60 protein-coding genes and 1 pseudogene (2 of these 61 running past the window's edge) are annotated in these 55,826 nt (G+C 43.0%); 15 read left to right on the top strand and 46 right to left on the bottom strand.

Annotation, left to right across the window (positions count from 1 at the left end; genetic code table 11):
- Window positions 1–289, top strand: partial view of a GtrA family protein gene (locus C1E58_RS05235; RefSeq protein WP_105209622.1) — the 3' portion only. It extends 149 nt beyond the left edge of the window; 289 of the gene's 438 nt are visible here — the last part of the coding sequence; its start codon lies beyond the left edge, outside the window; its stop codon occupies window positions 287–289.
- Window positions 290–306: 17 nt separating this feature from the next.
- On the opposite strand, the gene C1E58_RS05230 is transcribed toward C1E58_RS05235, so the two are convergent.
- From C1E58_RS05230 to C1E58_RS05195, 8 genes are all read right to left on the bottom strand, one after another.
- Window positions 307–1,230: a YihY/virulence factor BrkB family protein gene (locus tag C1E58_RS05230; protein ID WP_105209621.1), complete on the bottom strand. Its 924-nt coding sequence runs from the start codon at window positions 1,228–1,230 to the stop codon at window positions 307–309.
- Between the two features lie 24 nt (window positions 1,231–1,254).
- Window positions 1,255–2,115, bottom strand: a complete 861-nt coding sequence (locus C1E58_RS05225; protein ID WP_105116968.1) for a methionyl aminopeptidase — start codon at window positions 2,113–2,115, stop codon at window positions 1,255–1,257.
- A complete protein-coding gene (locus tag C1E58_RS05220; RefSeq protein WP_105209620.1) occupies window positions 2,112–2,684 on the bottom strand; it encodes a GNAT family N-acetyltransferase in 573 nt (190 codons plus the stop codon). Before C1E58_RS05220 ends, C1E58_RS05225 begins: the two co-directional genes overlap by 4 nt.
- Before the next feature lie 80 nt (window positions 2,685–2,764).
- Window positions 2,765–4,024, bottom strand: coding sequence for a UDP-N-acetylglucosamine 1-carboxyvinyltransferase (locus C1E58_RS05215; RefSeq protein WP_105209619.1), 1,260 nt, complete (start codon window positions 4,022–4,024; stop codon window positions 2,765–2,767).
- Between the two features lie 310 nt (window positions 4,025–4,334).
- Window positions 4,335–5,525 carry a methionine adenosyltransferase gene (gene metK / locus C1E58_RS05210; protein WP_105209618.1) on the bottom strand — a complete coding sequence of 397 codons (1,191 nt, stop codon included), beginning with the start codon at window positions 5,523–5,525 and terminating at the stop codon, window positions 4,335–4,337.
- A gap of 347 nt (window positions 5,526–5,872) precedes the next feature.
- Window positions 5,873–6,340: a deoxycytidylate deaminase gene (locus C1E58_RS05205; protein ID WP_105209642.1), complete on the bottom strand. Its 468-nt coding sequence runs from the start codon at window positions 6,338–6,340 to the stop codon at window positions 5,873–5,875.
- 16 nt (window positions 6,341–6,356) lie between these two features.
- The gene (locus tag C1E58_RS05200; protein ID WP_105209617.1) at window positions 6,357–7,094 is read right to left on the bottom strand and encodes a CBS domain-containing protein; all 738 of its coding nucleotides are present in this window, start codon (window positions 7,092–7,094) and stop codon (window positions 6,357–6,359) included.
- 1 nt (window position 7,095) lies between these two features.
- On the bottom strand, window positions 7,096–8,130 hold the full coding sequence (locus C1E58_RS05195) for a M42 family metallopeptidase (RefSeq protein ID WP_105209616.1): 1,035 nt from the start codon (window positions 8,128–8,130) through the stop codon (window positions 7,096–7,098).
- 64 nt (window positions 8,131–8,194) lie between these two features.
- On the opposite strand from C1E58_RS05195, the gene birA reads away from it, so the two are divergent.
- Window positions 8,195–9,151 carry a bifunctional biotin--[acetyl-CoA-carboxylase] ligase/biotin operon repressor BirA gene (birA, locus tag C1E58_RS05190; RefSeq protein WP_105209615.1) on the top strand — a complete coding sequence of 319 codons (957 nt, stop codon included), beginning with the start codon at window positions 8,195–8,197 and terminating at the stop codon, window positions 9,149–9,151.
- Here birA and C1E58_RS05185 read toward each other — a convergent pair.
- From C1E58_RS05185 to udk, 6 genes are all read right to left on the bottom strand, one after another.
- Entirely contained in the window at window positions 9,117–9,305 is a 189-nt protein-coding gene (locus C1E58_RS05185) for a DUF3272 family protein (protein WP_105209614.1), read from the bottom strand. The two genes, birA and C1E58_RS05185, sit on opposite strands and share 35 nt — an antisense overlap.
- Window positions 9,306–9,924: 619 nt before the next feature.
- Window positions 9,925–11,592, bottom strand: a complete 1,668-nt coding sequence (gene dnaX, locus C1E58_RS05180) for a DNA polymerase III subunit gamma/tau (protein ID WP_105209613.1) — start codon at window positions 11,590–11,592, stop codon at window positions 9,925–9,927.
- Window positions 11,592–12,089, bottom strand: a complete 498-nt coding sequence (locus C1E58_RS05175; protein ID WP_105209612.1) for a GAF domain-containing protein — start codon at window positions 12,087–12,089, stop codon at window positions 11,592–11,594. Before C1E58_RS05175 ends, dnaX begins: the two co-directional genes overlap by 1 nt.
- A 63-nt stretch (window positions 12,090–12,152) precedes the next feature.
- On the bottom strand, window positions 12,153–12,422 hold the full coding sequence (locus C1E58_RS05170) for a DUF1294 domain-containing protein (protein WP_105209611.1): 270 nt from the start codon (window positions 12,420–12,422) through the stop codon (window positions 12,153–12,155).
- Window positions 12,423–12,509: 87 nt separating this feature from the next.
- Window positions 12,510–13,049 carry a PadR family transcriptional regulator gene (locus C1E58_RS05165; RefSeq protein ID WP_044691056.1) on the bottom strand — a complete coding sequence of 180 codons (540 nt, stop codon included), beginning with the start codon at window positions 13,047–13,049 and terminating at the stop codon, window positions 12,510–12,512.
- 1 nt (window position 13,050) lies between these two features.
- Window positions 13,051–13,680 (bottom strand): uridine kinase, encoded by a 630-nt coding sequence (gene udk, locus C1E58_RS05160; protein WP_105113743.1) that lies wholly within the window; start codon window positions 13,678–13,680, stop codon window positions 13,051–13,053.
- 83 nt (window positions 13,681–13,763) lie between these two features.
- On the opposite strand from udk, the gene C1E58_RS05155 reads away from it, so the two are divergent.
- Both C1E58_RS05155 and C1E58_RS05150 read left to right on the top strand, forming a co-directional pair.
- Window positions 13,764–14,750: a Gfo/Idh/MocA family protein gene (locus C1E58_RS05155; protein ID WP_105209610.1), complete on the top strand. Its 987-nt coding sequence runs from the start codon at window positions 13,764–13,766 to the stop codon at window positions 14,748–14,750.
- Entirely contained in the window at window positions 14,740–15,822 is a 1,083-nt protein-coding gene (locus C1E58_RS05150; RefSeq protein ID WP_105209609.1) for a DEAD/DEAH box helicase, read from the top strand. The genes C1E58_RS05155 and C1E58_RS05150 overlap by 11 nt, the downstream gene beginning before the upstream one ends.
- Window positions 15,823–15,847: 25 nt before the next feature.
- On the opposite strand, the gene C1E58_RS05145 is transcribed toward C1E58_RS05150, so the two are convergent.
- The 3 genes from C1E58_RS05145 to C1E58_RS05135 form a co-directional block, all read right to left on the bottom strand.
- On the bottom strand, window positions 15,848–17,248 hold the full coding sequence (locus C1E58_RS05145; protein ID WP_105209608.1) for a polysaccharide deacetylase family protein: 1,401 nt from the start codon (window positions 17,246–17,248) through the stop codon (window positions 15,848–15,850).
- A gap of 137 nt (window positions 17,249–17,385) precedes the next feature.
- Complete coding sequence (locus C1E58_RS05140) at window positions 17,386–17,769, bottom strand: VOC family protein (RefSeq protein WP_105209607.1); 384 nt, start codon at window positions 17,767–17,769, stop codon at window positions 17,386–17,388.
- Window positions 17,770–17,874: 105 nt separating this feature from the next.
- Entirely contained in the window at window positions 17,875–18,567 is a 693-nt protein-coding gene (locus C1E58_RS05135; protein WP_105209606.1) for a phosphoglycerate mutase, read from the bottom strand.
- 226 nt (window positions 18,568–18,793) lie between these two features.
- Here C1E58_RS05135 and C1E58_RS05130 point away from each other — a divergent pair, with 226 nt between their 5' ends.
- The 3 genes from C1E58_RS05130 to C1E58_RS05120 all read left to right on the top strand — a co-directional run bounded on the left by C1E58_RS05130 (window position 18,794) and on the right by C1E58_RS05120 (window position 22,502).
- The gene (locus C1E58_RS05130) at window positions 18,794–19,984 is read left to right on the top strand and encodes an acetyl-CoA C-acetyltransferase (RefSeq protein ID WP_105209605.1); all 1,191 of its coding nucleotides are present in this window, start codon (window positions 18,794–18,796) and stop codon (window positions 19,982–19,984) included.
- A 24-nt stretch (window positions 19,985–20,008) separates the two neighbouring features.
- Window positions 20,009–21,163, top strand: coding sequence for a hydroxymethylglutaryl-CoA synthase (locus C1E58_RS05125; protein ID WP_105209604.1), 1,155 nt, complete (start codon window positions 20,009–20,011; stop codon window positions 21,161–21,163).
- Between the two features lie 67 nt (window positions 21,164–21,230).
- The gene (locus C1E58_RS05120) at window positions 21,231–22,502 is read left to right on the top strand and encodes a hydroxymethylglutaryl-CoA reductase, degradative (RefSeq protein ID WP_105209603.1); all 1,272 of its coding nucleotides are present in this window, start codon (window positions 21,231–21,233) and stop codon (window positions 22,500–22,502) included.
- 9 nt (window positions 22,503–22,511) lie between these two features.
- Here the strand turns inward: C1E58_RS05120 and C1E58_RS05115 are convergent, their stop codons facing one another.
- Entirely contained in the window at window positions 22,512–22,979 is a 468-nt protein-coding gene (locus tag C1E58_RS05115; protein WP_105113734.1) for a GNAT family N-acetyltransferase, read from the bottom strand.
- Window positions 22,980–23,245: 266 nt separating this feature from the next.
- Here C1E58_RS05115 and C1E58_RS05110 point away from each other — a divergent pair, with 266 nt between their 5' ends.
- The 3 genes and pseudogenes from C1E58_RS05110 to C1E58_RS05100 all read left to right on the top strand — a co-directional run.
- The gene (locus tag C1E58_RS05110; protein WP_105113733.1) at window positions 23,246–23,533 is read left to right on the top strand and encodes a toxin-antitoxin system antitoxin subunit; all 288 of its coding nucleotides are present in this window, start codon (window positions 23,246–23,248) and stop codon (window positions 23,531–23,533) included.
- Window positions 23,533–23,871 (top strand): type II toxin-antitoxin system RelE/ParE family toxin, encoded by a 339-nt coding sequence (locus C1E58_RS05105; protein ID WP_105113732.1) that lies wholly within the window; start codon window positions 23,533–23,535, stop codon window positions 23,869–23,871. Before C1E58_RS05110 ends, C1E58_RS05105 begins: the two co-directional genes overlap by 1 nt.
- Window positions 23,872–23,899: 28 nt before the next feature.
- Window positions 23,900–24,088 (top strand): annotated as a pseudogene (locus C1E58_RS05100) (tyrosine-type recombinase/integrase); the annotation flags it as partial.
- 204 nt (window positions 24,089–24,292) lie between these two features.
- Here C1E58_RS05100 and C1E58_RS05095 read toward each other — a convergent pair.
- The 10 genes from C1E58_RS05095 to xseA all read right to left on the bottom strand — a co-directional run bounded on the left by C1E58_RS05095 (window position 24,293) and on the right by xseA (window position 32,287).
- Window positions 24,293–24,568, bottom strand: a complete 276-nt coding sequence (locus C1E58_RS05095) for an HU family DNA-binding protein (protein WP_105113731.1) — start codon at window positions 24,566–24,568, stop codon at window positions 24,293–24,295.
- A 93-nt stretch (window positions 24,569–24,661) separates the two neighbouring features.
- A complete protein-coding gene (locus C1E58_RS05090; protein ID WP_105209602.1) occupies window positions 24,662–25,255 on the bottom strand; it encodes a YpmS family protein in 594 nt (197 codons plus the stop codon).
- Window positions 25,227–26,060: an SGNH/GDSL hydrolase family protein gene (locus C1E58_RS05085; protein ID WP_105209601.1), complete on the bottom strand. Its 834-nt coding sequence runs from the start codon at window positions 26,058–26,060 to the stop codon at window positions 25,227–25,229. The genes C1E58_RS05090 and C1E58_RS05085 overlap by 29 nt, the downstream gene beginning before the upstream one ends.
- The gene (locus tag C1E58_RS05080; protein ID WP_105209600.1) at window positions 26,053–26,883 is read right to left on the bottom strand and encodes a DegV family protein; all 831 of its coding nucleotides are present in this window, start codon (window positions 26,881–26,883) and stop codon (window positions 26,053–26,055) included. Before C1E58_RS05080 ends, C1E58_RS05085 begins: the two co-directional genes overlap by 8 nt.
- Before the next feature lie 104 nt (window positions 26,884–26,987).
- Window positions 26,988–28,649: a DNA repair protein RecN gene (gene recN / locus C1E58_RS05075; RefSeq protein ID WP_105209599.1), complete on the bottom strand. Its 1,662-nt coding sequence runs from the start codon at window positions 28,647–28,649 to the stop codon at window positions 26,988–26,990.
- 3 nt (window positions 28,650–28,652) lie between these two features.
- Window positions 28,653–29,078: an arginine repressor gene (locus tag C1E58_RS05070; protein WP_105209598.1), complete on the bottom strand. Its 426-nt coding sequence runs from the start codon at window positions 29,076–29,078 to the stop codon at window positions 28,653–28,655.
- The gene (locus tag C1E58_RS05065) at window positions 29,071–29,892 is read right to left on the bottom strand and encodes a TlyA family RNA methyltransferase (RefSeq protein WP_105209597.1); all 822 of its coding nucleotides are present in this window, start codon (window positions 29,890–29,892) and stop codon (window positions 29,071–29,073) included. Before C1E58_RS05065 ends, C1E58_RS05070 begins: the two co-directional genes overlap by 8 nt.
- On the bottom strand, window positions 29,885–30,754 hold the full coding sequence (locus tag C1E58_RS05060; protein WP_105209596.1) for a polyprenyl synthetase family protein: 870 nt from the start codon (window positions 30,752–30,754) through the stop codon (window positions 29,885–29,887). The genes C1E58_RS05065 and C1E58_RS05060 overlap by 8 nt, the downstream gene beginning before the upstream one ends.
- Window positions 30,754–30,969 (bottom strand): exodeoxyribonuclease VII small subunit, encoded by a 216-nt coding sequence (locus tag C1E58_RS05055; RefSeq protein WP_105209595.1) that lies wholly within the window; start codon window positions 30,967–30,969, stop codon window positions 30,754–30,756. Before C1E58_RS05055 ends, C1E58_RS05060 begins: the two co-directional genes overlap by 1 nt.
- Window positions 30,944–32,287, bottom strand: coding sequence for an exodeoxyribonuclease VII large subunit (xseA, locus tag C1E58_RS05050; protein ID WP_105209594.1), 1,344 nt, complete (start codon window positions 32,285–32,287; stop codon window positions 30,944–30,946). The genes C1E58_RS05055 and xseA overlap by 26 nt, the downstream gene beginning before the upstream one ends.
- A gap of 165 nt (window positions 32,288–32,452) precedes the next feature.
- Here xseA and C1E58_RS05045 point away from each other — a divergent pair, with 165 nt between their 5' ends.
- Window positions 32,453–33,361, top strand: coding sequence for a neutral zinc metallopeptidase (locus C1E58_RS05045; protein ID WP_105113722.1), 909 nt, complete (start codon window positions 32,453–32,455; stop codon window positions 33,359–33,361).
- Between the two features lie 79 nt (window positions 33,362–33,440).
- Here the strand turns inward: C1E58_RS05045 and C1E58_RS05040 are convergent, their stop codons facing one another.
- The 4 genes from C1E58_RS05040 to C1E58_RS05025 form a co-directional block, all read right to left on the bottom strand.
- A complete protein-coding gene (locus tag C1E58_RS05040) occupies window positions 33,441–34,289 on the bottom strand; it encodes a bifunctional methylenetetrahydrofolate dehydrogenase/methenyltetrahydrofolate cyclohydrolase (RefSeq protein ID WP_105209593.1) in 849 nt (282 codons plus the stop codon).
- A 117-nt stretch (window positions 34,290–34,406) separates the two neighbouring features.
- Window positions 34,407–35,141 (bottom strand): amino acid ABC transporter ATP-binding protein, encoded by a 735-nt coding sequence (locus tag C1E58_RS05035; protein ID WP_105209592.1) that lies wholly within the window; start codon window positions 35,139–35,141, stop codon window positions 34,407–34,409.
- Between the two features lies 1 nt (window position 35,142).
- Complete coding sequence (locus C1E58_RS05030; RefSeq protein ID WP_105113719.1) at window positions 35,143–35,823, bottom strand: amino acid ABC transporter permease; 681 nt, start codon at window positions 35,821–35,823, stop codon at window positions 35,143–35,145.
- A 124-nt stretch (window positions 35,824–35,947) separates the two neighbouring features.
- Window positions 35,948–36,178 carry a DUF1797 family protein gene (locus tag C1E58_RS05025; RefSeq protein WP_105209591.1) on the bottom strand — a complete coding sequence of 77 codons (231 nt, stop codon included), beginning with the start codon at window positions 36,176–36,178 and terminating at the stop codon, window positions 35,948–35,950.
- Window positions 36,179–36,396: 218 nt separating this feature from the next.
- Between C1E58_RS05025 and C1E58_RS05020 the strand changes: the two genes are divergently transcribed.
- From C1E58_RS05020 to C1E58_RS05010, 3 genes are all read left to right on the top strand, one after another.
- Entirely contained in the window at window positions 36,397–38,628 is a 2,232-nt protein-coding gene (locus tag C1E58_RS05020; protein ID WP_105209590.1) for an ATP-dependent Clp protease ATP-binding subunit, read from the top strand.
- Between the two features lie 168 nt (window positions 38,629–38,796).
- On the top strand, window positions 38,797–39,255 hold the full coding sequence (locus C1E58_RS05015) for an NUDIX hydrolase (RefSeq protein WP_105209589.1): 459 nt from the start codon (window positions 38,797–38,799) through the stop codon (window positions 39,253–39,255).
- A 54-nt stretch (window positions 39,256–39,309) separates the two neighbouring features.
- Entirely contained in the window at window positions 39,310–39,618 is a 309-nt protein-coding gene (locus C1E58_RS05010) for a DUF1827 family protein (RefSeq protein ID WP_105209588.1), read from the top strand.
- Window positions 39,619–39,691: 73 nt separating this feature from the next.
- Here the strand turns inward: C1E58_RS05010 and ileS are convergent, their stop codons facing one another.
- The 12 genes from ileS to murD form a co-directional block, all read right to left on the bottom strand.
- Entirely contained in the window at window positions 39,692–42,481 is a 2,790-nt protein-coding gene (ileS, locus tag C1E58_RS05005) for an isoleucine--tRNA ligase (protein WP_105209587.1), read from the bottom strand.
- 13 nt (window positions 42,482–42,494) lie between these two features.
- Window positions 42,495–42,932, bottom strand: a complete 438-nt coding sequence (locus C1E58_RS05000; protein ID WP_105113714.1) for a GNAT family N-acetyltransferase — start codon at window positions 42,930–42,932, stop codon at window positions 42,495–42,497.
- Between the two features lie 231 nt (window positions 42,933–43,163).
- Entirely contained in the window at window positions 43,164–43,853 is a 690-nt protein-coding gene (locus C1E58_RS04995; RefSeq protein ID WP_105209586.1) for a DivIVA domain-containing protein, read from the bottom strand.
- Window positions 43,854–43,861: 8 nt separating this feature from the next.
- Window positions 43,862–44,653: an RNA-binding protein gene (locus C1E58_RS04990; protein ID WP_105209585.1), complete on the bottom strand. Its 792-nt coding sequence runs from the start codon at window positions 44,651–44,653 to the stop codon at window positions 43,862–43,864.
- A 2-nt stretch (window positions 44,654–44,655) separates the two neighbouring features.
- Window positions 44,656–44,919, bottom strand: a complete 264-nt coding sequence (locus C1E58_RS04985; RefSeq protein ID WP_105113711.1) for a YggT family protein — start codon at window positions 44,917–44,919, stop codon at window positions 44,656–44,658.
- Window positions 44,920–44,923: 4 nt separating this feature from the next.
- A complete protein-coding gene (locus tag C1E58_RS04980) occupies window positions 44,924–45,472 on the bottom strand; it encodes a cell division protein SepF (protein WP_105113710.1) in 549 nt (182 codons plus the stop codon).
- A gap of 18 nt (window positions 45,473–45,490) precedes the next feature.
- A complete protein-coding gene (locus C1E58_RS04975; RefSeq protein ID WP_105113709.1) occupies window positions 45,491–46,162 on the bottom strand; it encodes a YggS family pyridoxal phosphate-dependent enzyme in 672 nt (223 codons plus the stop codon).
- A gap of 1 nt (window position 46,163) precedes the next feature.
- Window positions 46,164–47,399: a cell division protein FtsZ gene (ftsZ, locus tag C1E58_RS04970; RefSeq protein ID WP_105116961.1), complete on the bottom strand. Its 1,236-nt coding sequence runs from the start codon at window positions 47,397–47,399 to the stop codon at window positions 46,164–46,166.
- Window positions 47,400–47,424: 25 nt separating this feature from the next.
- Entirely contained in the window at window positions 47,425–48,801 is a 1,377-nt protein-coding gene (ftsA, locus tag C1E58_RS04965) for a cell division protein FtsA (protein WP_105209584.1), read from the bottom strand.
- Between the two features lie 161 nt (window positions 48,802–48,962).
- Window positions 48,963–49,937: a cell division protein FtsQ/DivIB gene (locus C1E58_RS04960; RefSeq protein WP_105113706.1), complete on the bottom strand. Its 975-nt coding sequence runs from the start codon at window positions 49,935–49,937 to the stop codon at window positions 48,963–48,965.
- A 5-nt stretch (window positions 49,938–49,942) separates the two neighbouring features.
- Window positions 49,943–51,007 (bottom strand): UDP-N-acetylglucosamine--N-acetylmuramyl-(pentapeptide) pyrophosphoryl-undecaprenol N-acetylglucosamine transferase, encoded by a 1,065-nt coding sequence (locus C1E58_RS04955; protein ID WP_105209583.1) that lies wholly within the window; start codon window positions 51,005–51,007, stop codon window positions 49,943–49,945.
- Window positions 51,007–52,359 (bottom strand): UDP-N-acetylmuramoyl-L-alanine--D-glutamate ligase, encoded by a 1,353-nt coding sequence (gene murD / locus C1E58_RS04950; protein ID WP_105209582.1) that lies wholly within the window; start codon window positions 52,357–52,359, stop codon window positions 51,007–51,009. The genes C1E58_RS04955 and murD overlap by 1 nt, the downstream gene beginning before the upstream one ends.
- A gap of 250 nt (window positions 52,360–52,609) precedes the next feature.
- Here murD and C1E58_RS04945 point away from each other — a divergent pair, with 250 nt between their 5' ends.
- Window positions 52,610–53,812, top strand: coding sequence for a mechanosensitive ion channel (locus C1E58_RS04945; protein WP_105209581.1), 1,203 nt, complete (start codon window positions 52,610–52,612; stop codon window positions 53,810–53,812).
- Between the two features lie 279 nt (window positions 53,813–54,091).
- Here C1E58_RS04945 and C1E58_RS04940 read toward each other — a convergent pair whose 3' ends face one another.
- Window positions 54,092–54,343, bottom strand: coding sequence for a DUF3165 family protein (locus C1E58_RS04940; protein WP_105209580.1), 252 nt, complete (start codon window positions 54,341–54,343; stop codon window positions 54,092–54,094).
- Between the two features lie 17 nt (window positions 54,344–54,360).
- Window positions 54,361–55,826, bottom strand: the 3' portion of a protein-coding gene (typA, locus tag C1E58_RS04935; protein WP_105209579.1) for a translational GTPase TypA. 382 nt of this gene lie beyond the right edge of the window; 1,466 of the gene's 1,848 nt are visible here — the last part of the coding sequence; the start codon falls outside the window, past its right edge — the gene reads right to left on this strand; it ends in the stop codon at window positions 54,361–54,363.

Here is a 55,826-nt window from a genome sequence, read left to right as displayed (position 1 = left end):
TGTCGCTATTCTCTTTGCCTTCTGGACCAATGACCGGTTCGTTTTCAAACAAGCCAGAGAAGGCTGGGGGCAACGACTGGTTAAGTTCGTATCTGCACGTATCGCAACACTCGTTTTGGATATGTTTCTAGCTTACTTGCTAGTTCAAGCCTACCCACAATGGATTGGACAATTCGTCAATAATGACATCTCACTGGTCAACGCCATCGCAACACTCTTCTCACAAGTACTGGTCATCGTACTTAACTATTTCTTGAGTAAATTATTTATTTTTAAAGATAAGAAATGAGGCTGGAAATCCCAGCCTCATTCTTTTTCTATCGGTGTAAAACGACTTTTTATTCTATTTAAAATAGAAACAACATCTCCATCTCGAGCATGAAATTCTTCCACTTGCATACTTTGAACACTAGCATTGATAACTGCACCAATGATCAAGACTTGGGCCATAAAAATAAACCAAAGCATAAAAACAAGGAAAATAACAGCTGTAACCATCCGAAAATCCAACAAGCGATTGGCATAGTTATCCACATAGATAGTAAAAAGCTTACCGACCGATGTCATAACCAAAAGAACAAAGCTTGTTCCAGGCAAAATATAACGGATTTTCTGAATAAGAATATTGGGTAAGAAAAAATAAAGCATCATCAAGCCTGCAAATAAGGCAATTAAACCCACTAGTTGTGTCTGACTAAGAAGACCACTTAACCACTGATTATCTAGCGGAAGAAGTTGGCTAAGGAAAGAAAGAATTACCTGACCAAAAGTCAAGAGGGTCATGCTCAATAGAATAATGACTTGTAAGCCAATTCCCAAAAATATACCGATTAAATGTCCGATAATAAAATCTCGATGCTCATTGATACCATAAGCCTTGTTGACAGCCTTTTGCAGGATTGTCATACTTCGCGACAAGGTCCACAGGGTCGTCGCAATTGAAATTCCCAACCAAGACGATGACGGCTTGGTCAAAATAGAGGTGATAAAGTCCGATACTGGAGGATAGAGCTTATCCGGTACAAATTCTGCCACAACCGACAAAATCAAGTCTATGTCGAATGGAAAATAAGGAAGTAGATTAGCCAGGGTCAACAAGATAGGGAAAATACCGATTAGCAAATAGTAGGCCACCGCCACACTAGTCACATCAATATCAGCATTCCGATAAAAAGAAAAGAAGGTTGAGCAGAATGTTTTCAAACCTTCAACTAATTTGGTTTTCTTCATTCCCTCTCCTTCTTTCTTGCTATTTTAGTAAGTCCCTTCCTCACCTTGACTGGTCAAAATGACCGGACCATCTTTGGTGATGACAAATTGGTGTTCGTATTGGCAAGACAAGCCACCATCAAGTGTTTTATGAGCCCAACCTGTTTTCATATCGGTATCAATTTCCCAGGTACCTGTGTTAATCATTGGCTCAATGGTCAAAACCATGCCCTCACGCAAGCGTAGTCCACGGCCTTTTGTCCCGTAGTGAGGAACCATTGGCTCTTCGTGGAAGGTTGGACCAACACCGTGGCCGACCAAGTCACGAACAACACCATAACCAAGTCCTTCAGCATATTCTTGGATAGCCGCACCGATATCACCGATACGATTACCAACTACCGCCTGCTCGATACCGCGGTACAAACATTCCTTGGTCACATCCATCAAATTCTGCACTTCTTCCGAAACCTGACCGACAGCATAGGCCCAGCAAGAATCCGCACAACCACCACGATAAGATTGGGTGATTTTCTTCATAGCCTTGACATCATTGAAGTTGAGCTTAGACACATCAACAACTGATTTGTCCAAAGGCTCACTCAATACCATGTCAACCTTGAGCAAATCCCCTTCTTTCAGTTTGTAATGACGTGGGAAGGCATGGGCAACTTCATCGTTAAGACCACAACAAGTCGCATAAGGATAGTCCATCAACTCACCATCAACACCAATTTGAAGGGGCAAGACATTTTTTTCCTTACATGTTTTACGGACATATTCTTCTACTTCCCACATGTCCACGCCTGGTTTGATGATATCACGCAATCCAATATGGATACCAGCTAGCACGTCGCCAGCACGGTTCATGGCATCAATTTCACGTTGTGATTTAATGGTAATCATTGATTCTCCTCATACATTTCTAATTTAAAATCTGTCTTCTTCAAGCTAAATTTTCTATAATTTCTTGTTTTGTGACTGTAACGGTCACTACCTCTATACTGTTCAGCCAGCACGAAGCCCGCTTTTCTAGCCACCATCTGACTGGCCACATTTTCCTCATGGGTGATGATAGTCAATTCTTTTAACCCGATTTCATAAAAGGCTAAAAAGACCAGATTTTTCACCGCTTCCGTCATCAGCCCTTGACCCCAGTAGTCTTTTTTTAGGAAATAGCTGAGCTCCGCAGTCATTTGGCGGTCATCTAGTTTTTCAAAACAAAGCGCACCAATCATCCGACCAGAAACCTTATCGACCAAGGCCCAATTTCCCAAAGGGCTACGCATAAATTTCTCAACCATGGTCGCAAGAGCCAGGTTCTTATCCTCCAAGGCCGGAAAGATAAAAGGAAGATTTTTCGGATTTGATACAATCTCAAAGAAATCATTCCCATCTTCATAGGAAAAGGGGCGTAAAACCAAGCGCTCTGTTTCAAAGCAAGCAAATTGTGCTAGTCTAGTCCAAACTGTCATAGTGTACCCAAGGGGCTGAGAATAACTCCCAGCCCCAAATTGTTTGATGTTAAAAGTAAGAAGCTAGCCCGAACTTGCTGCTAGTTCTCAATCAACTGAATATCTGCACCCAGTTCTGTTAATTTCTCAATAATATTTGAATAGCCACGCAAGATAAACTCAATATTGGTAATTTCTGTTCGACCTTGAGCCATCAAGCCCGCAATGACCATGGCAGCTCCAGCCCGCAAATCCGTCGCCTTGACTGATGCACCGGTCAACTGATTTGGACCTTCGAAAGCAATGTAATTGCTACGAGTTGAAATATTTGCACCCATATTCGCCAATTCTTGCACATGACCGACACGTTTTTCATAAATGGTATCAACAATTTTACCAGTGCCCTCTGCTGTCAATAGGAGCGGAGTGATTGGCTGTTGCAAGTCTGTCGCAAAGCCTGGATATGGCGAAGTTTTGATACTTACAGCCTTCAATTTTTCTTGTTTTTCAACAAAGATACTGTCTTCAGAAACAGTCATGCGAACGCCCATTTCTTCCAACTTAGCGATAAAGCTTTCCAAGTGTTCATAAAGGACATTATCGACACGGATACCTTCACCCACTGCGGCTGCAAGGGCGATATAGGTTCCAGCTTCGATACGGTCTGGAATGACTTGGTGACGGGTTCCATGCAGACTATCTACACCATCGATGGTAATAATGTCTGTACCTGCGCCACGAATATGGGCACCCATGTTATTGAGCAAGGTTGCTACATCAATGATTTCTGGCTCACGCGCCGCATTTTCAATAACCGTACGACCCTCAGCTTTAACCGCAGCCAAAATGGTATTGATAGTTGCACCGACACTGACCACATCCATGAAGATATGTGCTCCCTGAATGCGTTGACCATTGGTTGCTAAACGCATATAGTCACCCTCATAGGTCGTTTCAGCACCCATGGCCGCAAAAGCCTTCAAGTGCAAGTCAATCGGACGTGGACCTAAATCACAGCCACCTGGCAGACCAACCACTGCTTGACCGAAGCGACCCAGAAGTGAACCGTAGAAATAATAAGAAGCACGTAGGCTATTGATTTTACCAAAAGGCATGGGCATATCTTGCACACCACGAGGGTCAATTTCAAGCGTTTCACCATCACGCTTAACGGTTGCCCCCATGGTTTCCATAATATCAATCAAACTATCAACGTCTGAAATAGCTGGCACACCATCCAGTGTGACAATTCCATCCGCAAGAATAATGGCAGGAATTAAAGCAACGACTGAATTCTTAGCCCCACTGACTGTTACAGACCCTTTCAGTGTTTTTCTACCATTGATAACGATTTTTCTCATACTAACTAATCTCTTTCTCTTATTGCCCAAAAAAGGCATACGTTTCATTCTATCACAATGCAGGGTAAAAAGCTAGTAATTTAGCACATCAAATAACTAGCTAGTCAGATGACCATAGCGGTCGTTCCAATCCATGCTCCTGCTACAGCTCCATTCACTGGCACTAGGGCTGAATAGCCGTCCTAAAACAGGCAAGTTTCCTATCAGAAAGCCTAAACCAGCTACCAATTCTAGTCAAAACCGTATAAAAAAATCGCTAGAAGGTCATTTCTAACGATTTTCATTGGTTTCTGATTGGTTCTTATTGGCACTAGGCAAGGATAGCCTTCAACGCCTCTACCTTATCCAAGCGTTCCCATGGCAAGTCAATATCTGTGCGACCCATATGACCATAGGCTGCCGTTTGCTTGTAAATCGGACGCTTGAGATCCAACATCTGGATTATGCCCGCTGGACGCAAGTCGAAAATCTGACGAACAGCTGCTTCTAGTTCGCTTTCTGCTACTGTACTTGTACCAAAGGTATCAATGCGAACAGAAACTGGATGGGCAACCCCGATGGCATAAGCTAATTGAACTTCAGCTTTTTTAGCCAAGCCAGCAGCTACGATATTTTTTGCGATATAACGTGCCGCATAAGATGCAGAACGGTCCACCTTGGTCGCATCCTTACCAGAGAAGGCACCGCCGCCATGACGAGAATAACCACCATAGGTATCAACGATAATCTTACGACCTGTCAAACCAGAATCCCCTTGTGGTCCGCCAATGACAAAGCGACCTGTTGGATTGATAAAGTAGTTGGTTTGGTCATCCAAGTATTGAGCTGGAATGATTTCCTTAACGACACGCTCAATCACATCCTGACGAATTTGCTCCTGGCTAACTTCTGGATCATGCTGGGTCGAAATAACGACAGTATCCACACGAACAGGTTGGTTGTCTTCATCGTACTCAACTGTTACCTGTGACTTCGCATCTGGACGGAGATAAGCAATTTCACCAGATTTTCTCAACTCGGCCAAACGACGCACCAATTTATGACTAAGTGAAATTGGCAATGGCATAAGCTCTGGCGTTTCATCTACTGCAAAACCAAACATGAGCCCCTGGTCACCTGCACCAATCAAATCTAATGGATCTTGACTAGCATCTTGACGCGTTTCCAAAGCTTCATTGACGCCTTGGGCAATATCTGGCGATTGCTCTACAAGTGACGGATGAACCCCAACCGACTCAGCTGAAAAACCATACTCACCTTTTGTATAGCCAATCTCCGCAATCGTATCACGTACCACACGGTTAATATCCACATAGGCAGTGGTTGAAATCTCTCCAAACACATGAACACTGCCTGTATAAACAGCCGTTTCCGCCGCTACGTGCGCATCTGGATCCTCTGCTAAAATAGCATCCAAAATGGCATCTGAAATCTGGTCTGCAATCTTGTCCGGATGACCCTCCGAAACAGATTCAGACGTAAACAACTTACGTTCTGACATAAACATGTCCCCCTTAAAATAAATTGTTATCAAGGTTACAAAGAACTAGTCGAAGACTAGTGATTTGCGAAAGACACCTGTCTTGAGCAAAGGAAAGCTCTATTTGCGAAAGACACCTGTCTTGAGCAAAGGAAAGCTCTATTTGCGAAAGACACCTGTCTTGAGCAAAGGAAAATTTCCAGATACATAACGAGAAAGCAATAACTTCCAAGCATATGTACGAAAATTAACTAGTCTGATAACTACCTTTTCGGGACTTAATAACGCTTCTAGTATAGCATATATTAGGTGACTATCCTAGTATTTTTCTAAAAAATAAAGAGAGGTATGCAAGACAACCTCCCTTACTAAATAAATTCTGCTTCTGCAATCGCCTTTTTAACAGTTTCCAGTTGTAAATGAACCAGCTCACAGCCCTTTTCCTTGTAAAGATACTGGGCATAGTCATCCATTCGGTATTCGTTGATATAGACGACACGTTGGCAACCAACCTGTAGCAATTGCTTGGAACAATTGAGGCAGGGGAAATGGGTCACATAGGCAGTAAACCCTTTTGGAATTCCCCTTTCCGCTCCTTGTAAAATGGCATTGACTTCCGCATGCAGGGTCCTAGCACAATGACCATCAATCATGAGGCATTCCTGATCCAAACAATGCTCGGTTCCTGAAACAGAACCATTATAGCCCGTCGCAATAACCTTATTATCCTTAACCAAAACCGCACCGACCTTGGCCCGCTTACAAGTTGCCCGATTGGCAATCAAGAGCGCCTGAGCCGCAAAATATTCATCCCAGGCTAAACGATTTGTTGACATGATTTCTCCCTTCCACTCAATCCACCATTCCATAGATCTCTGCTATATCTTGTGCCGTAATGATACCAACAATATCTTCAGGAGAATGAAGCTTCTTATTATTTTGACGAGTGACCAAAACAGTTGTCCGTTTTCTTCCTTCAAAATGATTGATAAGCTGATAAAGGCTTGTATCTGTTGGTAAAATAAGCACTTGAATACTATCCTCCTCGCAAGCCAAGACATCAGCCAGACTGGCTTTTTCTAATTTTTCACGGATAGAGCCCGTTTCCTTACTAGCCTTGGCCAACCAATTTGCCAATCCCTTATCTGACACCAAACCCTGGTAGGATGTGCCGGAAAAGATAGGAAATTTGGAAACATGCTCACGTTCCACAATTTCCAAGGCCTGGGTCAACTTATCCCGACTATCAAACAGAATAGGCTTGAGTTTCTGGGTCTTTTGCAAATAGGTTTCAATGGTCTTAGGTGCTTGGTACTGGGCAATAACCTTTTCCAAAACTGAAATCAACTCCTGCGAAGGCTGAGCCACTTCTTTCAAGCCTGTTCGTCTTTCATGGACCATAAGATTACGTAACTGCCGAGCTACATAGAGATTGTCCCAGTTGGCTTGGACAGGATTGACTGGGCTTAAGTCCTTGGCCTTGGCCAACATAGAACCAACGTCCGCATGTTCCCCATCCTCAACTTGACAGACCTTGCGCAAGACCTTGTCCAGGTCATTAAAGAGCTCTAAAAAACGGTTTTCATTCATCTTAGTCTACCATAGTTGATTTCAAATAAGCATCCACCATTCGCTCAGTCGCCTGAACGGAATCCATATGGGTGCGTTCATAAGAATGGCTAGACTCAATACCCGCACCAAGTAGAGCGTGCTTGACATCTGCACCTGCTCGCATGGCTGCTGAAGCATCCGAACCATAATATGGATAAATGTCTAATTTATATGGAATACCATCCCTCTCCGCCAAGGCTACCAAGTGCTGACGGAGTTCGTAATGATATGGGCCTGAACCATCTTTGACACAGATAGAAACCGTGTACTCATCTGTCTGCTGGTCATCTCCCATTGCCCCCATATCCACCGCCAGATACTCAACCACCAGAGCAGGAATGCTGGAGTTGGCACCGTAGCCAATTTCTTCATTATTGGAAAAATAGAAATGGGTCGTGTAAGGCAGGGTCACTCCCTCTTCCTTATAAACCTTCAAAAGATGGAGCAAGATAGCAGCTGAAACCTTGTCATCAAGGTGGCGGCTCTTGATAAAGCCTGTTTCTGTCACAATAGTCCTTGGATCAAAGGAGATAAAATCACCGACTTCAATGCCTAAGGCCCGCGTCTGATCGGCACTGGTCACTTTTTCATCCAAACGAATTTCCATGTTGGTCTGGTTCCGCTCGGCTGTGCTGGCATCTCGATAGACATGGACAGAGGTCTGGTGCATCAAAATCGTACCTGTAAAGGTCTTGCCATTTTTTGCACAATGGATAAGGCAATTTTCTCCCTCAATTGAAGGGTAGCCAAATCCTCCCACCAAATCCATTTTGAGTCGGCCGTCTGGCTTGACTGCACGGACCATGGCACCCAAGGTGTCCAGATGAGCAGTCAACATTCGGTGTTTCTGGTCATTTTCCCCAGGAACTGTCACCAAAACGCCTCCCTTGGCAGTTTTGACAGCCTCATAGCCGAAACCTTCTACTTCTGTCTTGATGTAGTTCATCATATCCGTCGTAAAGCCTGTTGGCGACGGAGTGTTGGTCAGTTTAACGATGTAATCAAGTGTCTTCATGAAAACCTCCTTATTTTAAACTATTATATCATGTTTTAGGACATTTTTTTGCTATAATGAAGACATGAAAACCTACCAGAAGATTTATTTACTATTAAAAGAAAAAGACGACTATGTCAGCGGAGAAGACTTGGCGCAGGAATTGGGGATTTCTCGGACTTCCATTTGGAAAGCCATACGCCAGTTAGAAGCACATGGTCTGACCATTGAAGCAGCCCGCAATCGTGGCTACAAATTGGCCGAGGGTGATTTGTTGCTGCCAGATTTGATTTCACAGGAGCTCCAACTCCCTGTCCACCTCAATGCCGATAGTGATTCGACCCAGCTAGATGCCAAACAAGGTATTGAAGCAGGTCATGCGAGCCCTGCCCTCTATCTAGCTCCCTATCAGAATAAAGCCAAGGGACGATTTGGGCGGCCATTTTATGCCTCCAAATCAGGCGGTATCTATATGTCTCTCCGCCTTTCACCCAATGTCCCCTTCCTTGAATTTAAGCCCTATACCATTCTAGCCGCAGCCGCTGTGGTCAAGGCCATTCAGTCCCTCTCTGACCTAGATATCCAAATCAAGTGGGTCAATGATATTTACCTGGGGCAGAAGAAAGTTGCTGGCATCCTGACCGAAGCCATTTCTTCCATGGAAAACCAACGGGTGACCGATGTCATTATTGGAGTGGGTATCAATGTCCATATAGATGATTTTCCAAAAGAACTCCGGCAATCAGCCGGTAATCTCTTCGACGACCAGCCTCCCTTTACCCGCAACCAGTTGATTATAGCCATTTGGAAAGCATTTTTAGAAACCGATGACAAGGAACTCATTGCCCTTTATAAAGAAAAATCACTTGTTGTTGGCCAACAAGTGAGCTTTGTAGAAAATCAGGTTGAATTTAAGGGAACTGCCATCGCAGTCACCGACACAGGCAATCTAGTCATCCAACTGGATAACAGCAAGGCAAAAATCATCTCCAGTGGAGAAATCAGCCTTACTTCTTGGTCTGCTTCTCCATCAAACGAATAAAGCGTGTCACCTTGTAGGCAAAGTGAAGATTGCGAAAGGCGATAAAGGCAAAAATACCTGCAAGCAAAAAATCCTTAGAAAGAATGGAAGTATTCATAAAATAAATAGAGATAATTGTCGAAAGAGACAAAAGAAGAAATTGTGACAGTTTCATAGATAAATTATACCAAAAAATCTAACATCTTCACTTAAAAAACTATCTTTTCAGATGTATTCATAAAATTATAACGAATTTTTCCATCCTACCATGCCTGGTTTAGACAAGGAAATCAGAACAAATAAATACATTGACAGCTAACCGTCGCTATGCTATACTTTAGGTACTGCGAGAATGGTTCGCTTTGTCAAGTGAATCAAAAAGACCCCCAACGGTGCGAACGTTGAGGGGTTTTATTTTGCCCCACAGGGCCTACTTGTTACGATTGTTTAGCCAGTACTCAAACAGGATTGTTAGGATACTAACCAACAATGGTGCAAGAAACAATGCGAGAAAAAGTTCCATTGCCAAGTAAATCACCTCCCTTCATACATTTCGGGGGGCGATACTATCATAACAGAGAGTGAGTGAGCTTGTCAATCTATGGAAAATACTTGTCTTAAATCAGTCGACTGGCTGATTTTTTATATCCCTTCTTTCTATGTATACTAGCTAAACAAGAAAAACACCAACTCAGTCGGTGCTTTCTTAAGGAGATTATGAAAAATATTTAGGATTGATTATAGTATACCTTAGTCAACCACATTCCACATCAGTCCTAAGACCGATATTGCTATCAATCATTTACTATCTCAACGGTGTCTGCTAGAAAGCCAAATTCTTCTGGAACAGGGCTTTCTTCTTTTTCTCTTTCTTGTGTTTTTTGCCCCTTGGCCTTGGCTGAAAATTCAGCCCGAATGCTGACCCAATCTTCTTGAGCAATAGCCAAAATCTGTGGCGAAAAGCCTGCTGCCTTGCTGAGTATATTACCAAACATGGTATTGAGATTGTCTCGTTTCATAGTCTGTTCAGCATTGAGTGGGGATTCAAAGGCCAAAATCGCATGATTTTCATTCGCAGCGACTGGCTGGGAGCCAACAAGTAAGGCACGATCTGCTCCTGATAAACTCTCGATAATTTCTCCCCAGGCATTTTGCAAGCGAGTCAAATTTTCACGCGCCAATGCTGGATTTTCCATGGCTTCTTGCAAAATAGCATGAACCTTGCTGGTATCCAATCGGTACTTCTTCGGCGCCTGTGGCTTGCGTGAAACTGGCTTAACAGCACTCTGTTGATTTGAGAGTTGGCTTAATTGTTTCTGTAGGTCTGCTACTTGTTGTTGCAAACTGCTTATTTGGCTGACCACATCTGCTGGTAGCTCTGCCATTGCCCCCGAAGCAGAACCACTTTCAGCCAACCGAATGGTCATCATTTCAGCGTAAATCTTAGGTTGAGGGCTAGACTTGATATCCGCCAGGCTCTTGGTCACCAACTCAATCATGGTGAAGATCCGCTCCTGAGCCAGTGCTAGATTGTCCGTAAAACCAGCAGTCAGATGGGTATTCTCACCGCCCGTCTGCACGATAAGGAGGTCACGCAGGTAATGCAAGAGGTCCGTCGCAAAACGGCTCATGCTCTTGCCTTGGTCAAACAAGGTCTGCAGATGACCCAGTGCCGACACACTATCCGCCTGACGCAGACTAGCTATATAGTCATCCAGAGCACGCAGACTGATGGAACCCGTGATTTCCTCTGCGATTTCCAAGGTAACTGTCTGGTCATGGCTGAGACTGAGGGCCTGGTCGAGAATAGACAGAGCATCCCGCATTCCCCCTTCTGCCCGACGGGCAATAATGGTCAAAGCTTGGTCGTCAAATCCAAGACCTTCCTTGGTCAAGATTTGAGCCAAATGGGCCTGAATATCCGTGACCTTGATGGACTTGAATTCAAAACGTTGCACCCTGGATAAGATAGTAGCAGGAATCTTATGCAACTCTGTAGTCGCAAGAATAAAGACCACATTCTCCGTCGGCTCTTCCAAGGTTTTCAAGAGGGCATTAAAAGCCCCTGTCGATAGCATGTGAACCTCGTCAATGATATAAACCTTGTAGGTCGCAAGGCTAGGCGCATAGGTCGATTTGTCCCGAATATCACGGATTTCATCGACACCATTATTGGATGCCGCGTCAATCTCAATCACATCTTCCAGACTGCCCTCGGTAATGGCCTGACAGATGTAGCAGTCATTACAAGGCTCGCCACCCACCTGATTGGGACAGTTCATGGCCTTGGCAAAAATCTTGGCTGTCGAAGTCTTACCCGTACCACGAGGCCCAGAAAAAAGATAGGCATGGCTAATTTTCCCCTGCTCAATGGCCTGCTTGAGCGTGGTCGCCACCACCTCCTGCCCCACCATCTCCCCAAAGGTCTGGCTGCGGTATTTCCGATATAAAGCTTGGTACATTACCCTTTTTCTCCAAACATAGCAAAATTCCAGTCTGTTTTCTCCACCAGGAGCGCAACAAACTGCTCTAAGTACTCTTGGTCAATGGCATCATAATCCGCTACCAATCTCGAATCCAAGTCCAAAACGCCCAAAAGCTGGTCGTTTTTCAGCATGGGTACTACGATTTCCGAAAGGGCTGCCGCATCGCAAGAAATATAGTTATCATGCAGACGGACATCGTCTACGAGAATGGTCTGGCGTTTAGAAGCAGATTCACCGCAGACACCTTTACCAAGTGCGATGTGGACACAGGAAACGCCACCTTGAAAAGGCCCTAAAATCAATTCTTGGCCATCATATAAGTAAAAACCTGTAAAGACAGAATTTGGTAGAGCCTGATTGAGCAAAGCTGAGGCATTAGACAAATTGGCAAGTGCATTGGTTTCGCCGTCTAATAGGGCCTCCAACTGAGCCAATAATAATTGATACGTTGAGATTTTTTCTTGTTTCATCATAGGAACATTATAGCATAGATAGTCCAACTTTTATAGCCTGAGGGAAAAAGAAAAGGCTTGCGCCTATTTCCATATCCATAAGATAATCAGGACATCAATCAAGACACCCACAGCCCAAGCCAGTTGAAAATACTTCTTCTGGGTTTTATGGCGGAAATGAGTACCACCCGCCCAGGCACCTAGACCTCCACCCAAGTAGGCCATGAGTAATAAAGTTTTTTCTGAAATCCGATAAGCATCCTTTCTAGCCTTGCCCTTATCCAGACCATAGGTCAGAAACACGACTATATTCCAGACCATCAAGACCATACTCACCATTTGTTGAATGGACATTGTCTTCTCCTTCTCTCACATTTCTTTTATAACTCTATCACAAACTATCTGACAGCACAAGAAAAAACGGCTCGGAAAGCCGAACCGTTACAAACTTGCTAGGGTATCTTCCAACCACTTGAGCTGGGCACGATTGCGCTCGATAGCTCGGGTCAAAATCAAGTAGTGACCATAGTTGTCTTGAATACTCTCCTTGGTTGAGAAAAGCTCAACCTTGCGACTGTCTAGGTGTTTCAAGTGCTTGGTGACTAATTCAATTTGATTCTCCAACAAACCTGGTATCCGTGGATCTTTCTTATCACGGATAAAGAACATCTTAATAGAAAACAGATCCTTTTGTTGAGGAGTTTCATCATTTGGAATGGATAGCCAATCTTCCAAAATCTGACGACCTGTCGCAGTCATAGCATACTGCTTCTCTTTTTCATTGCCAGGGACCGCATGACAGGTAATCAATTCTTCCTTGGTCATGCGTTTTAGCTCTGGATAGACTTGACTATGAGCTACCTGCCAAAATTCTCCTAAATCGCGTTGAACATAGTCGGTAATCTGCTTACCAGTTACCATCTGACCGCTAGCACCCATTATCCCTAGTATAATATGGGGTAATATTCTCTGCTTGGGCATCTTAACCACGCTCTCTTAAAATACTCTCCACCTTGGTGTTGATCAAGTCGATGGCTACAAGATTGCTGACGCCTTCAGGAATGACGATATCTGCATAGCGCTTAGTTGGCTCGATAAACTGGTGATACATAGGTTTCACCACCGAGGTGTACTGTTCAATGATACTATCTAAGCTACGCCCACGTTCTTCCATGTCTCTCTTAATGCGGCGAATGATGCGAATGTCATCGTCTGTATCGACAAAGATTTTAATATCCATCAAATCCCGCAACCGTTTGTCTTCCAATACCAAAATACCTTCCACAATAAATACATCTTGTGGCTCCTGACGATAGGTTTTATCTGAACGGGTGTGCTGAGTGTAATCATAAATCGGAATATCCACTGAACGCCCTGCTAACAATTCACCAATGTGGTAAATCATCAAATCCGTATCAAAGGCTAGTGGATGGTCATAATTGGTTAGTATCCGTTCTTCAAAGGTTAGGTGTGACTGATTCTTATAGTAGGAATCGTGTTCAATCATTGATATGCGAGCATTTGGGAAATTATCCAGAATGGCACGCGACACACTTGTCTTGCCACCCCCAGATCCGCCGGTTACGCCAATAATAATGGGTTTCTGAGTCATCATCATCTCCTTCTATTTTCAATACTATTTTACCATGAAACATGGTATAATGGAAAGGATAACACATAAAGAAATGAGAATTTATGCTAAATTTTGGTATTATTGGCACTTCAGACATCAGCCACAAGTTTATTTCCTCTGCTCATTTGAGTAAATATTTCCAATTATCAGCGATATTTTCAAGAAAATTGGAAACCGCTATGTCATTTTCAACAAATTACGAAAATGTAATTTTATACACAGAATGGATAAAATTTCTTTCTGCACCGATCGATTTGGTCTATATTGCCAGTCCAAATGCCTTGCATTTTGAGCAAGCCAAGGCAGTCCTTTCTGCTGGTAAACATGTGATTATTGAAAAGCCAATGGTCTCAACACCGCAGGAACTGACCCAACTTCGTCAGATTGCCAAGGAAAATGGAGTCTATCTGTTTGAAGCAGCCCGTAACTACCATGAAGCAGCCATCACTATCATTAAGGACTTCTTGAAAGATAAGACGGTTTGGGGTGCCAACTTTTCCTATGCCAAATACTCTTCCAAGATGCCTGAGTTACTTGCAGGACAAACTCCCAATATCTTTTCAGCTGATTTTTCAGGCGGAGCCTTGATGGATTTGGGCGTTTATACGCTCTATACTGCCATTGGGCTCTTTGGTAGACCAAATGCAGCCCGATACGCTGCCCACCAGCTCCCTTCATCCATTGATTTGAATGGGACTGGGCAACTAATCTACGATGATTTTCTAGTGACTATCCAGGTTGGGAAAAATATCACCAGCAACCTGCCAAGTGAAATCTATACTTGTGAGGGTACCCTCACCCTCAACGCCTGCCAGCATATCAGCTCTGCTATTTTTACCAAACATGACGGTGGCCAAATTGTCCTCCCTATCCAAGCGCAGGAAGAGCCTATGCTGGAGGAGGTACAAGCTATTGCACAGGTCATTCTGCAAAACAATCATGAGCTGGCGGAAAAATGGCTGGATGTGGCTGAGGCGGTCCATCATACTCTCTACACCATGCGCCAAGACGCAGGAATAACCTTTAAGGCGGATACCCATGAAAACTAATTTCCCAACCAGCTGGACTGACCAGCTGACTCAACTTGGCTTTGAGGACTTTACGCCCATCCAAGTCCAAGCCTTCCAGCCAATCAGAACCGGCAGATCTCTCCTTGCCATCAGTCCAACAGGTACGGGCAAGACCCTTGCCTACCTCTGGCCTAGCTTGCTGGCTTTGACACCTAAAAAGGCCCAACAATTACTCATCCTGGCTCCCAATACCGAGTTGGCTGGTCAAATCTTTGACGTCTGCAAAACCTGGTCAGAGGCTATTGGTCTTAACGTCCAACTCTTCCTTTCTGGCTCCAGCCAGAAACGCCAGATTGAGCGACTAAAAAAAGGACCGGAGATCTTGATTGGAACTCCTGGTCGCATTTTTGAGTTGATAAAATTGAAAAAAATCAAGATGATGAATGTCAATACCATTGTCTTAGATGAATTTGACCAACTCTTCTCTGATTCCCAGTACCAGTTTGTTGAAAAAATCATTTCCTACGTACCTAGGGACCATCAGTTGATTTACATGAGTGCAACGGCTAAGTTTGACCGTCAAAAGATTGCTCAAGACATTGATACCATTGACTTGTCTGAACAGAAATTGGATAACATTCAACATTGCTACATGATGGTGGACAAGCGTGACCGCTTAGAAACCCTTCGCAAGTTTGCCAATATTCCAGACTTTCGTGCTCTGGCATTCTTCAACAGCCTATCAGACCTGGGGGCCAGCGAAGACAAGCTTCTATATAATGGAGTGAATGCTGTTTCTCTGGCTTCAGATGTCAATGTCAAATTCCGCAAGGTCATCATTGAACGATTTAAGAACCACGAGCTCAATCTTTTATTGGCTACAGATATGGTTGCGCGTGGGATTGATATTGATAACTTAGAATGTGTTCTCAACTTTGACGTTCCATTTGACCAAGAAGCCTATACCCACCGAGCTGGACGGACTGGTCGCATGGGCAAGGAGGGACTAGTCATTACCCTAGTATCCAGTCCAAGTGAAGTCAAGCAGTTGAAAAAATATGCTCAAGTCCAAGAAGTTATCTTGAAGAACCAAGAACTATATAAAGTATAAGAAAAAGGAGGTCGAAACCTCCTTTTTAATGTTGTGCTGGACCATTGGCTTCCTGATCATAATAAATATGTTGGGGATTGAGATTTGGTCCCAATAATTCTGTTATCGTCACTAGATTGTAGCCCTCAGATGTGAGGAACTGTAAGACAGGTTCCAAACTATTCACTGTCGGCTGATGGATGTCATGCATAAGAATAATACAGCCTGGGCAAGCCAGTTCTTTCACTCTGCCAAGAATAGCATGACTATCTCGATTTGACCAATCCTCTGTATCCACATTCCAGTAGATCGAAGGAAGTCCCATGGCATCTACCACAGCCTGGTTGATGGCCCCATAGGGCGGTCGCATCATAGTAGGACGCTTCCCAATAGCTTTTTCAACGATAGCCTGTGTCAACTCAATTTCTTCTTTAATTTGCTCGGTTGAAAGACGTGTCAAATTTGGATGGCTCCAAGTATGGTTAGCAACTTCATGCCCTTCCGCTACCATCCGTTGTAAGATAGCTTCGTTCCCTTCTACTACACTTCCCAGTACAAAGAAGGTTGCTTTGACATTGTATTTCTTCAAGAGGTCCAAAATAAGTGGTGTCGTTGCAGGGTTTGGCCCATCATCAAAGGTCAAGGCAATCTGACGAAGAGCTTTTTTATCCACTTGATTCTGAGCAAGAAACTGATCATAATTGGCCTTATCAACATCTGCCAGATAATCTCCCTTCATAATCGCGAAGAAGTCCGAAATAGCTAGTTCTAAACTACTTACCTGAAACACTTCCTCAGATAATGCTAGGATCAATTGACTATTGGCATAGCTAAAGACGACCGTTTCCAAGTCCAGATTTTGAAACTCTGCTAAAATCCTTGCTTTTTCTGCCTCATCCACTCCTTGATTGGTCAACTTTTCCTGCAACTTATTGACCATAATGGTCTTGGCTGCATTCAAGTCCAAGAACATATCTCCCAAAGTAAAGAGTTGCTGGTCTTCCGTCAACAAAACACGTTCAGGTCTAGCTTCTTCCTCTTTTTTCACTTGCAAGGGTTGGACAGCATACTGCTCACTGTGGATTTCATGGGCTCGGACCTTCTTAAAATTAGTCTGTCCCTCCTTGGTATGAACAACAAGGACATTCTTTATTTTTCCTGACGGCTTCTTATAGCCTAACTTATGGCGGACATGGCCCACTATTTTTTGTTCTAGTTGTGCAATTCTATGCCCCGAAGGGTCTTTTGGTATGGTAGCAAGAACATGGGTAGAACCGATATTCCCCTCCTCTAAATCAGATGATTGTCCTTTCAGCACCAACTCTTCCTTTTCTTTAATAAAATGCCTTAATTGCCAATCCTGGAAATTGCGATACAAATAGATACTCGCAATCACCATCATAGCTACTAGAAAGGCATTCAAAAGAATCCAAAATAGCCTTTTCATACTAATTATTCCTTTTTCATTTTCTCTATTACTATACTATAATTTCAATCCTTTTCTGTCAAGTACACCTAGAGATTTTCTAATGGAAATCCGAACTTTTGTTTCAAAAAAAAGACTGCCTAAGCAATCTTTTAGACTTAATTTGCACGAATGACTTCTACACGGTAACCATCTGGATCGGTCACGAAATAATAACGACCTGGACTACCTGGCAAGCCCTTGATGTCTGTCGTTGGGTAGCCTAACTCCTTATGCTTAGCATTATCACCTTCCAAATCATCGGAAGAAAGGGCCAAATGCGAGAAGCCATCGCCTACGATATAAGGACCATGGTCATAGTTATAGGTCAATTCAATCTCAAAATCATCCCCTTCAAGCGCCAAGTAAACCAAGGTAAACTTGTGCTCTGGATAGTCTTTGCGACGAGTTTCTTTAAATCCGAAAGCTTCCTCATAAAATTTTTGTGAAGCTTCTAAGTTTTCAACACGTAAGCAGGCGTGCAACATTTTTTTACTAGCCATAACAAACTCCTTTTGACTGTTTATGTTTTGATTATAGCATAAACGCCGTAAAAAAACTCCTATTCAGTATGCAAAACACCTGAGGCTAGCTCAGGTGTTACTAAATTATGCTTCCAAGTAGTACTCTTTCACAATGTTCAAGTTTTCATCCAATTCGAAAACAAGTGGTGGGAAGTTTGGAATTTCCACGTCCATGATTTCGTCATCAGACAAGCCTTTGATGTGTTTTACAAGGGCACGAATTGAGTTACCGTGTGCACCTACGAATACGTTTTTACCGTCTTTCAAAGCTGGAGCAATCTTATCTTCCCAGAATGGAAGGGCACGCTCAAGCGTAACTTTCAAGTTTTCAGCATCTGGAATGACTGCTGAGTCAAGGTGTGCGTAACGACGGTCAGTATGTGCTGAATGCTCATCGTCTTTTGCCATTTCTGGAGGCAATACATCGTATGAACGACGCCAGATGTGTACTTGCTCATCACCGTATTCAGCTGCTGCTTCAGCCTTGTTCAAGCCAGTCAAACCACCGTAGTGACGCTCGTTCAAACGCCATGATTTTTCAACTGGTACCCACAATTGATCCGCAGCTTCAAGAGCCAAGTTTGTAGTCTTGATAGCACGTTTCAATACTGATGTGAAAGCAAGGTCAAAATCAATACCAGCTTCTTTGATCAACTTACCAGCATCGATTGCTTGTTGAGTACCTTTTTCAGACAAATCAACATCAGCCCAACCAGTGAAAAGGTTAGCTTTGTTCCATTCAGACTCACCATGGCGAGCAAAAACCAATTTTACCATTTATGGATTCTCCTTTATATTTTGAGGTTTCCCCTCTTATACTCCTCTATTTTACACGAAAATGTAAAAAAATGCTAGCTTTTCCACAATCTGTTTACGCTTTCATTCACTTTCATGTAAATTCAGTCTGGAGACCTATCTTTCTTCTTATGAAAAAAAATAAAATCATGGTATAATAGTTGGGCTGAACACGACAGTTCAAAACGATACCATTACAGGAGTTATCATGCAAAAAGTAGCTATCGTGTCTGCCTATCGTTCTGCCATCGGCAGTTTCGGAGGTAGTCTAAAAGATATTGAAATCGCTGATTTAGGGGCGCAGGTTCTCCAAGCAGCTTTAGAAAACAAACAAATACCAGCCAATCTTGTTGACGAAGTGATTTTCGGCAATGTTCTTTCTGCTGGGCATGGACAAAATATTGCCCGACAAATTGCTATTAAAGCTGGACTGCCAGAAACCACTTCTGCCTACTGTGTCAATAAGGTTTGCGGATCAGGTCTCAAGTCAGTCCTCCTAGCTGCCCAATCCATCATGCTTGGTGACAATGATGTGGTTGTTGCTGGGGGTATTGAAATCATGAGCCAAGCTGCCTACCTCTCCAAATCCAGCCGATTTGGAAGTAAGTTAGGCCATATTACTTTAGAAGATTCCATGTTGACAGATGGTTTGACAGATGCTTTCAACGACTATCACATGGGCATTACAGCTGAAAATGTGGCTGAACGCTATCACATCAGCCGTGAAGCCCAAGACGCCTTTGCATACGCTAGTCAAGAAAAAGCTGCCAAAGCTATTACTGAAGGTCGTTTTGTAGATGAGATTGTTCCGATTAGTCTCAATAGTCGCAAGGGAGAAAGCATTTTTGACAAGGATGAGTATCCTCGACTAACACCACTTGAAAAACTGGCGACCTTACGACCTGCCTTCAAAAAAGACGGAACGGTTACTGCTGCCAATGCTTCTGGTATCAATGATGGCTGTGCAGTCCTCCTTCTCATGTCTGAGGAAAAAGCTAACGAGCTGAACCTCACACCACTGGCCTATATAGAAAGCTATGCTACAAGCGGTCTAGATCCTGCTCTTATGGGAATGGGACCAGTTACTGCAAGCCAAAAGGCGCTTCAAAAGATTGGTAAAACTGTTGAAGATATTGACTTGTTCGAGCTGAACGAAGCCTTCGCAGCCCAATCCATTCCTGTTGTTGACCAATTAGGAGCTGACCCTGCCAAAGTCAATGTCAACGGCGGTGCCATCGCTCTCGGTCACCCAATTGGAGCTAGTGGCAGTCGAATCTTGGTCAGTCTCGTCCACGAACTCATCAAGCAAGATAAAGAGCTGGGTCTCTGTGCCCTCTGTATCGGAGGCGGTCAGGGTATTTCCCTTATCGTTTCCAATGCACAAAAAAATAGCAACTAATCATTTGTAAACAAAGGATAAAGTATGAACATCGGTATTGATAAAATCGGTTTTGCGGCACCCGATTATGTTTTAGATTTGGCTGATTTGGCCCTCGCCCGCAACATTGACCCTAACAAATATAAGGTTGGTCTTCTCCAGTCAGAAATGGCTGTCGCACCTGTTACACAAGATATTGTTACCCTTGGTGCTCAAGCTGCATCAGCTATTTTGACCGAAGAAGATAAACAGACTATCGATATGGTCATCGTCGGTACAGAATCAAGCGTAGATCAGAGCAAGGCTGCGGCTGTATCTATTCACGGTTTGTTAGGCATCCAGCCATTTGCTCGTTCTATCGAGATGAAGGAAGCCTGCTATGGGGCTACTGCTGGACTAAGCTTAGCCAAGAGCCATATCGCTCAATTTCCAGACTCAAAAGTATTGGTGATTGCTAGTGACATTGCCAAGTATGGAGTAGCTTCAGGAGGCGAGCCAACTCAAGGGGCTGGCGCCGTTGCCATGTTGGTCACAGCCAACCCTCGTATCCTGGTCCTCAATAATGACAATGTCTGCCAGACCCGCGACATCTATGACTTCTGGCGACCAAACTACGACAAGTTCCCTCGTGTTGACGGTCGTTTCTCAACAGAACAGTATACTGACTGCCTAACGACAACCTTTGATTACTACCAGAAGAAAACTGGCAAGTCACTGGAAGATTTTGCAGCCATGTGCTTGCACATCCCCTTCTCCAAGCAAGGTCTTAAAGGTTTGCAGGCCATCGCTAAAAATGAAGAAACCCTCAACCGCTTGACAGAGCGCTTCCAAGAAGCCATCGTCTATAACAAGGTTGTCGGTAACATCTACACTGGATCCATCTTCCTCTCTCTCCTTTCCCTTTTGGAAAATAGCAGAGCGCTCGAGGCAGGGGATCAAATCCTCTTTTATAGCTATGGTAGCGGTGCTGTCTGTGAAATCTTCAGCGGTTCCCTTGTTGAAGGATACCAGAAACAATTAGACCAAAATCGCTTAGAAAGCCTCAACCAACGCACTAAACTCAGTGTCGAGGAATACGAACGCATCTTCTTTGAAGAAGTTTCTCTTGATGAAACAGGCACTTCAGTTGAGCTCCCAGCAGATCCAGCACCTTTCGCTCTCATTCAAGTAGACCAACACAAGCGGATTTATCGGAAATAAAAGCCAAAACGGCGCCCTTTGGCTCTCACCAAGGGCGCTTTTCGTTAGAAATTAGAAAGAGGAAAGCATGTCAACTTTTTCAGGATTTTACAAAAAGTCACGTCAGGAGCGCATTGAGCTTCTTCACCAAAACAAACCTCTGTCAGAAACGAGCTTGGACATTCTTCATCAAGACACCAATCTTCCTGAAGCCATTGCAGGCAAGATGGCAGAGAACCATCTGGGAACCTTTGCCTTGCCCTTCTCGGTTCTGCCTGAACTACTTGTGGATGGACAGATTTACTCTGTTCCTATGGTGACAGAAGAGCCTTCTGTGGTTGCTGCTGCTTCTTTCGGCGCCAAAATCATCGCTCGTTCTGGCGGTTTTACCACCAACATCCACAACCGTATCATGATTGGACAGGTGGCACTCTTTGATGTTCCTGACCATAGCCGAGCAAGTCAGGCTATTCTCGACCAGAAAGCTACTATTTTAGAAGCTGCCAATCAAGCCCATCCATCTATTGTGAAACGTGGAGGGGGCGCTCGTGACCTGACTGTGGAAAGTAAGGATGAGTTTTTGATTGTCTATCTTCAAGTGGATGTCCAAGAAGCCATGGGCGCCAATATTCTCAATAACATGCTTGAAGCCATCAAGGACGATTTAGAAGAGCTCAGTCAGGGACAGGCCTTGATGGGAATCCTATCCAACTATGCAACCGAATCTCTGGTCACTGCCCAATGCCGTCTTGCCATCTCCAGTCTGGCTACTAGCTTCTCTATTGCCCAAGAAACGGCTCAAAAAATTGCCCTAGCTAGCAAGCTGGCCCAGGTAGATTCTTATCGGGCTGCCACTCATAACAAGGGAATTTTTAACGGTATCGATGCCGTGGTGATTGCGACTGGAAATGACTGGCGGGCGGTGGAGGCCGGTGCTCATGCTTATGCCAGCCGTGATGGACAGTACAAGGGACTCTCTACTTGGTCCATTGATGGCGATCACTTGGTCGGCTCTATTACCTTACCTCTTCCGATTGCTTCGGTCGGTGGTTCCATTGGCCTTAATCCCAAGGTGGCAGTTGCTTTTGACCTGCTCAACCAGCCAAAGGCCCGCCAACTGGCCTCCATCATCGCTTCAGTAGGGCTTTGTCAAAACTTTGCAGCCCTGCGAGCCTTGGTCACTTCTGGTATTCAGGCAGGACACATGAAACTCCATGCCAAATCCCTAGCCCTTCTTGCTGGTGCTGAGGAACAAGAAGTGGACCAATTAGTACAACTCCTACGTAAAGAAAAACACAGCAACTTAGAAACTGCACAAAAACTATTGGCAACTTTGAGACAATATAAAAAAGAGGGATAACCTCTTTTTTTAGTCAACTATTTGCTCCATGCGAAACATTTGAGGCTTCATGCCCAAGCGTTCATAGAATCGAACAGCTCCCACATTGTCTGCCCATACGTTTAGTGTGAGATTATGACACCCCTGTTCCTTGGCATAGGAAAGGGCAAAGTCATAGAATTGCTCACCGATTTTTTGACCACGTGCAGCACTAGCTACACACAAATCATCTATGAACAGGGTTTTGACCGGTTCCAAAACATCACCTGTCGCAGTCCTCAGCTCACAAAATAGATGACCAACCACTTTCCCTTCTACTTCATAAACAAAAACTGGCTTAGCTGGATTGTCCAATAATTCCCTTAATTCATCCTCAGAAAACTTTTGACCTGAGCTTCTAAAAATATCTGGTCGTGCCTGATGATGAACCTGTAAAATATCTTGCAACAATTCATTTAATACTGGAATATCTGATTGTGTAGCTTTACGTATGGTCATATAAATCTCCCCTTAATTTTGTTCTCTATTATAGCACAAGTTTGTTTTTTAACAAAATAGGTCTAAAGACCGATGAAGAATCTGAAAATTCGGTTATACTATAAGTGTATCCTAAAATTTTTCATAAATCTCCTTAAAAATCAGTCTGCTAAGGCTGGTTTTTTGTTTTCCAAAAAGTTACAAATACCGAGTAAACAAATATAGTTTGAATATATTTATTTTAAATGTTAGAATATAGTCAAGAACTATAAAAGAGAGGTCTGAATATGCCTACAATAATAAAAGATAAACAAATCAACTTTAAAGTTAACTCAGAATACTTTGAAATGGCTAAAGAAGTCTTTCAAGAAAATGGGTTAGATATTACCTCTGCATTCAACGAATTTGTTCAAGAGGTGGCCATTACTAAAACATTACCTTTTAAGACCATTGAAGAGAAGGAAAGAGAGAAATTAGTTTCTCGTCTTCAAGAAGAGATATCAGCTAGCTATGAAGAACTAAAAGCTAGTAAAGGTCTAAGTATCGAGGATGCTAGAAAGGCAGTACTAGGATAATGGAGAAATACAAAATCATTATTTCGCCAAGAGTTATTGAGCAGATTAAAAGCATCAGGGATTACATTGCCAATGTGAAGCTCAGCCCTGAAACTGCCGATAGGCTGGTAACTGCCATTTTTGATGAGATTGAGAGTTTAGAAGTATTTCCTGAACGTGGTTTTAATGCTGATGAAAAAATTGGAACTATAATTGATAGGTCCGGACGTAGTAGTCGCGGAATAACTATTCAAAACGGTAAATATATTGTCATCTATTCTATTGACAAGAGGGAAGGGTTAGTTGAGGTAGCTTTCCTGTTTTCATCTAAGACAGACTATGCAAAACTTTTCCTATAGAAATGCTTCTTTTTGTGTGACCTTTGCCTATACAAAAAAACTAACCAGCCACATCTTCCGTCATACCTTGGTCAGTCACCTGGCAGAGAATAGAGTACCACTCAAAGCAATTATGGACCGTGTGGGCCATGCAGACGCCAAGACAACTATCCAAATTTATACCCATGTTACCAAGAAAATGAAATCAAATGTGGCAGATATCATGGAAAATTACTAAAGTTTTGCTCCCTACTTGACGCAAAAAGTTTTTGCTATATTTCCAACCTCCCAGAGTCACTCTCCTGACTCTTTGACGCAAAAAGTTTTTGCTATATTTCCAACCTCCCAGAGTCACTCCCCTGACTCTGGGAGCCCCAAAACACAGAAAAAAGCCTACTGCACAACGTAGAAACGTTGATACAATAGGCTTTTTCACGTTAAATTATTTTACCGCATCCTTGAGTGCTTTACCAGCTTTGAATGCTGGAACTTTTGAAGCTGCGATTTCGATTTCTTTACCAGTTTGTGGGTTGCGACCTTTACGTGCTGAACGCTCACGAACTTCAAAGTTACCGAAGCCGATCAATTGTACTTTTTCACCAGCTGCAAGGTAGTCTGCTACTGCTGCAAATACTGCATCAACAGCTGCTGCTGAATCTTTTTTAGTCAATGAAGTTGCTTCTGCAACTTTTGCAATCAAATCTTGTTTATTAGCCATTTTGCTAAGTCCTCCAATAATTTTCTGAGATTTAACTCACCCTTATATAGTACCGAAATTTAAGCATTTGGTCAAGTTTTAAATGCTGGTTTCTTACCTTTTTCTGTATATATCAACAATAATTTGGTCATTGTATAAATCAATAGTATTGGCCTTGCCATAAAGTCCAAATTTATTGTCCAATTCTCTTATCTTCAAGTGAATTGCTGCCTCTTGAGAATCAATCTTGACAAAGCTAGGCAACTTATAATTTTTTTGCAGATAGGCTAACACTTCTGCCTTGGGCAAGGATAGGTTGCCTGCTGAAATGTCCAATATGCGCAGAAGAATATTCCCATCTTCCATCTTAAAGGGTTGGAAATAAAGATACAAGGGAATGGTTACACCAAATACCTGATAGGTTCCTTCAAAAACAACCTGTTGGTTGGTCACAAATAATTGGTAAGAAAAATTCTCCGTTTGATAATCTTTTAAATAGTTGGCAATGGTTTGATTAAGGGCTTCACGGTTGGTCGCGAAAGTCCCCACTTTTGCATCTGTCTGGCTAGATGGTACCAATTCCGTCATATTTTCTCTCTTAACTTGGATACGATTGAGAAAAACCAGACCCGCCCCCAATGTCAAAGCCAATTGAACCAAGAAGAGCCACTTCCAGATATTAAGGTGTCCAGCTTTTCTCAGTTTCATACATCTTCTCCAATAGTGCTTTTTTCATGATTTCATATCCCGTATTATTGGGATGAAAATGATCATCTTCGTACAATAAATTATTTGTGCTAGCCGAACTAGACTGGCTAAGCCCCATCTCGCCTTCCAAACCTTTATAGAGCAAGTCATTGATTTCTACAAAGTAAACATCCTTGTATTTTTCCGTGATTTGCTTGGTTGTCTGATTCCATTTATCAACCACAGTCTGCATCTCGGTCAATTCAGGAAAACTGAGATAGAAGGGATTGTAAATTCCCAAAATATAGATAGGGAGATCGGCATTCTCCTGTCTTGCCCGTTTGACAATCTTTTCTAGATTTCTCCCATATTCCCTTGCCGGCTTATCAAAGGTAGAGAGCTTGAGGTTACTTAAATTACTGACAATGACCTTACGAAGATCATTTCCACCGACCGTCAAGGTTAATAAATCAGCTTCTTTTAAGGCCTGTTGGAGTTCCTCATTCTCCTTCATCCGCTTCAAGATTTGCTTACTGGTATTGCCGGAAACTCCAAAATTTTGAACGTCTACCTCATAACCGTACTCATTGACTAGCGACTGGGCAAGCAAGGGGACAAAACCACCTTGACCTGTCACATCTCCCACTCCTTCTGTCAAGGAGTCCCCAAGAGCCAAATAGCGAAATTTCCTATTCACTGAAAGACCTAGCTCTTCCTGACTGATGCGTGACGGCGCCTGTGGGATTAACTGATGGAATAGGAAGATTGACCCTAATAGACAGAGAAAAAAGAAGACAAGTCCCTGTATCAACTTCCGATTATTCATAGCGAACTAGGATAGCCCAGGCATCCTCACCCGTGTGGGTTTGAATGATAGAACCTGTTTCCAATACAGAAATATCTGTTTCTACATGGGGCTGGAGCAAGTCTTTTATTTCATTGGCAAAGTCCGCCTTACCTGAGTATGAAATTCCAATCTCCGCCACCGATTTATCAGATAAACTCACTACAAATTCTTCTAGCCATTTTTTGAAAGTCTTATTGCCCCGACCCTTTACAATCGGAGTTAATTGATGGTTCTTCATTTCCATGATAACTCGAATGTTGAGCAGACTGCTGAGCATGCCTTGTACACGACCGATACGACCACCCTTGACAAGATTTTCTAGGGTAGATACCCCGATATATAGTTCAGTCTTATCTTTGACCTCTTCAATGGCCGTAAGGATTTCTTCCTTGTTAGCACCAGCTTGTGCCAGTCTAGCCGCTTCCACTACCTGAAATTTTGCTGCCTGGTCGGTAAAGCCAGAGTCAAGAACAGTCACATCTGCACCAGACAAGGTAGCTCCTTGACGGGCTGCTTCAACCGTTCCTGACAAGGCATGAGAAAGAAGGATTGCAATAATCTGACTACCATCTTTAGCTAATTGGCTAAATGTTTCCGCAAAGAGACCTACCGGTGGTTGACTGGTCTTCGGTAAGTGCTTGGCTCCTCTCATCAAGTCGAGAAACTCACCCTCAGTTAAATCACTATCTGAATAGACAACCCCATCCACCATAACAGATAAAGGAATGATGGTAATCCCCAATTCATTAGCCAAATCAGCTTCTATTGTAGTGCTAGAATCTGTTACAATCTTAATCTTCATCTTCATCATCAAGTGTCCTTCCGTTCTCTTCTGTATTATCCTTTATTATAACAAATTTCAACCCAAAAATAAACATAAAAACAAAAGCAAAAAAGGCTAGTTGCCTAACCTTTTTCAACTAATTCTTTTGCTTGACTGCGGGCTGCATCCGTAATCTTATCGCCGGCCAACATCTTGGCGATTTCCTCAATACGCTCCTCTTTGGTCAATAGGCGGACACGGGAAACAGTCGAGTGGTCATCGGATATTTTCTCAATAAAAAACTGATAGTCTGCAATCGCAATCACCTGTGGCAAATGTGAGATAGCCAAGACCTGACCGTATTGGCCGATTTTATATATCTTCTGGGCAATAGCCTGGGCAACACGGCCTGAAACTCCTGTATCCACCTCGTCAAAGACGATGGAGGTCTTGCCTTCCTTACGGGCAAAAGCAGACTTGATGGCCAACATCAAGCGGGATAATTCCCCACCCGAAGCAACCTTTACTAACGGTTTAAAGTCTTCACCAGGGTTGGTTGAGATATAAAACTCCACCGTTTCATTCCCCTCGCGGTTAAACTTACCCTTGGCAAAACGAACCTGGAAACGAGCTTTTTCCATGTACAAGTCTTGTAATTCTTGACGGATAATCTCTTCCAGCAACTGAGCCAATTCATGTCGGGACTGGCTGAGTTGACTGGCTAAGGTCACTAATTCCTTCTCCATGGTCTTGAGTTGCACTTCCAAGTCATCTCCTGATAGGTCATTTCCTGTTAGAAGATTGTATTCTTCGCTGATTTTTGCAAAATAATCCAAGACATCATCGACCGTTCCACCGTATTTTTTAGTAATGGTGTGGAGCAGGTCCAACCGACTTTCTAGCTGCAACAGGCGATTGCCATCGAAGTCTAGATTATCCACCACATCACTGAGGCGCTTGGTCACATCTTCAACAACATAATAGGCTTCTGTCAGGCTAGAAGATAGTTGCCGGTATTCTGGGTCAGATTCTTCTAAACTTTGCAAATCCCCCATGGCTGAACGAAGGTTGTTCAAACTTGAAAAATCTTCATTATCCAACAGAGCATAGGCATTGGTCAAGGTATCTGCAATCTGCTTATGATTGAGTAACTTATCCCGCTCTTGATTGAGCTGAACATCTTCACCAGACTGTAGGTCTGCTGCTTCAATCTCAGCAATTTGGTATTCCAGCATCTCAATGCGGGCCTTATGCTCCTGCTCATTTTTCTGCTTTTCGAGCACTCGTTTGCGGAGGCTACGATAGGCATCAAAAGTGGTCTGATAGCGGTCTTTTAAAGCCCAAAACTCATCTTCTCCAAAGCTGTCCAAAAGACGGATATGGTGCTGGGCCTTCATCAATTCTTCCTGGTCATGCTGGCCGTGGATGTCCACTAGGTGCTGGCCAATTTGTTTCAAGACAGATAAATTGACCATCTGCCCATTGACACGGCTCACGGAACGGCCATTTTGTAGGATTTCCCGACGGATAATGAGTTCGTCCGCAACTTCAATCCCCTGTTCACTCAAAATCTGTTCCAGAGCTCTGCTATTTTCAAAGGAAAAAAGCCCCTCAATCTCCGCCTTGGCTGCTCCGTGGCGAATAACATCCGTCGTCGCACGCGCCCCTAACATCAGGTTCATGGCATCGATGATGATGGACTTTCCGGCCCCCGTTTCACCAGATAGGATGGTCATGCCCTTTTCAAAATTGAGGGATACCTGTTCAATAATGGCAAAATTCTTAATCGAAACTTCTAATAACATGACCTACCACCCTTTTATCGTACGTTCTAAATTGGGGATGGTTTCCTGGTCCTTCAGAATGAGCAGAATACTGTCATCATCAGCAATAATCGAGAAGATTTCCTCTTGGAAATACTCACAAATCTGCCTTTTTACGACCGCTGCACTCCCTGGTACCAATTTTAAGTTGACCATCTTGTCCATGACTGCAAAATCAAGAATATTATTGGACTTGACCTTGACTAGGCTACTTTTAGGCAAGCCATAGACATAGCCCTTGTCAGTTGATGGAACCTTGATAATACCTAATTCCTTGATATCACGGGACACAGTAGCCTGGGTTGCATGAACCCCCAAGGCTTCCAAGCGTTCCACAATTTCTTCCTGAGTATCAATGGGAAATCGAACTACCAAATCTTTAATGACTTCTAATCGTTCTCGTTTATTCATCCTTTTTAAATTCCTCGTGTGCTTGATAAACTACTTTTGTTAATTCCTCTTTGGCAATCGTACTTGGTTGAATGGATTTCTCTAGGTGAGCCAGAAATTCGATATTCCCATGCCCTCCTTGAACTGGAGAGAAACTAAGTGCCTTAACTGAATAGCCATTTTCGACAGCCATTTCTGTAACATCTTCCAACACTTTCAGGTGAACTGATTTGTCCTTGACAATCCCATTCTTCCCAATCTGCTCACGCCCCGCCTCAAATTGTGGTTTGACCAAAGCTACAACCTGGCCGCCCTCCGCTAAAATACGATGGAGTGCTGGTAAAATCAGACTCAATGAGATAAAGCTGACGTCAATGGACGCAAAACTTGGTTGACCAAGTTCGAAATCTCCCAACTCAGCATAGCGGAAATTGTACTGTTCCATACTAATCACGCGCTCATCCTGACGCAATTTCCAAGCGAGTTGATTGGTTCCGACATCAACAGCATAGACCTGCTTGGCGCCAGCCTGCAACATAACATCCGTAAATCCGCCTGTCGAAGCCCCAATATCAATGGTCGTTTGCCCCTCAACTGATAGGTCGAAAACCTGCAAGGCCTTTTCCAATTTCAGACCACCACGGCTGACATACTTGAGTTTCTCTCCCTTGAGCTTGAGCTCAACTCCCTCGTCAATCTTCTCGCCTGGTTTGTCGTAGCGTTCGCCATTGATGACCGATACCACCAGCCCTGCCATAACACCGCGCTTGGCCTGCTCTCTGGTTTCAAAAAGCCCCTGTTTGTAAGCCAGTACATCTACTCTTTCCTTAGCCATTGATTCGTAAACTTTCTATGATTTTTTTGATTTCTTCTCTTGAAAACGGGACTAGTTGAGCCACTTGATCTAGCTCACTGCTTGCTTGATTCAGGCTGTCTTCTAGAAAGACTTTTGAGGCCTCCAAGCCCATTAGGGCAGGGTAGGTAGATTTCTCAGCCAATAGATCCTTTTGCGGTGTTTTTCCGATTTCCTCAAAAGTGGCCGTCACATCCAATATATCATCCCGCACCTGAAAGGCTAGACCGACTAATTGACCTGCTTTTCGCAAATGGTGGATAACCTCATCTGACTGTCCAGCAATCAAACCAGCTGCGACAAAGGGAAAAGTCAATAATTTTCCAGTCTTATTGGCATGGATGGCTTGTAATTGTTCGAGAGATAATTTCTGTCCCTCGCCTGCCATATCCAAGACCTGACCAGCAACCATTCCAAAAGTCCCAGATGCCTGAGAAAGCTCTTTCACGAGAGCAAGGATGGTCTTAGCTGGCAAATCTACCTGAGCCAAAAATCCAAACGGATCTAAAAATAGACTGTCCCCTGCTAAAATAGCTGTCGCTTCATCGAATTTCTTATGGTTGGTCAAACGCCCCCTACGGTAATCATCATCGTCCATGGCTGGCAGATCATCATGTATCAGACTACCAGTGTGAATGAGCTCGACACAGGCTGCCACTTGGTAATGAACGTTTTGCAAGGTCGCTCCAAAAGCTTCCAAAAGCGTCAAAAGGAGCAAGGGACGAATTCGTTTGCCACCAGCTTGGAGTGAATAGAGAACCGCTTGGTTGAGGCGTTCTGCTACCTGAGGTTCATAAAAACCTGCCATGGTTTCCTCAAGTTGCTGCAATTTACTGGCTACCATTAGTTCATCTCCGCTTCACTGCCATCTGCCTGCATGACCTTGACCAAGGTCTTTTCAGCTTCTACTAGTGTCTTTTGTAGGTCTTTCGATAGGACCATTCCTTTTTGAAACTCAGCAAGTGCTTCTTCCAGAGCCACATCGCCTCGTTCCAATTTGGTTACAATGCCTTCTAATTCAGCTAAATTTTCTTCAAATGTTTTTGTCTTTTTGGACATGATTTACCTCCACATCAAGTTGACCATCCTTCATTTGAATGGTCAGTTGTTCTCCCTTTTGTATCTTTTCTACACCATCTAGGACCCGACCATCTTGTAAAATCATGGCATAGCCACGAGCCACAATGCGACTGGTATCCAGCATGGTCAAGGCCTCAATCAGCTTGTCCGCCTTAGCCATCTTATTGTCATAGATATTGGCCATATTGCTCTTCAAAAGTCGTTCCTGCTGGATAATTCTTTCCTGGAAACTCTCTACCCTACGGACTAGTTGTAAGCCATGTAGACGTTGGTCAAGCAAGAGACTAGCCTGTTTCTGCTGACCATAAATTTCTTTTATCCGTGTCTGCAACTGATTGGTCAAGCGGTCTAATTTTTGTAAATAGCCATCATACAGGCGTTCAGGCTGGCGGAACATGACCGACTGGCTAATCTTATCAAGCTGACCTCTTAGGAATTTCAAACGATTGGTCATGGCCTGATAGGCTCTGTTTTCCTGCTGGTTTAAATAGCCCAGTAAATCAGCCTTGGTCACAGGAGTGGCTAATTCTGCGGCAGCTGTTGGGGTAGCTGCTCGTCTATCTGCCACAAAGTCAGCCAGAGTAGTATCGGTTTCATGACCTACGCTGGAAATGATAGGAATACGTGATTCAAAAATAGCCCGAACCACTATTTCCTCATTGAAAGCCCACAGGTCTTCAATAGAACCACCGCCACGACCAACAATGAGGACATCCAAATCATCACGCTCATTGGCTCTTTGGATATTGGTAACAACCTCCTGAGCAGCCCCATCTCCTTGCACCTTGGTCGGATAGAGAACAATCTCTACGCCTGGAAAACGCCGACGGACCGTAGTGATGATATCCTGGATAACGGCTCCACTCGGACTGGTAATCACACCTATTTTCTTGGTAAAGCGTGGCAGTTCCTGCTTAAACTCCTGTTTAAACAAACCTTCCTGGGTCAGAGCTTGTTTGAGCTGTTCAAACTTGATAGCCAAGGCTCCAATACCATCTGGCTCTGCCTTGTCAATGACAATGGAATAGGATCCACTTGGCTCGTATAGCTGTACACGACCAACCGCATTGATTTTCATTCCCTCTTCAAGCTCAAATCCAAGATTTTTATAGACACCTGCCCACATGGTCGCTTGGATGACCGCCTTATCATCCTTGAGCGAAAAATATTGATGGCTAGGACGCTTACGGAAATTGGACACTTGCCCTGTCAAATAGACCCTCTCCAAATACGGATCGCGGTCAAATTTTAATTTTAAATACTTGGTTAGATGGCTAACCGATAAATATTCAACCATGTCCACTCCTTCTGTTTATATCTTTACTATTATACCAAAAAATGCACTTTTATACAGAACTGGACGTCACATTTCTGGTAGCTTTCCAGTGTTTTTTTCTGCATTTTGCTATATAATAGTTTGTGAGAAAATAAGAACTTGATGACAGGTTCTAAGGAGTTTATAATGAAAATTGATGATTTACGAAAAAGTTCCAACATTGAAGACCGTAGAGGTCAAAGGAGCTCGGGACCATCTTTCTCTGGTGGTTCTGCTGGGGGTAATCTCTTACTAAGCCTACTCTTCTCCCGTCTGGGTTGGAAGGGAAAATTGGTGCTAGTGGTCCTCCTCTTCGCTTTTGGTGGCATGTCTAATCTAGGTGGTCTACTTTCACCAACGACCAACACCAATCCTTATCAGTCTAGTCAAGTCACTACAAGTGGTACCAGTGTATCCGATGCAGATGCAGAATTCATGAGTAAGGTACTGGCCTCAACAGAAGATTTTTGGACACAAGAGTTTGCAAGAAATGGTCTGACTTACCAAGCGCCAACCCTTGTTTTCTATACAGACCAGACCCAAACAGGATGCGGAACTGGTTCTGCTCAAGCTGGCCCCTTCTATTGTTCGGCTGACCGTAAGATTTATATCGATACATCCTTCTATCAGGAATTATCCAACAAGTACAATGCTGCAGGCGACTTTGCCATGGCCTATGTCATTGCCCACGAGGTTGGCCACCATGTCCAAAATGAATTAGAAGTTCTCGGTGCCTACCACCAAAAGCGTGCTCAGTTGTCCGACAAGGAAGGCAATGCTCTCAATGTTCGTCTCGAATTACAAGCTGACTACTATGCTGGTGCCTGGGCCAAATATGTCGATGGTCAGGGTATCTTAGATGTTGGAGATATTGATGAAGCCATGAATGCAGCTCATGCTGTTGGTGATGATACCCTCCAGCAAGAAGCCTATGGCCGCACTGTCCCAGATAGTTTCACCCACGGTACTTCCGAACAACGCAAAAAATGGTTTAACCTTGGATATACCTATGGTGACCTTGCCCACGCTGATACCTTTTCAGTTGCTAATCCTTAAAAATGCAATCCCTAGTCAAATGACTGGGGATTTTCTTATAAAAAAACGAGGTCAGCCCTTGCCAACCTCATCTACTTTTTTATTTCCCGCTTCTAACACAAGCTTCATAGGTTTGCTCCATAAGCATGGTAATGGTCATAGGACCAACTCCGCCTGGAACAGGTGTGATATAACTAGCTACTTCTGCCACTTCATCATACTTGACATCCCCAATCAGTTTGCCGTTTTCATCACGGTTCATGCCCACATCAATCACCACTGCACCTGGCTTGACAAATTCCTTGGTTACAAAATGGCCACGACCGATGGCAACGACAAGAATATCCGCCTGACGAGCCAATTCTAGCAGATTTTTTGTACGAGAATGGGCAATAGTCACAGTCGCATTAGCATCCAGCAGAAGCTGAGCCATAGGTTTTCCAACAATATTGGAACGACCGATGACAAGAGCGGACTTGCCCTCTAGGTCAATCTGGTATTCCTTGAACATCTCCATAATTCCTGCTGGAGTAGAGGGAATCATGACCGGATGGCCAGACCAGAATTTACCCATATTGGTTGGATGGAAACCGTCCACGTCCTTGTTAGGATCAATAGCCAACAAAATTTTTTCTTCGCTGATGTGGGCTGGTAGAGGCAACTGCACCAAGATGCCATGCCATGCATCATCTTGATTGTAGCGCTCAATCAATTCCAAGAGTTCCGCCTCTGAAATCGTGGCTGCTACACGTACCACTTCACTCTTAAATCCGGCTGCAAGTGCTGAACGCTCTTTGTTGCGAACATAGACCTGACTAGCAGGGTCTTCGCCTACTAAGATAACAACTAGTCCTGGTACCAAGCCTTTTTCCGCTTTTAGCCGAGCTGTTTTTTCTGCCAAAGCTGCCTGCATTTTGGCTGCTAAGGCTTTTCCATCAATAATTGTCATTTCATTAAATCTCCTCACTTTTTCTTCATTATACCTTATTTCCTACTGATTTGACTAGGCTACACCCCCAATTCACCAGAAAACAAGAAAAAACTCCGAACAATGTCGGAGTTATTCTTACAAGACTTTAGACAAGAAATCCTTGGTCCGTTCTTCCTTGGTATATTCAAATACTTCTTCAGGAGTTCCATCTTCGACAATGTAGCCCCCATCCATGAAGATAACCCGGTCTGCCACTTCACGCGCAAAGCCCATTTCATGCGTTACAATGACCATGGTCATACCTGACTTGGCCAAGTCCTGCATAACCGCAAGTACCTCACCAACCATTTCAGGATCAAGGGCAGAGGTCGGCTCATCAAAGAGCAAGACATCGGGATCCATGGCCAAACCACGGGCAATAGCAATCCGTTGCTGCTGACCACCTGATAAACTTTGTGGATAGGCATCTGCCTTATCAGGCAAACCAACTTTTGCCAACAATTCATGTGCCTTAGCTTCAGCTTCTGCCTTAGCAATTCCTTTTGTTTTAATGGGTGATAAGGTAATATTTTCCAAGACTGTCATATTTGGGAAAAGGTTAAATTGCTGGAAAACCATGCCCATCTTTTCACGCATCTTGAAAATATCGTTTGATTTATCCGTAATGTCAACACCTTCAAACGTCACCGTCCCCTTGGTCGGTACCTCTAAGAGATTCATGGTCCGCAAGAAAGTTGATTTTCCAGAACCTGATGGTCCGATGATAACAACCACTTGACCTTGCTGGATATCTAAATCAATCCCTTTTAAAACTTCATTTTCACCAAAATACTTATGAAGATCTTTTATGGAAATAATTGCTTCCGTCATCTTAGTGTCCTCCCTTATTTAACTTTTTCTCGAGGGCTTGAATGCCAAGGGTCAAAATACTGGTCATCATCAAATAATAGAAGGCTGCAAAAATAAGCGGACTTTGCGTTAAATAAGTCGTCGTAGCAACCGTCTGTGCTCCATTCCACAACTCAATGACACCAATCGTTGACAAGAGCGAGCTGTCCTTAACAATAGTCACAAACTCGTTCCCTAAAGCAGGAAGAATATTCTTGATGGCTTGTGGCATGATAACATAACGCATAGCCTGTTTAGGACGAATACCTAATGAGTAGGCCGCCTCTAATTGCCCCTTTGGTACGGCATTGATCCCTGCACGGATGGTTTCTGAAACATATGCACCTGAGTTCATGGAAATGACAATAATTCCAGGAATCAAGCGAGCCAAATCCACATCTAAAATCCCTAGTTGGATAGTTGGCGCCACAAAGTTGGTCATAGCAAAGGCAATCATAATCTGTACTACCATGGGAGTACCACGGAAAATCCAGACATAGACATTAGCCAACCACACCAAAACCTTGTATCTACTACGCTGGGCAAAGGCTAATAGAGTACCCAAAATGCTCCCAAAGAAAACCGAGAAAAAAGCGATAATAAGGGTTACAAGAGCCCCATAATTAAAATATGCCCAGTAATCAGGCAAGAAAGAAAAATCCATTCATTCACTCCTCAAATATGATATAAACACTATTATACCATTTCTGAATATTTATGCAACATTTTTGGCTAAAATATTCATTTTACTGCAAGAAAAAAGCACCTCTCGGTGCTCGAGCTTGTTCTTAGTACAACAATTCGTAGATTTCCATCGCAATCAAGTCAATACTGTCAAACGTGTAGGTTTCACGAGCAGCGACATCACGCAAGGTAAACACTGAACCATTTTCCTCGTCATAGCTATAAGCCACTTCTGCAACAACAAGACCTTCACGCTCAAAGTTACGTTTCAAGGTGCCGCCATCGTTAGCCATAGCTTCCAGACGGTTGATAATTCTCACCAAATGTGATTCCATATTCCTTCTCCTAATCCTTTTTATAAAAACATTTTACCACATATTATAAAAAAAGTCTTGATTTTTCAACATTTTCTTGTCAGTTACAAGACTTCCTAGAGATTATTTTCCGAATATAGCAGTTTCTTGATTTTTCCATAAATCTTGTTATAATAAAGCTATAACTGACCTTTATTGACTATTTGACAAAGGTCCATTCCAAAGAAAGAGGTAGAACTATGCTCTGTCATAACTGTAACATTAACGACGCAACCATCCATCTCTATACCAATCTAAATGGTAAGCAACAACAGGTTGACCTCTGCCACAACTGCTACCAAATCATGAAAACAGACCCAAATAATGCTATTCTAAAAGGATTGGGAGATTTGACCAATCCAAATAATATGGATCCTTTCAGCGAGTTCTTCAATCACTTGGGAGGCTACCCTGGCAACACTCCTGCTGGTAAGAAACGCGACCAAACACCTCCAACACAGTCCGGTGGAAATCACAACGGACGCGGAGGCCAAACACCCCCACCTCAACAACCACAGCAACCAAATGGCCTTTTGGAAGAATTCGGTATCAACGTAACAGAAATTGCTCGTCGTGGCGACATTGATCCAGTCATTGGTCGTGACCAAGAAATTACGCGTGTCATCGAAATCCTCAACCGCCGTACCAAGAACAACCCCGTTCTCATTGGCGAGCCTGGTGTCGGAAAAACCGCTGTCGTTGAGGGGCTAGCTCAGAAAATTGTGGATGGTGATGTACCACAAAAACTGCAAGGTAAAGAAGTCATCCGTCTGGATGTTGTCAGCCTGGTTCAAGGAACTGGTATACGTGGTCAATTTGAAGAACGCATGCAAAAACTCATGGAGGAAATCCGCAATCGCCGCGAGATTATTCTATTCATTGATGAGATCCACGAGATTGTTGGTGCAGGTTCAGCAGGCGATGGCAATATGGATGCTGGCAATATCCTCAAACCAGCCCTTGCTCGTGGGGAGATGCAACTGGTCGGTGCAACCACCCTTAACGAATACCGAATTATCGAGAAGGATGCTGCCCTAGAACGCCGTATGCAGCCTGTAAAAGTGGAAGAACCAAGCGTTGAAGAAACCATTATTATTCTCAAAGGTATCCAAAATAAATACCAAGACTACCACCATGTCAAATACTCTGATGCTGCCATTGAAGCTGCTGCGGTACTCTCTAACCGCTACATTCAAGACCGTTTCTTGCCAGACAAGGCCATCGACCTACTGGATGAAGCTGGTTCTAAAATGAACTTGACCCTCAATTTTGTCGATCCAAAAGAAATCGACCAGCGGTTGATTGATGCGGAAAACCGCAAGGCTCAAGCCACCCGCGACGAAGACTATGAAAAGGCAGCCTATTTCCGTGACCAGATTGCTAAATACAAGGAAATGCAAAAGGCAACCATCAGTGAAGAAGATATCCCACTGATCACTGAAAAGGAAATCGAAGCCATTGTTGAACAGAAAACCAACATCCCTGTAGGTGATTTGAAAGAAAAAGAACAATCACAACTCATCAACCTGGCTAGCGACCTCAAGGCACATGTCATCGGGCAAGATGAAGCTGTTGATAAGATTGCCAAGGCCATTCGCCGCAACCGTGTCGGTCTTGGAGCGCCAAACCGTCCAATCGGCTCCTTCCTCTTTGTTGGTCCAACAGGTGTCGGTAAAACAGAACTGTCCAAGCAACTAGCCATCGAACTCTTTGGCTCAGCCGATAGCATGATTCGTTTCGACATGTCGGAATATATGGAAAAACATGCCGTAGCCAAGCTGGTCGGAGCACCTCCCGGGTATGTAGGCTACGAAGAAGCCGGCCAACTAACTGAAAAAGTTCGCCGCAATCCATACTCGCTCATTCTTCTGGATGAAGTTGAAAAAGCCCACCCAGATGTTATGCACATGTTCCTCCAAGTTCTTGATGATGGTCGTTTGACAGACGGACAAGGCCGCACAGTCAGCTTCAAGGACACCATTATCATCATGACATCCAATGCCGGTACTGGCAAGGTTGAGGCTAGTGTCGGTTTTGGAGCTGCCATGGAAGGTCGTACCCAGTCAGTTCTTGGTCAGCTCAGCAATTTCTTCAGTCCAGAATTCATGAACCGCTTTGACGGTATCATCGAATTCCAGCCACTCAGCAAGGAAAATCTCCTTGAAATTGTCAGCCTCATGTTAGACGATGTCAACAAACGCTTGTCAAACAATGGCATTAGCCTGCATGTAACTGACAAGGTCAAAGAGAAACTAGTTGATCTGGGCTACGATCCAAAGATGGGCGCTCGTCCACTCCGCCGAACCATTCAGGATCAGATTGAAGATGCTATTACAGACTTCTACTTAGAACATCCAAGTGAAAAAGACCTTCGTGCTGTCATGACCAGCAAGGGAAATATTCAAATCAAGGCACAGACAAAAACAAAATAAGTAAGAAAAGTGGGACTGGAACCTTGACCAGTTCCATTTTTTCAAAAATCCTTTCTCGCACATGAAACTAATTTTTTCTAATGTGACCAGAAAAGTCTAGTCTGAGGTAAAATACCAGAAAAATGGTATAATATAGTCATCTCAAATGTAAAAAGGACTTAGCTTACAATGAATATTGCCGTTTTTGGAGAAAAAAAAGTCGATGTAGACTATCAAAACCGCTTCGGTGTCTATGCTGTTATCCCAGATGAAAAGAAAGAAAAGATCATTCTCGTTCAGGCACCAAATGGTGCTTGGTTCCTACCAGGTGGGGAAATCGAAAAGGGAGAAAATCATCTCATTGCCCTAGAGCGTGAATTGATGGAAGAACTTGGTTTTACAGCTGAAATCGGCCACTATTATGGTCAGGCTGACGAATATTTCTACTCCAGCCACCGCGATACCCACTTTTACAACCCTGCTTACATCTATCAGGTAACCAGCTATCATCAGGTAGGTCTACCCTTGGAAGATTTCAACCACATTGCCTGGTTCCCAGTTGATGAGGCCATTGAGAAACTCAAACGAGGCAGTCATAAGTGGGGAATCGAGCAATGGAAATTGCAAGAAAATGCATCTGATAACTAGCCAAAACACCCCAAGCGTGCTATAATGGAGCTAAAGAGATGTAGGAGGTTCCACATGAAAATCATAAATACGACAAATAGTCATTCAACCCTTGTCCAAAGTCAGTTGGCCAATACAGATGCCTTTCTAGTAGAAACCTATTCTGCTGGCAATACGGATGTTATTTTCACTCAGGCACCCCGTCACTATGAACTCTTAATTAGCAACAAATACCGTGCTGTTCAACCATCTGAAATCGAAAAAATTCGTGACTTCTTCCTTCACCGTAAGATTGACGAACGAACCATTGACAAGGCTGCTATTCAAACCATCCATACCGAACGGTTGATTGAAATGTCTATTCCCATTATTACTGAAATCTAAGAAGCCGACAGGCTTCTTTTTATCTTATTTAGAAAGAAAAAGCCTATCATGAAAGATAGACTTTTTATCTTATTTAAGCTTCAAAACCTTGAGCTACTGCTTCTGGGAAGTTCTCTTCCACTACGCTTGCACAGTGGTCACAGATGGTTGCACCATAGCTACGTTCTACAACGCTGGTATCAATGCGGCGGCAACGGTCACACACTTCTCCTGCTGCACGTTCAACGGTAAAGGTAACTTCCTCTACAAGAACAGCATTTTCAGGAGCTGCTTTCGTGGTCACTGTCAAGTTTGAAACGATGAGCAACTGAGCAAGATCTGCATTCAAGCTCTCCAAGAAGGACTTGGTTTCAGCTGAAACATAGGCCGTCAAATGAGCTTCAAGTGACTTACCGATGATTTTTGCATTACGCGCTTCTTCTAAGGCTTTTTGGGCTTTTGTACGGAAGGTCATGAAGTTTTCCCATTCGGTCAATAGCTGCGCTTCATTGGCAAAGGTTTCCACCTCTGGCATTTCCGCCAATTGTACAAACTCTTCTACTTCATGTTCCAAGTATGACCAGATTTCTTCTGCTGTGTGTGGCAAGATTGGGGTCAAGAGCTTGGTAATTTTGACCAAGATGTCATAGAAAACGGTCTGCATCTGACGACGAGAAAGGGATTTAGCACCATCGATATAAACAACATCCTTGGCAAAGTCCAAGTAGAAAGCTGACAAATCAAGGGTCACAAAGTTAACCACAGACTTGTAGATAGCCATGAAATCATAGTTGTCGTAGGCTTGACGGATTTGAGCTACCAATCTATTGAATTTCACCAAGAGGTACTGGTCAACAGAACGAAGCTCTTCATAAGCCACTGCATCACTTGCAGGATTGAAATCAGAAGTATTAGCAATCAAGAAGCGAAGGGTGTTACGGATTTTACGGTAGGTTTCAGAAACCTGTCCAAGAATGTCCATAGACACACGTACGTCGTTTGAAGTATCAACGGATGTCACCCACAAACGCAAGATTTCTGCACCATATTGCTTGGCTACATCATTTGGCACAATGACATTTCCAAGTGATTTAGACATCTTCATGCCTTTACCGTCTAGGACAAAGCCCTGTGACAAGACAGCCTTGTATGGCGCATGACCATTTACGGCTACAGAGGTAATCAAGGATGAGTTAAACCAACCACGGTATTGGTCTGAACCTTCTAGGTACAAATCAGCTGGGTAGGCCAAGTTTTCACGGGCATTCATAACCCCGTTCCAAGAAGAACCTGAGTCAAACCATACGTCCATGATGTCTGTCTCTTTGGTAAATTCGCCATTTGGTGACCCTGGATGAGTGAAGCCAGCAGGCAAGAGGTCTTTGGCTTCTGATTTCCACCAGATGAGTGAGCCATGTTCTTCAAATAGGGCCGCAACGTGGTCTGTTACTTCCTTGGTCATAATCGCTGTACCATCTTCTGCATAGAAGATTGGAAGCGGCACACCCCAAGCACGCTGACGAGAGATGACCCAGTCACCACGGTCACGAATCATGTTGTAAAGACGGGTTTTACCCCAAGCAGGAATAAAGGTCGTTGCTTCGATTTGGTCCAAGATTTCCTGACGGAATTTAGAAACAGAGGCAAACCATTGCGGTACTGCACGCCAGATGATTGGCTTCTTGGTTCTCCAGTCAAATGGGTAGGAGTGATTGATCACTTCACTAGCAAGGAGCAAGTCGCCTAATTTTTCCTTAACCGTTGGGACAACCTTGTCATAGAATTGCCCTTCAAAATCAGGACCCGCAGCTTCATTCATCAAGCCACGTTCGTTGACAGTTACCGCAACCTCTAAGTCATATTTGACACCGACATTGTAGTCATCCTCACCAAAACCTGGAGCTGTGTGGACGATACCAGTACCCGAGTCCGTTGTGACATGGTCACCCAAGATAACCAATTCATCAACTTCTCTATCCCATGGGTGTTCGGTCACAATGTATTCAAATTCAGCACCCTTGTGTTTTGAAATCACTTCGAAGGATTCCCAACCGAATTTGGCTGCCAAGCTATCAACCAAGGCTTCTGCCAAGGCATACTTACGGTCAGAACCAGCTGGTTGAACCAAGACGTAATCAATGTCTGCCCCCATTGTCAAACCGCGAGAAGCCGTTACTGTAAATGGAGTTGTGGTCCAGACAACGATGTAGCTATCTGTATCCAAGAGCCCCTTGCCATCTTTGACCTTGTTGGCATAGTAAAGAGATGTGGAGTCGATGTCATGGTATTCGATTTCAGCTTCTGCAAGGGCAGACTCAGATGACCAAGACCAGTAAACTGGCTTAGCCCCACGATAGATATAACCCTTGTCTGCCATAGCACCGAAGACACTGATTTGAGCTGCTTCGTAGTCTTTTGTCAAAGTGATGTACGGATTTTCCCAGTCTGCTGAAATTCCTAAACGTTTAAAATCTTCACGTTGCTTGTCAACCTGACTGAGAGCATAATTACCACACATTTCAAGGTATTCCACCAAGTCAATTTCCTTGCGCTTAACACCCTGTTTTGCCAAGACCTGCTCGATAGGAAGACCGTGCGTATCCCAACCCGGTACAAATGGCGCACGGAATCCTGACATGGACTTAGCACGAACGATAATATCTTTAGAAATCTTGTTCAAGGCATGCCCAACGTGGATATTTCCGTTTGCGTAGGGAGGGCCATCGTGGAGGTGGAAGGCAGGTTTGCCTGCATTGAGTTCTTGACGACGGGCATACAAGTTTGCTTCATCCCAAGCCTTTTGCCATTCAGGTTCACGTGTTGGCAAGCCTGCTCGCATTGGAAAGGACGTTTGACCTAGGTTAAGAGTTTCTTTGAGTTTCATTTTATCTCCTTTATTAAAAAGTTAATTCCATTTTTATTTCTTGGCCAATCATACCAACTGATTGAAAGCCAAATTTTTCTAAGATGTACCGCATTTTATGATTACCAATAACATAATTCATGGTAACGGTGTGACAACTTGGATTTTCCTTAGCAAGACCAATCACTTGCCGAATAACTTCCTTACCATAACCGCGATTTTGATAATGGCTGTCTATTAACAAGCGCCATACATAATAGCTCTTATCTTCTTGAATAGCTAACAATACAAAACCTACGACTTTCTGCCCTGATTTGACTGCATAAGGAAACAGATGTCCTTCCTCCCGATAGAGCCAAGCCTGGGCCAGAGAGTATTCAACCGAGGCAACTTTTCGTTCGTCTGCTTCTGCAAGTTTCACTTGCAATACAGCATCGAAATTATCTTTATTTACTAGTTCTAATCCAATCATAAAAACATAAAAAAACTCCCGTCAATAAGGACGAAAGTTCGTGGTACCACCTTAGTTTAGATAGGGTTTCCCCCATCCCTCTATGTTCGTAACGTGAACTAACGTCTTTCCCTACTAATTGTTCAGGAAAAATCAGACAAAGGGATTATTGACTAGAAAGGGATTGCAGGTCTTCCACCATCTCCTGCTCGCTAAATATATTTCTAGCAATACTGTCTTTGTATCTGATAACTATTCTGTAATGGAAACTTCAATCGTTTCCCCTTTATCAAAAGCTTCTGCCTGACGAGTTAATTCTGCCATTTCTTCTGCAGTCAACTGACGAGTATAGTCCAAGCTCTCCTCTTCAACAGCCACTTCCTCATCTAGAGCCTTATGAAGGACATCGCGGAAAGCATCATCACTAGTTTGAATATAGGTAGCTGTTGGACGGAGAATTTCTTCCCATTCAGAGGAATTAATTAGAGATAACTGACTTTCCACAGTTGATTTTAAACGTTGATGGAAAATACGTGTCTTATTCTTTAATTCTTCTGTTTCAATTACAACTTTTTTAGCATTATCCGTTGCATTACGAAGAATTTCATTGGCTTTATCCTTTGCTTCGTGCAAAAGAGTTGCTGCATCATAATCTGCCTGTTGAATGATATTAGCAGCCCGATCTTCTGCAGCATGCTTTACCTTCTCTGCAGTATCTTGCGCAAGAAGCACAGACTGACTCAAGGATTCCTTCATCTCATCAAAGTATGCTAAGCGTTCACGAAGGGTCTTTAATTCCGCTTCTTGTTCGTGATTTTTACGAGTCAAGTCCTCATAGTCACGGGTTACAATATCCAAAAAATCATCTACCTCATCGGCATCATAGCCTCTGAATTTGGTTGCAAAGGTTTTATCCTTTAGTTCTAATGCTGTAAGTGCCATTTTTCCCCCTATGTTTTAATGATTTCTAACTTTAATTTTACTTTACCTTGCTTAGAAAAACCTAAAAGTTCGGTTACTCGAATTCTGCCGTATTTTCTAAGACTTATCAATTGTCCTAACTCAACCTGCCTACCTGCTTGCTCTGCCTGAACATAGTCTAATTTGACATGACCAGCTGCTATCAATTTGTCTACTCTTGTGCGAGAAAGATGGAAGGCTACAGCAATTAACTTATCCAATCGCATACTGGAAACCAAGACTTCCTTAAAGAAAGGCTCTTCATTCATTTTAACTGGTATAGACAGCCAATCTCGCTCCATAAGCTTAACAGGAACCCTTGCGATTTTAGAAATGGACTGCTGGGCTAGTACTCCAAACTTCTTATCCAGAAAAACGAGTAGCTCATCTTCTCCAATAAGAATATCGCCTAGGTATTCTCTCCGAATCCCTAAATGGTTCAAGAATGTTCCCAATACCTGAGAATGTGACAAACTATGAAACTTTCGTGAATAGGTAATTTCCAAAACCATCACATCAAAGTCATCCCTATCCAAGACATAGTAGCTAGGAGCAAGAAGCATCCGAGAGTATTCTGTTTGGAAAAAATCCCTCGTCGAAAAGGCTTGTAAGTGATAGTGGTTTGCTAGCATGTGGACAATAGCATCTTGTCTGGGATTTAGAAAACTTGTCAATCGATAAGAATAGGTGTCTACAACCTGCTGACACATATCCATTATTTTCTCGACAAACTCCCTCTCCTCCCTGGCAAAATGCTCTAAAATATGTTTCTCATTCTTCATGCCTATGCAAGACCAACCAAAAGCTCCACCAAAAGACGCGTCCCCATATTCAAAACCAGCATAGCCACTAGGACTGTCAAATCCAATCCCATAAATTGTAAGTTCAAGCGACCAAAGGGCTTCAAGAGCGGACTAACTAGACTTTCTAGAAAGCGACCAAGGGGACTTGTGAAAAGAGCAGGAAACCAACTCAGTAAAGCATAAGCAAACAAGAGATAGGAATAAATCTCTACAAATTTTAATAGGATTAAAATCAGAAATTGCATACGCTTATCGCTTCATATCAAAATCGAAGGTCGCATCTGCCCCTTGTCCATTATTGGCATTACGCAATTCTTCGATATGCACTGTAACATTAACCGGTGTTAATAACCACATGGTATTTGATACTTTTTTCAAATTCCCAGAAAGAACAGAGCGTGCTCCATCCAAGTAATCCAAACAGCGTCTAGCCTGTTGCTCTGACATGTATTGGAAATCAATCAAGATGCTAGCATTGTTCAAGAGCAAATTAACCATTTCCGGAGCATCCTCATAGCGTTTTGGAAACTTAATGTCAATAGTAGACTTGGTTTCAGCACTTGTTTCAACTACTTCATGCTGTCGTTCAACGCGAGGACGTTGAGTATCCACACGAACCTCTCTTCTACTTTCTATCTTTACAGGTTGTTCTTTTTGGGTAACTGGTGTATGTTGAGCAACACGCATCTTCGGTCGTTCGTTTGGCATAGAATATGCTTCTTCTTGCTCTGCTGCCTCATTGACATCATCCACCTCAAAATAGTTGAATAAATTTTTAAATGTATCTTTTAGCGCCACGGTTTTCCCCCTACTTCCCTATTCAAAAAACGCTGAGCCAATTCTCACATAGGTTGCTCCATGCTTAATGGCTATCTCAAAATCACCACTCATACCCATACTTAATTCTGTAAAAGGCATACCTGGCAACTGCCGACTTGACAACTCTTCTTGAACTTGCTTCATTTTAGAAAAAATGGAATGCAGTTCCAATTCATCTGCCTCAAAAGGAGCCATTGTCATCAAGCCCACCAACTCTATATTTTTAAATTGAGCTATTTCAGACAAGACTTCATCGATTTCGGATAGGTCAAATCCATGTTTGCTTTCTTCACCAGATATATTCACTTGCAGAAAACACTTAATTTTTCTAGTAGCTCGTTTCTCAATCTCACGAGCCAATTTTACAGAATCCAAGGCATGAAAATAATCAACATAATTGATAACATCCTTAACCTTGCGTCTTTGTAATGTTCCAATTAAATGCCAGGTGAGAGGTTGATCTGCCAAGGCATTATATTTGTCTAAAAACAAATCCACTCGGTTTTCACCTATATGTGAGATTCCAGTCTTTATCAGCTTATTAGCAATAGAGCTGTCAACATATTTGGTGACAGCTATTACATTTACAGATTCAATTGGACGACCGGTCTTTTCAGCTGCTTGAGCCACTGCCAAAAATACCTTATCCTTATTCGTTTGAAGATCCATTTTAACGATTTCGGAAGAATGGTGGTGTATCCAACTCATCTTCATCATGCTCCATTGAAAACTTCTCAACAGCTACTGCAGAAGCTGGCTCTGTATCAGTAGGACGAATTAAATTTTCACGACGCAAATCCCACTCACCAAAGGCAGAAACTTTCGGTGTTTCGACATGTGATACAGTCGTACGAACAGGAGCCGTAGCTGGCGCTACTGGATGATCAAAACGTTGTGCTTGACGTGGCGCAACCGTTTCAGTGCGGTGACGAGTAGTTTTTTCAGCTGCCTCTTGACGCACACCTGTTGCAACAACGGTTACACGGATTTCATCCTTCATGGTTTCATCAATAGATGTTCCCAACCAGATATTTACTCCTTGACCAGCCGCTTGGTGAACAATCTCAGATGCATCCTCAGCTTCCGTCAAGGTCATATCATAACCACCTGTAACGTTGACAATAACATCTTCTGCACCATCAATTGTTGTTTCAAGAAGTGGTGAGTAAATTGCTTTACGAGCCGCTTCAATGACACGATCTTCACCAGTTCCGATACCAATACCCATAAGAGCATTGCCCTTGTTCTCCATAACAGTCTTCACATCCGCAAAGTCCAAGTTAATCAAACCAGGATTGGTAATCAAGTCTGTAATCCCTTGGACACCCTGACGAAGAACATTATCAGCTTCGCTCAAAGCTTCCAAAAGTGGAGTTTTCTTATCAACAATTTCAAGAAGGTTGTTGTTAGAAATAATCAAAAGTGTATCTACTTGTTCGCGAAGACCTTCGATACCTTCGATAGCAAAGTTACCACGTTTGTTACCTTCAAAACCAAATGGACGCGTTACAACGGCTACAGTCAAGGCACCCAAATTTTTAGCAATACGTGCAATAACTGGTGCCGCACCTGTACCTGAGCCACCGCCCATACCAGCAGTGATGAAGACCATGTCTGCTCCAGAAAGAACGTTGGTCAAAACTTCTTCACTTTCTTCAGCTGCCTTACGACCAACTTCAGGTTGTCCCCCGGCACCTAGACCACGAGTCAACTTAGGTCCTAACTGGATAACCGTTTCTGCTTTTGAACTGCTCAAGGCTTGCACATCTGTGTTAGCTGCGATAAATTCAACGCCTGCTACACCCTCTTCAATCATACGGTTGATGGCGTTACCACCGCCACCGCCGACACCGATTACTTTAATGACAGCACCATGACTTGCTGCTGCTTCAAATGAAAATGCCATAGTTTATATCACCTTTTCTTTTCTCTTATTCAAACATACTACCGAACAAACCACGGATACGATCCGTAATATTGCCTTTATTGGCTGAACGTTCCTCATTTACTTCCTTGTCATACACGGGAACAGAGGTTTCTTCGTCTTCAACCACATTCAACTCAGTCACAATTTCCTTTTGAATTGGTTGGCTAACACGTGGACGTGCCATAGGAATATCCACAGGCTTATGTCTTAAGAACGTCTCACCATTTACAGCACGTTGAGCAATGTCTGCCACTTCTTCAAGTTCTCCCACATACTCCACAAAACTGATAACACTAGCAAAAGACGGATTACGAATACCGATTTGGTTGGGAACAAAGAGTTTTGTATTCACTCCAAAGACTTCTTGAGCCAATTCAGTAACGCCTGGTAAAATAGCTCCTCCACCTACTAGAACGATGCCTCCTGGCAAGTCCAAAGCACGTGTTCTTTCTAGATCTTGCTTCACTCGTTCAAAAATTTGACGAAGGCGAGCTGCAATCACTTCTGATAGGTAACGTTCCGTCACTTCAACAGGCGCATTCTCACCAATAACCTCAACTGTAAATTTTTCCTTATCACTCGCTTCAGCTGGGAAGGCTATGCCATAATTGTATTTTAAATTTTCAGCAATGCTCTTTGAAGTTGTCAATACTTTTGAAATATCGTTGGTGATGTAGTCGCCACCCTCTTGATAGATATTGGTGTATTGCAATTCTTGACCGCGCATGACCGCTACTGTCGTTTGACCGCCACCAAGATCGATCACTGTTGCACCAAACTCACGTTCTCCCTCATTCAACACAGAACGGGTCAAGGCAAGTGGTGAAATCACAACATTCTCAACCTGTACGCCTGCACGCTCAACCGTCTTTCGAAGATTATGAAGAATGGTGCGAGGACCTGTATAGAGCATACCGCGCATTTCCAAACGAATTCCCATCATTCCACGAGGGTCCTTGATACCTTGGAAACCATCAACTATGAACTCTTCTGGAATAAATGAAATCACTTCACGTTCCGGCGTCATACTCTTAGTCAAGGCAGATTTCACAACATTCTCTACATCCACATCTGTAATTTCTTGTGAATCTGTTGTTACAGGAATCATGCCTTGAGTCGGTTCAATTTGTAAAAGATTTGCTGGCAAACCAACATTTACTCTGTCGATTCGAACTCCCGCCTTCTCTTCGGCTTGTTCAATAGCCTTCTTTATCGCTCCAGCAGCAACATCAATATTGACAATAATTCCATCCTTAACGCCAGCACTTTTCACGTTGCTGACACCAATGACGTTCATTCCATTTTCATTATATTCTGCAACCAAGACTTTAACGGAGCTTGTACCTATATCTAATCCCGTAAAAAAGCCGTTTCTAGCCATTCTATCAGTCCTCTCTTACTTTCCACTTTAACAAATCATCTTCCATTTTGAAAAATAGTATAATTAGTCATCTTTCATTATACCATAATCTATTCAAATATGGGGATAATAAAGGTTTATTTTATTAAAATTTTCTTCAAAAAAACTTAAAAAAGAATCCATTACGTCTCGCTTGAATAGCGATAGATGCCAACTTCCATATCAATTGTTGCTGGTTCAGTCACTTCTGTTGCTATTTTAGCATAATAGGGGAGTTTTTCAGCTAACTCACTGAGTGGCACCAGAACTTTATTTCCATCCGTCATGTTAAGTGTCAATAAATCAGCTGTCACTTTACTTGGTGTTAGACTTACAGTCTGGATTTTCTCCCTAATTGTAGCGTCTATTCCACCAAGTGCAACGGCTAGTTGTTTTACCTGATTCTTATCTGATAATTGAATGGTCGTGTAAGTTTCCGCCATGGTGTCTGTTGCCACTGCATCCGTGCCTACATTTCCACTGGATAAAACAGGATATAGCTGATCGTTCTGTTGAATATAGCCTATGATAGCGTATTCTTTGATACGGATTGTAAACTGATTTGGAAACTGATAGCTAATCTCTGAACTCTCAACCGACGGACTATTTTTTTTCACATTCTCAGCATAAGCTGGTGCATTCAACAAAGTTGTTACAATATAGTCCTTGTCTGAAATCAAACTATACTTAATGACCTGTTCTGCTGTCAGCTTGCTCTGCCCCTTGACGACAATATCCTTCGCCTTACTCGTTGGAGAAATAAAGTAGAGAGAAAGCGCTGCAAGTAATAGACTGACCACTAAAATAGGGAGAGATTTCAAAATCACTTCTTTAGGGATTTCTATTTGTCTATTTTTCTTTCCTTCTAGCCTGTTCTTAGAAACTGGGGTAGCTTTAAGTGGTTTCTTGAGTCCCTGAAAGAGTGGCTTTTTTTCCTGAACAGAAGGACCAACTTCCTCGCTAATGACCGTCTGTTTTTGACGTTCCAAATAGGCCATGTGCTTAGCCTTCCACTGTTCAAAGAAGGCACTTTTTTCTTCATTTGAAGCTTCCATCGTGGGAACTTCTATGTCTGTCTGGTCATGGACAGTAGGTTCTTTATCATTTTTTTCGGTCATTGCACCTATCTCCCCATATCATCTCGCAATAAATTGTAAAAACTGTCTACAGACTGAATTTCCTTGGAATTGGCCATGTTTTGAATATAGAATTCCTTATTTTCCAGCAGGTCTTCCACCTCTTTAAGCAGATTTTCCAAGGTCAACTGGCTTTCGTCAATTTGTTTGGAATATCCTTTTTTCTCTGCATAAAGAGCATTTTCTATCTGATCTCCACGGCTAGCTTGGCGCCCTAGTGGCACAATCAAATGAAGTTGTTGCATGGCAATCAACTCAAAAAGTGTATTAGAACCACCACGGGTAATAACGACATCAGCCAAATCCATCAAGGGTTGGTAAAGCTCTGTCACATAATCAACCCGATAGAGCCTATCTGCCAGTTTGTTTAACTGAGCATCTCCTGTCAGGTTGATAATATTGAAACGCTCTGTCAAGGCTTTGGTATGTTGACTAATCAAATCATTAAAAACCTTGGCACCACCCGAACCACCTACAAACAGCAAGGTTGGTAGTGACTTGTCAAAATGACTGAGGATTTCTGGTAATTGAATAGGAGTAACCTTATCATTGCTTTGCCCTACCTTGGTAACAGCCCCGACATGTTTAACCTTGGTCAAGCTTTCAGGCTGTTCAAAGGTACTATACATGGTTGTAGCAAATTTATAGGCAATCTTATTGGCCAAGCCCATGGATAAATCTGACTCATGGATGTAAACCGGTACCCCTAGAAGTTTGGACGCAATAACTGGCGGAACCGAAACAAAACCACCTTTTGAGAACAAAGCCTGGGGTCTAATTTTAGCCATAATGGCCAGCGATTGTAGAACCCCAAAACCAACCTTAAATACATCCAGCATATTCTGAAAAGAAAAATAACGGCGTAGTTTTCCAGTGGCAATCGAATGAAAGCGCACATCCAAACCAGACGGAACAATCTGCTCATGCTCAATCCCTTTTCCATCACCAATATAGTGGACTTCCCAACCTTCTTCCAAAAATCGGGGAATCAAGAGGAGGTTGAGGGTCACGTGACCCACAGTTCCCCCACCTGTAAAAACAATTTTCTTCATTAGTTACTCAACTCCTCGTAGGTCTGCAAGAAAATATCTCCACGCACTTCAAAGTTTGGATACATATCCCAGCTGGCATTGGCAGGGCTTAGCAGGACAATATCACCTTCTTCTGCTTGTTCAAATGCCTTACGGGTTGCATCTGCAATATCCTCTGCCGCAACAGTTGGTACTCCAGCCTTGTCTGCTGCTCGCTGAACACGTGGAGCTGATTGACCTAGAATAACCATTTTTTTCAAACCGATAAGGTCTGGAACCAATTCATCAAACTCATTGCCTCGGTCCAAACCACCAGCAATCAAGATAACCTTGCTATTATCAAAACCTGACAAGGCTTTCTGCGTCGCTAGGATGTTGGTTGATTTACTATCGTTATAGAAGGTTACTCCATCAATCTTACCAACCAATTGCAAGCGGTGTTTGACACCACCAAAGGCAGCCAAACTTTCTTGAATTGCTTGGTTATCCACTCCCCATAACTTAGCTACCGCAATGGTCGCCAAGGCATTTTCAATATTATGGGTTCCTGGAACGCCAATCTGGTCTGCGTCCATGACGTATTCACCCTTAAAATAGAGTTTGCCATCTTGCAGATAGGCTCCATCCACCACTTCTTTGGTTGAGAAAGGCAGAACTTGAGCCTTGGTCTCTTGTGCCAATTCTTTTGCTTCCTCTTGGTTGAAGTTCAAAACAATAGTATCTTGCTCTGTCATCTGGCGCTGGATCATCCATTTAGCATCCACATAATCTTCATAGGTTCCATGGTAATCAATATGGTTAGCACTCAAATTGGTAATAACCGCCACACGTGGATGGAAGACTTCTGTCCCCATAAGCTGAAATGAGGATAATTCCATCACCAAGGTATCCTCTTTAGTCGCTGTTTGCGCGACAGAAGAGGCAGGGTAGCCAATATTTCCACACAGTTTCGCAGACTTGTTTCCAGCATTTAGGGCTTCCGCAATCATGGTTGTCGTTGTTGTCTTGCCATTTGATCCTGTAATACCGATAATCTGAGCATCTGAAATAAGGTAGGCCAATTCAACTTCTGTCCAGACTGGAATTCCTTTTTTAAGAGCCTTTTCAACCATAGGATTATCATAGCGGATTCCCGGATTCTTAACCATGAGCGCAAAATCCTCATCCAATAGTTCTAGCGGATGGCTACCACAAATCACACGAATCCCTTCTTCCAGAAGAGCCTGAGCCGTTGGATTTTCCTCAAATGCCTTACCATCATTGACGGTTACAATAGCTCCCAATGTATCCAGAAGGCGCGCCGCAGATTCTCCAGATTTAGCCAATCCGAGAACCAAAACCTTTTTATTTTTAAACGTATCAATCATTTTCATAGCATATTTCCTTCTTATCCTCTAAAATCTAAACAAGTAGGTCTAGATGAGTTCCTCTCTTTTAGAAAACTTCACATTCTAACACTTTATTTTACCCTTTACAAGAAGCTTTTTCAAGCCAGAGGGAGTGGAAAATACATAATTCCTCATCCGTTACTGAAAACCCTTTACTGAAAATTCATCTTATTTGTCAATTATAGGCAAAAATGATAGACTTAATTCGAAAAATATTTTATTTAAGGAGTATTCTATGACAAATATAATCGATAGCTTATTCTATCCATTGCTCTCTGCTTTACCAGGGGTCATTCGGATGCTTGTTCTCGTCATCATCGCTTTTGCTTTGGCTGGCTTATTGCGCAAGTTAACTCTGTCTGGTTTGAACAAAATCCAGTTCTCGCAAAAATTGCAAGAATGGGGTGTTATCAAACCTGAAGATAATGGTCAATCACTCATCAAGACACTTGGTCAACTTGTTTACTTCCTTGTTATTCTTTTCTTCCTTCCATCTATCCTGTCTGGTTTGAATATCAGCAGCACGGTAGATCCAATCTCTAGCATGTTTGAGAAATTCTTTGCCTTTATTCCAAACATGATCGCAGCTGGTTTGATTCTCTTTGTCGGAACTTTCTTCTGCAAATTTATCAAAGGTCTGTTAACTGGTGTTCTAGAACGTTTGGACATCGATACATGGTACACAAAGGTTACAGGCCAGGAAAAATTACCATTCGACAGCAAACAAATCATTTCTGTCCTATCAACTGTTGTTTATGTCTTGATTTTCATCCCAATCTTGACCTTGGCCTTGGAAACACTTGGTATCACAAGTATTTCTCAACCAATCGTTACGATTCTTAATCAAGTAATCGGTATCCTTCCAAATGTTTTGGTTGCCCTTGTCTTGATTGCAGTTGGTAGCTTCGTCGCTAAATTGATTGGCAACCTTCTTGAAAATCTTCTTGAAACTGCTGGTATCAACAACTATTCTAAATACCTCTTTGCCAAAGAAGAAGCTAACTTTGAATTGTCAGCTATCATTACGCAAGTCGTTCGCGCAATTATCATCGTTTTCTTCTTTATCCAAGCTATCCAAGTATTGAACCTTCAAGTATTTAATGCAGTTGGTTCTGCCTTGCTTGCTTACCTTCCATCACTGATTAGCGCTATCGCTATTGTCATCTTGGCCATTATCGCCAGCAACCTAGTAGCTAACTTCCTACAAAAAGTTACAGATAGCCCACTTGTTATCACCATTGTACGCTACTTGATGATTGTCTTTGCAGTCTTCATGGCTCTCGATCAGTTGAAGTTTGCACAACACATCGTTCAATCAACCTTCACAATCGTTCTCGGTGCACTTGCTGTTGCTTTCGCTCTTGCCTTTGGTCTCGGCGGTCGTGACTTTGCTGCAAGACAGCTTGAAAAATTAGAAAAGAAAATCGATAAAGAATAAGGATTTCAAATAGTCTGAACCTCTAGTTCAGGCTATTTTTTATGCCCTCATACTCTTCGAAAATCAACATTTACCGTTAGCAACTTGCCTAGATGAGTGTAAAGCTCCAGTGGAGCTTTACAGCCTGCTCCCTTGAAACAGGAGAGGAGCGGAGTTCTATCTTCGGCTTTGTTTCCTAGGCTACTTTTGATTTTATTGAGTATTAGAACCTGATAAGAACAGGAACAAGAAGAAAAGACTGGACAAGCCGTCCAGCCTTTTCTTCTATTTTTGTTTACCTTACTTTCCTTTAGGAGAACTTTCTAGATTATGAATATCCCTCATCGCCCAAAGCCCAATGAGGATCACAATCAAACCAATCCAGAACTTTGTCGAAAACTGCATGATTTTTAGAATTCCAAGAATGAGCGCGATAACCAGTACTACCAGAAAAAATACTGCTAGAATCAAATTGATTGTTCCCTTGACATTTTTGGGGGCTACAAAGATATAAAAGAGTACCAATAAAATCGCTAGGATGAGGTAAAACATGTTTCTTCTCCTCGGAATTATTCTTCAGTTGCTAACTTTTTCTTCTTAGCAGCCTTATCACGCTCTGCCTTGTTCAAGATTTGCTTACGAAGACGGATAGACTCAGGTGTTACTTCCATGTACTCATCATCGTTCAAGAATTCAAGCGATTCTTCAAGGGTCAAGATACGCGGTGTCTTGATAACAGACGTTTGATCTTTGGTAGCTGAACGAACGTTTGTCATTTGTTTAGCAGTTGTGATGTTAACTGTCAAGTCATTTTCACGTGAGTTTTCACCGATGATCATTCCTTCGTACACTTCAGTACCTGGGTTGACAAAGATAGTACCACGCTCTTCGATACGCATGATTGAGTAAGTTGTCGCTTTCCCCTGGTCAATAGAGACAAGGGCACCACGGTGACGACCACCGATTTCACCTTGAACAACTGGCAAGTATTGATCGAAAGTATGGTTCATGATACCGTAACCACGGGTCATTGAAAGGAATTCAGTTGAGTAACCAATCAAACCACGGGCTGGCACAAGGAAGACCAGACGAGTTTGACCATTACCAGTTGAAACCATATCCAACATATCTCCCTTACGCTCAGAAAGGGATTGGATAACAGAACCTTGGTATTCTTCTGGCGTATCGATTTGCACGCGCTCGAATGGCTCCATTTTCACGCCGTCGATTTCTTTGATGATAACCTCTGGACGTGATACTTGAAGCTCATAACCCTCACGACGCATGGTTTCAATCAAGATAGACAAGTGCAATTCCCCACGACCTGAAACAGTCCATTTATCTGGAGAGTCAGTAGGATCAACACGTAGAGAAACGTCCGTTTGCAACTCAGCCAAAAGGCGTTCTTCAATCTTACGAGATGTCACCCATTTACCTTCACGGCCTGCAAATGGTGAGTTGTTGACCAAGAAGGTCATTTGAAGGGTTGGTTCATCGATGCGAAGAACTGGAAGCGCCTCAACTGCATCTGTCGGAGTCACAGTTTCACCAACGAAGATGTCTTCCATACCAGAAACGGCAATCAAGTCACCCGCTTTCGCTTCTTGGATTTCCTTACGCTCCAAACCGAAGAAACCAAAGAGCTTGGTAACACGGAAGTTTTTAGTAGTACCATCAAGCTTAGAAAGGGTAACTTGGTCACCAACTTTAACAGTACCACGGAAGACACGACCGATACCGATACGACCTACGAAGTCGTTGTAGTCCAAAAGGGATACCTGGAACTGCAAAGGCTCATCAGAGTTGTCCACTGGTGCAGGAATATGCTCGATGATAGTATCAAAGATTGGTGCCATGGTTTCTTCTTGGTCTGCTGGATTATCAGACAAAGATGAAGTACCGTTGATAGCTGATGCGTAAACTACTGGGAATTCCAACTGGTCATCATCTGCACCCAATTCGATAAAGAGTTCAAGCACTTCATCTACCACTTCTTCTGGACGAGCAGAAGGTTTGTCAATCTTGTTAACAACGA

This window comes from Streptococcus suis, assembly GCF_002964575.1.
Classification (GTDB): domain Bacteria; phylum Bacillota; class Bacilli; order Lactobacillales; family Streptococcaceae; genus Streptococcus; species Streptococcus suis_R.
The sequence above is the reverse complement of the archived record's forward strand: the minus strand, read 5'-3'. Positions and strand labels throughout refer to the sequence as shown.

Excerpts from the sequence above, each read along its gene's own strand:
- C1E58_RS05230 (WP_105209621.1), bottom strand. The coding sequence starts at position 1,230 with ATGAAGAAAACCAAATTAGTTGAAGGTTTGAAAACATTCTGCTCAACC.
- C1E58_RS05225 (WP_105116968.1), bottom strand. The coding sequence starts at position 2,115 with ATGATTACCATTAAATCACAACGTGAAATTGATGCCATGAACCGTGCT.
- C1E58_RS05220 (WP_105209620.1), bottom strand. The coding sequence starts at position 2,684 with ATGACAGTTTGGACTAGACTAGCACAATTTGCTTGCTTTGAAACAGAG.
- C1E58_RS05215 (WP_105209619.1), bottom strand. The coding sequence starts at position 4,024 with ATGAGAAAAATCGTTATCAATGGTAGAAAAACACTGAAAGGGTCTGTA.
- metK (WP_105209618.1), bottom strand. The coding sequence starts at position 5,525 with ATGTCAGAACGTAAGTTGTTTACGTCTGAATCTGTTTCGGAGGGTCAT.
- C1E58_RS05205 (WP_105209642.1), bottom strand. The coding sequence starts at position 6,340 with ATGTCAACAAATCGTTTAGCCTGGGATGAATATTTTGCGGCTCAGGCG.
- C1E58_RS05200 (WP_105209617.1), bottom strand. The coding sequence starts at position 7,094 with ATGAATGAAAACCGTTTTTTAGAGCTCTTTAATGACCTGGACAAGGTC.
- C1E58_RS05195 (WP_105209616.1), bottom strand. The coding sequence starts at position 8,130 with ATGAAGACACTTGATTACATCGTTAAACTGACCAACACTCCGTCGCCA.
- birA (WP_105209615.1), top strand. The coding sequence starts at position 8,195 with ATGAAAACCTACCAGAAGATTTATTTACTATTAAAAGAAAAAGACGAC.
- C1E58_RS05185 (WP_105209614.1), bottom strand. The coding sequence starts at position 9,305 with ATGAAACTGTCACAATTTCTTCTTTTGTCTCTTTCGACAATTATCTCT.
- dnaX (WP_105209613.1), bottom strand. The coding sequence starts at position 11,592 with ATGTACCAAGCTTTATATCGGAAATACCGCAGCCAGACCTTTGGGGAG.
- C1E58_RS05175 (WP_105209612.1), bottom strand. The coding sequence starts at position 12,089 with ATGATGAAACAAGAAAAAATCTCAACGTATCAATTATTATTGGCTCAG.
- C1E58_RS05170 (WP_105209611.1), bottom strand. The coding sequence starts at position 12,422 with ATGTCCATTCAACAAATGGTGAGTATGGTCTTGATGGTCTGGAATATA.
- C1E58_RS05165 (WP_044691056.1), bottom strand. The coding sequence starts at position 13,049 with ATGCCCAAGCAGAGAATATTACCCCATATTATACTAGGGATAATGGGT.
- udk (WP_105113743.1), bottom strand. The coding sequence starts at position 13,680 with ATGACTCAGAAACCCATTATTATTGGCGTAACCGGCGGATCTGGGGGT.
- C1E58_RS05155 (WP_105209610.1), top strand. The coding sequence starts at position 13,764 with ATGCTAAATTTTGGTATTATTGGCACTTCAGACATCAGCCACAAGTTT.
- C1E58_RS05150 (WP_105209609.1), top strand. The coding sequence starts at position 14,740 with ATGAAAACTAATTTCCCAACCAGCTGGACTGACCAGCTGACTCAACTT.
- C1E58_RS05145 (WP_105209608.1), bottom strand. The coding sequence starts at position 17,248 with ATGAAAAGGCTATTTTGGATTCTTTTGAATGCCTTTCTAGTAGCTATG.
- C1E58_RS05140 (WP_105209607.1), bottom strand. The coding sequence starts at position 17,769 with ATGGCTAGTAAAAAAATGTTGCACGCCTGCTTACGTGTTGAAAACTTA.
- C1E58_RS05135 (WP_105209606.1), bottom strand. The coding sequence starts at position 18,567 with ATGGTAAAATTGGTTTTTGCTCGCCATGGTGAGTCTGAATGGAACAAA.
- C1E58_RS05130 (WP_105209605.1), top strand. The coding sequence starts at position 18,794 with ATGCAAAAAGTAGCTATCGTGTCTGCCTATCGTTCTGCCATCGGCAGT.
- C1E58_RS05125 (WP_105209604.1), top strand. The coding sequence starts at position 20,009 with ATGAACATCGGTATTGATAAAATCGGTTTTGCGGCACCCGATTATGTT.
- C1E58_RS05120 (WP_105209603.1), top strand. The coding sequence starts at position 21,231 with ATGTCAACTTTTTCAGGATTTTACAAAAAGTCACGTCAGGAGCGCATT.
- C1E58_RS05115 (WP_105113734.1), bottom strand. The coding sequence starts at position 22,979 with ATGACCATACGTAAAGCTACACAATCAGATATTCCAGTATTAAATGAA.
- C1E58_RS05110 (WP_105113733.1), top strand. The coding sequence starts at position 23,246 with ATGCCTACAATAATAAAAGATAAACAAATCAACTTTAAAGTTAACTCA.
- C1E58_RS05105 (WP_105113732.1), top strand. The coding sequence starts at position 23,533 with ATGGAGAAATACAAAATCATTATTTCGCCAAGAGTTATTGAGCAGATT.
- C1E58_RS05095 (WP_105113731.1), bottom strand. The coding sequence starts at position 24,568 with ATGGCTAATAAACAAGATTTGATTGCAAAAGTTGCAGAAGCAACTTCA.
- C1E58_RS05090 (WP_105209602.1), bottom strand. The coding sequence starts at position 25,255 with ATGAAACTGAGAAAAGCTGGACACCTTAATATCTGGAAGTGGCTCTTC.
- C1E58_RS05085 (WP_105209601.1), bottom strand. The coding sequence starts at position 26,060 with ATGAATAATCGGAAGTTGATACAGGGACTTGTCTTCTTTTTTCTCTGT.
- C1E58_RS05080 (WP_105209600.1), bottom strand. The coding sequence starts at position 26,883 with ATGAAGATTAAGATTGTAACAGATTCTAGCACTACAATAGAAGCTGAT.
- recN (WP_105209599.1), bottom strand. The coding sequence starts at position 28,649 with ATGTTATTAGAAGTTTCGATTAAGAATTTTGCCATTATTGAACAGGTA.
- C1E58_RS05070 (WP_105209598.1), bottom strand. The coding sequence starts at position 29,078 with ATGAATAAACGAGAACGATTAGAAGTCATTAAAGATTTGGTAGTTCGA.
- C1E58_RS05065 (WP_105209597.1), bottom strand. The coding sequence starts at position 29,892 with ATGGCTAAGGAAAGAGTAGATGTACTGGCTTACAAACAGGGGCTTTTT.
- C1E58_RS05060 (WP_105209596.1), bottom strand. The coding sequence starts at position 30,754 with ATGGTAGCCAGTAAATTGCAGCAACTTGAGGAAACCATGGCAGGTTTT.
- C1E58_RS05055 (WP_105209595.1), bottom strand. The coding sequence starts at position 30,969 with ATGTCCAAAAAGACAAAAACATTTGAAGAAAATTTAGCTGAATTAGAA.
- xseA (WP_105209594.1), bottom strand. The coding sequence starts at position 32,287 with ATGGTTGAATATTTATCGGTTAGCCATCTAACCAAGTATTTAAAATTA.
- C1E58_RS05045 (WP_105113722.1), top strand. The coding sequence starts at position 32,453 with ATGAAAATTGATGATTTACGAAAAAGTTCCAACATTGAAGACCGTAGA.
- C1E58_RS05040 (WP_105209593.1), bottom strand. The coding sequence starts at position 34,289 with ATGACAATTATTGATGGAAAAGCCTTAGCAGCCAAAATGCAGGCAGCT.
- C1E58_RS05035 (WP_105209592.1), bottom strand. The coding sequence starts at position 35,141 with ATGACGGAAGCAATTATTTCCATAAAAGATCTTCATAAGTATTTTGGT.
- C1E58_RS05030 (WP_105113719.1), bottom strand. The coding sequence starts at position 35,823 with ATGGATTTTTCTTTCTTGCCTGATTACTGGGCATATTTTAATTATGGG.
- C1E58_RS05025 (WP_105209591.1), bottom strand. The coding sequence starts at position 36,178 with ATGGAATCACATTTGGTGAGAATTATCAACCGTCTGGAAGCTATGGCT.
- C1E58_RS05020 (WP_105209590.1), top strand. The coding sequence starts at position 36,397 with ATGCTCTGTCATAACTGTAACATTAACGACGCAACCATCCATCTCTAT.
- C1E58_RS05015 (WP_105209589.1), top strand. The coding sequence starts at position 38,797 with ATGAATATTGCCGTTTTTGGAGAAAAAAAAGTCGATGTAGACTATCAA.
- C1E58_RS05010 (WP_105209588.1), top strand. The coding sequence starts at position 39,310 with ATGAAAATCATAAATACGACAAATAGTCATTCAACCCTTGTCCAAAGT.
- ileS (WP_105209587.1), bottom strand. The coding sequence starts at position 42,481 with ATGAAACTCAAAGAAACTCTTAACCTAGGTCAAACGTCCTTTCCAATG.
- C1E58_RS05000 (WP_105113714.1), bottom strand. The coding sequence starts at position 42,932 with ATGATTGGATTAGAACTAGTAAATAAAGATAATTTCGATGCTGTATTG.
- C1E58_RS04995 (WP_105209586.1), bottom strand. The coding sequence starts at position 43,853 with ATGGCACTTACAGCATTAGAACTAAAGGATAAAACCTTTGCAACCAAA.
- C1E58_RS04990 (WP_105209585.1), bottom strand. The coding sequence starts at position 44,653 with ATGAAGAATGAGAAACATATTTTAGAGCATTTTGCCAGGGAGGAGAGG.
- C1E58_RS04985 (WP_105113711.1), bottom strand. The coding sequence starts at position 44,919 with ATGCAATTTCTGATTTTAATCCTATTAAAATTTGTAGAGATTTATTCC.
- C1E58_RS04975 (WP_105113709.1), bottom strand. The coding sequence starts at position 46,162 with ATGGATCTTCAAACGAATAAGGATAAGGTATTTTTGGCAGTGGCTCAA.
- ftsZ (WP_105116961.1), bottom strand. The coding sequence starts at position 47,399 with ATGGCATTTTCATTTGAAGCAGCAGCAAGTCATGGTGCTGTCATTAAA.
- ftsA (WP_105209584.1), bottom strand. The coding sequence starts at position 48,801 with ATGGCTAGAAACGGCTTTTTTACGGGATTAGATATAGGTACAAGCTCC.
- C1E58_RS04960 (WP_105113706.1), bottom strand. The coding sequence starts at position 49,937 with ATGACCGAAAAAAATGATAAAGAACCTACTGTCCATGACCAGACAGAC.
- C1E58_RS04955 (WP_105209583.1), bottom strand. The coding sequence starts at position 51,007 with ATGAAGAAAATTGTTTTTACAGGTGGGGGAACTGTGGGTCACGTGACC.
- murD (WP_105209582.1), bottom strand. The coding sequence starts at position 52,359 with ATGAAAATGATTGATACGTTTAAAAATAAAAAGGTTTTGGTTCTCGGA.
- C1E58_RS04945 (WP_105209581.1), top strand. The coding sequence starts at position 52,610 with ATGACAAATATAATCGATAGCTTATTCTATCCATTGCTCTCTGCTTTA.
- C1E58_RS04940 (WP_105209580.1), bottom strand. The coding sequence starts at position 54,343 with ATGTTTTACCTCATCCTAGCGATTTTATTGGTACTCTTTTATATCTTT.